This window comes from Streptomyces sp. NPDC031479, assembly GCF_055581065.1.
In genome coordinates, this window is sequence record NZ_JBVIKC010000010.1 from 167,528 (window position 1) to 213,486 (window position 45,959).

Below are 45,959 nucleotides of genomic sequence, written 5' to 3' on the forward strand. Positions count from 1 at the left end.
GCCCCCGGCACCGCCCGGTGGGCCTCCCGGTGGGCCTCCCGGTGGGCCTCCCGGTGGGGAGCCGCCGGGCGGGGCGCGGCCCTGGTGGCGGTCCGGCCCCCGGATCGCGGCGGCGGCCGTGGCGCTGGCCGCCGTGGCCGCCCTGGTCGTGGTGCTGACCCGGCCGGGCGGCGGGGGCTCCACGCAGCGGGCCGGGGCCGAGGTGTTCCTCCAGCCGGCCGCGGTGACCGGCCCCGCCCCGTTCACCGAGTCCACGGCCGCGCGGGAGGCCACCCCGCCCCCGTACAGCCCGGCCCCGAACCCGACCCCGTCCCCGACGGGCACCGGCACCACCCCGACCCGCAGCGTCAGCGGCTCCGCTCCCGGCCTCTACGGCGGCACGAAGGACGTCGCCAGCTGCGACGTGCCGAGGCAGGTCGCGGCGCTGTCCGCCGAGCCCGCCAAGAACGCGGCCTTCGCCTCCGCCCTCGGCCTCGACCCCTCCGCCGTTCCCGGCTACCTGCGCGCCCTGACCCCCGTACAGCTGCGCACGGACACCCGGGTCACCAACCACGGCTACCGCGACGGCAGGGCCGTCCCCTACCAGGCGGTCCTCCAGGCGGGAACGGCCGTACTGGTGGACGACCGCGGGGTACCGCGGGTCCGCTGCGCATGCGGCAACCCCCTCGGCGCCCCCGTGCCGCTGCCGGCGAACCCGAAGCGCTCCGGACAGCCCTGGCCCTCGTACCGGCCCGGCGAGGCCGTGGTGATCGCACCGTCGAAGACGGTGGTGCACAAGATCGTGATCTACGACCACGAGAGCGGCCGCTGGTACGAGCGCGACCGGGGCGCGGCCCCGAAGCCGGACCGTCCCGTACCGCCGCCGCCGACCCCCACCCCGCCGGCCGGCACGCCCTCGCCGGCCACCTCCCCGCCGCCCTCCGGCGCCACCTCACCGCCCGTGACCGGCACCCCGCGCACCCCGGGCACCGGAACGCCTGAGGACACCGCCACGGCGACCACCCCGTCCGGGAGCCCGTCGGGCGGCCCGGGGGACACGTCCGCCCCCTCGGCGCCGGCGTCGAAGCCGCCCGCCCTCACCGACCGCAGCACCCCGAGCGGTCCCACCACCCCGCCCGGCCCCTCCACCGCCCCGCCGGCGGGCCTGGCCCCGGCCTCCCCGTCCGGGTCCGGGGCCGGATCCGGGGAAGCGGAGGCGAACGGGGAAGGCTAGGCCGTCCGGCCCCGCACCGCGGCGCGACTTGAGACGGCATGCCGGGGACGGGGGACAGTGAGACCCTGGCTGCATGGACCAGCGGGGACGGACCCACGAGGTCGACTGGCCCGCGCGGCCGGATCTGAGCCTCGCGCTCAATCGCATGGGCACCTTCGACTGGGACCTCGAAAGCGGCCGCATGCATCTGGACGCCACCGCTCTGGAGGTCCTCGACCTGCCCGCCGAGGAGTTCGCCGGAACGCCCGAGGCACTGCTCGCCCGCGTCCTGCCCGACGAGAGGGCCCGGTTGGAGCACCGCGTCGAGAACGCCCTGCGGGACGGGCGCAGCCACTACGGGGCCTACTTCCGCACCCTGCGCCACGACGGCGGCACCGCGTGGACCCACGTCCAGGGGCACGTCCTGCGGGATCCGCGGGGCCGCCCGTACCGGATCATCGGCATCCTCCGCGACGCCGCCGCGGACCCCAACGAGCCGGGCGCCTCCGGGAACGGGGACGAGGGACGCCGGCGGATGACCGGGGTCGTCGAGCGGACCACCGCGATCCTCGCGCACGCCCGCACCGTCAACGACGTGACCGACGTCCTCAAGGACCCCGAGGCCCTCGGCCACCTCGGCGCCGTCAGCGTCATGCTCGGGATCGTCGACGGCGCCCGCATCCACCTGGTCGCCGAAGGGCAGCTCGGCTCGTACGTCCCCGAGATCGAGTACACGCGGATCGACGCGCAGTTCCCCATGAGCGAGGCCGTACGGACCCTGCAGCCGGTTTTCATCGCCTCGCGGGAGCAGTTCCAGCGCGGCTATCCGCGACTGTGGCCGTACATCGAGCCGCTCGCCGTGCGCAGCGGCGTCTACCTCCCGCTGATCGCCCAGGGGCGGCCCGTCGGCGCCCTCGGCCTGCTGTACCAGCGGGAAGGGGACTTCACCGCGGAGGAGCGCAACGTCCTGGTCGCCCTCGGCAGCGGCATCGCGCAGAGCCTCCAGCGGGCGATCCTCTTCGAGCAGGAGCACGACCTCGCCGAAGGCCTCCAGCGGGCCATGCTGCCCCGCCGCATCCCGGACGTGCCGGGCGCGCTGATCGCCGTCCGGTACCGGGCGGCGCGGATGGGGCGCGACATCGGCGGCGACTGGTACGACGTGGTCCCGCTCGGCGGCGGCCGGGTCGGGGTGATGATCGGCGACGTCGAGGGCCACGACACGGACGCGGCGGCCGTCATGGGCCAGCTCCGGATCGTGTTCCGCGCCTACGTCATGGAGGGCCACACCCCCGGTACGGCGATGGCGCGCGCCTCCGCCTTCCTGCGGGACCTGGCCACCGAACGCTTCGCCACCTGCACCTATGCCGAGGTGGACCTGAACACCGGAACCCTCCACCTGGTCCGGGCCGGCCACCTGGACCCGGTCGTCCGGCGCGGCGACGGCACCTGCCACCGCGTCCAGGTGGCGGGCGGGCTGCCGCTCGGCCTGCCCCCGCGCGAGCAGGCGGGCACCGGCTCCGGCTACCCGGTCACCAGCCTGGAACTGCACCCCGGGGACACCCTGCTGCTCTGCACCGACGGGCTGCTCGAACGGTCCGGCGGTGACCTGGAGACCGGGATGCGGGAGTTCATGGAGGCGGCCCGCGACGGTCCCGTCGACGTCGAGGAACTGGCCGACGTCCTGTGCGACCTCGTCGGGGACGCGGGCGGCGGGGACGACATGGCCCTGCTCCTGCTGCGCCGGCGCGGCACCCCCGCCCCGCGCGGTGGCGGCCCGTTGCACCAGCGCCTCGTTCCCGGGGATCCCGACAGCCTGGTGATGGGCCGTCACCTGATCCGGGCGGCGGTGGCCGCCTGGGGGGCCCGGGAGCGCGCCGACGAGATCGAGCTGGTGGCGGACGAGCTGATGACCAACGCCCTCGTGCACACCGACGGCGGCGGCCTGGTCAGTCTGCGGCTGACGGCCGAGGGCCGGATCCGGATCGAGGTCGAGGACTTCAGCAGCGCCCTGCCGCGCCGCCGCGAGGCCGACGACTGGGCGGTGTCGGGCCGCGGCCTGATGCTGGTGGAACGGCTCGCGGAGGGCTGGGGCGTGGAGCCCCGGGGCGGCGGGAAGTGCGTGTGGTGCGAGTTCGCCGTTCCGCGGGGGGACGGGCGCTGACGGCGCCCGTCCCGAGGCGGTCCGGCTCAGGCGGCGGCGTACGGCCCCTGCACGGCCTTCACGTTCTGCAGGGCCGTCAGCCTGAGCACGAAGACGATGCCCAGCCCGGCCGCGGCCACGGTGGTCAGACCGGCGAACGCGCCCAGGGCGGACGCGGTGCGCAGGGCCTGCGGGGTGTCCGCCCGGCTGCCGAGCAGCGTGGCCGTCGTGTCGAGGACCCGGGAGAGGACCCAGAGGATCCACCACGAGGTCAGCGGCACCGTGGAGACCCGCCGGAAGGAGCCGTCCGGGCCCAGCTGCACGCTCGCCGCCCAGGTCTGCGCCGCGACCCGGTAGGGGAGGAAGAGGTTGCCGAAGGGGATGAACCAGGCCCCCACGGCCCAGCCCGCGGACCGGGTGAAGGCACCCGGGTTGAAGATCCCGCCGTTGGTCCGCACCCGGTGGAACCAGATGACGAAGACGACCGCCGTGGCCAGCAGCGTCAGGCCCTGGAAGCCGCCGGTGAGGGTGGTGAGCAGGTCCGCGCCTTCGAGGGTGTGCTGCTGCACCGCGAAGGGATCGGCCTGTACGTCCTTCATCAGCGACCACGTGTACAGGTCGGCGACGCACCCCAGCAGGGCGGCGACGGCCGCCGCGCAGAGCAGCACCGTCACGGCCGTCGCGAGGCCCCGCGGGGAACGCAGCACGGGGGCGGCCGGCTGCGGGGTGGGGTAGGCGGGGTGGGCAGGGGCCGGGTAGGACGGGGAGGGGAACGCCGGTCCCGGTGGCCCGGGGTACTCCGGTCGTGGGGCGGCCCCGTACGGCGGCTGCCCCGGCGGAGGCGGGGGCGGCGGCGAGCCGGGCGCGCTGAAGGACATGACGGAGGACCCCCCACGGGTACGGACGGCAACGGCAGGAGCGGGCCGGCCCGCTGACGGGCCGGCCGGGCAGGGTCGAACATATGTCAGCCCGTCTCCCGCGTCCAAAGGGATGCGCGAGGACGCGGGGCGGGCCGTCCCTACAGGCGTACGAGGGTGACCTCGGTCGCCTTCACGCTCGTCCAGACCGCGGTGCCGTCGGCCAGACCCAGTTCGGCGGCCGCCTCCGGAGTGACCTCCGCGACCAGGTCGGGGACCTCGGCGGACCCCACGAGGACGCGCAGCCGGCTGCCGACCGCGGTGATCTCCCGTATGGTGCCGGGCCAGACGTTGCGCGGACTGCCGCCGGGGCGCTCCCGGTGTACCGACACCGCCTCCGGTGCGATGATCGCCAGCGCCTCCGCCCCTTCGGGCAGGGCCTCCGCCACCACGAGCCGCCCGCCCGGGCCGAGCGCGAGCCCGTCGGCGGAGGCGGTGCCGGGCCAGGCGTTGCGGCCCAGCATCCGGGCCACCCAGGGCGAGCGCGGCCGGCGGGTCACCTCGGCCGGGGCCCCGTCCTGCAGGGTGCGCCCGTCGGAGAGGACGAGGACCCGGTCGGCCAGCGACACCGCCTCCACGGGATCGTGGGTGACGATCAGACAGACACCGTCGAAGCCCGCCAGGTGCGCGCGCAGGGTGTGCCGCACGTGGGCCCGGGTGGTCTGGTCGAGGGCGGCGAGGGGCTCGTCGAGCAGCAGCAGCCGGGGACGGGCGGCGAGCGCCCGCGCGAGGGCCACCCGCTGGGCCTGCCCCCCGGACAGCTGGGCCGGCTTGCGCCGGGCGAGGTGGCCGACGCCGAGCCGGTCCAGCCAGGCCTGCGCCTCGCGGCGGGCCGCGGCGCGGCCGGCCCCGCGGGCGCGCAGCCCGTACGCGGTGTTGGCGAGGGCCGTCAGATGGGGGAACAGCGCCCCGTCCTGCGGCACCCAGGCCACCTGGCGCCGGTGCGGGGGCAGGGCGGTGACGTCGGTGTCCCCGAGGCGCAGCCGGGCATGGGCGCGCGGGGTCAGTCCGAGCAGGGCCCGCAGCAGGGTGGTCTTGCCGGCGCCGTTCTCGCCGACGACGGCGATGGTGGTGCCCGGTCCGGCGTCCAGGGTCAGCTCGTTGAAGCCGGTCACCTCGGCGTGCAGGGGCCATCCGCCGCCCTCGGCCCGCGCGGCCTCACCGCGGGGAGCGGGAGCGGGAGCGGGTGAGGGTGCGGCGGCGGCGGATCCGTCGGACGGGGGCGCGTCCTGCCCCGGGGCGGACGGCGCGCGCTCCTCGGCCGGCCGCCCCGCCCCGGCGTCCTTCGCGGCGACCGGGGTGGCGGTCCAGCGTCCGCGCAGGGCGATGAGCACGCCCATGGCGATGGCGAGCAGCAGCAGCGACACCGAGGTGGCGGCCTCCGGCTTGTCCTGGAGCAGCAGGTACACCTGGAGGGGAAGCGTCTGGGTGGTGCCGGGCAGGTTGCCCGCGAAGGTGATGGTCGCGCCGAACTCGCCCAGCGCGCGGGCCCAGGTGAGGGCCGCCCCGGCCACCAGACCGGGGGCCACCATGGGCAGGGTCACGGTGAAGAACACCCGGACCGGCGGGGCGCCGAGGGAGGCGGCCGTCTCCTCGTAGCTCTGCTTGAGCCCGCCGAGCGCGCCCTCCAGGCTGATCACCAGGAAGGGCATCGCCACGAACGTGGCCGCGACGACGGCACCGGAGGTGTGGAACGGCAGGGTGACGCCGAAGGTGTCCTCCAGCCAGGGGCCGAGGAGTCCGCGCCGCCCGAAGCCCAGCAGCAGGGCCACACCGCCGACGGTCGGCGGCAGCACCATGGGCAGCAGCACCAGCGAGCGCACCAGGGCCTTGCCCTTGAAGGGGACCCGGGCCAGCAGCCAGGCGAGCGGCACGCCGAGCAGCAGGGAGAGGCCGAGCGCCCACAGCGACACCACCAGCGACAGCTGCAGCGCCTCGACGACGCCGGGGCTGGTGAGGTGGGTACCGAGTTCGCCCCACTGCGTACGGGAGAGGATCCCGATCAGCGGCAGCAGCAGGAACGCGACGGCGAGCAGCGCGGGCAGCGCGAGTGCCAGCGGAGGCCGGGTGCGGGTGCGGAGTCTGCTCATCGGGTTCCTGGTCGAAGCGGCGCGAGGCGGGAAGGCCTGACGGGGGGAAAGGACGGGGACGGGGGGCCTTCTGCGGGCACGGACAAGGGGCTGCCCGTCCCCCCGGACCGGGCAGCCCCTTCGAACGTCGGGCCGGTTACGCCTTCTGGAAGCCGGCGTCCTGGAGGATCTTCTGGGCCTCCGGGGTGCTCAGCCAGGCCACGAACGCGGCCGCGGCCTCGCTGTTCTTGGACTGCTTGAGCGTCGCGGCCGGGTAGGAGGCCACGGCGTTCTGGTCGTCCGGGATGTCGACGGTGACGACCTTGTCACCGGACTTGGCGGAGTCCGTCTTGTAGACGAGACCGGCGTCGGCCTCGCCCAGCTCGACCTTGGAGAGGACGGCGCGGACGTTCGCCTCCTGGGAGACCGGCTTCACCTCGATCTTCTGGGCGTCGAGGATCTGCTTGCTGTAGCGGCCGACGGGGACCTCGGGCGCCGCCAGGACGACCTTGATCTTGGAGTCGGCGAGGTCCTTCAGCTCGTCGATCTTGAACGGGTTGTCCTTGCCCGCCGCGATGACGAGACGGTTCTTCGCGATGACCGCGGCGTCGTTGGTCTCGCCCTTGAGGCCGTCCATCGTCTTGGTGTCGGCGGTGACCAGGGCATCGGCCGGGGCGCCCTGCTTCACCTGCGCGGCCAGCTCCTGCGAACCGGCGAAGGAGAAGGTGATCTTCGTTCCGGGGTGGGACTTCTGGTACGCCTCACCGGCGGTCTTGAAGACGTCGGTGAGGGAGGAGGCGGCGAGGACGGTGAGGTTCACGTTCTTGGCCGGGGCCGCGGCCGGGGCCGAGGCGGACGGGGAGCCTGCGGCGCCGTCCTTCTTCTCGGCGTCGCTGCCACAGGCGGACAGCGGGACGAGCAGGGCGGCGGTCAGCGCGGCTGCGGCCGCGCGGCGGTTCAGGGTCGGGTACACGGTTCGGGCTCCTCGGTCGGGTCGGCGGCCGGCCGGGTGCCGGGACCGCGTGGTGGTGACCCGCGCCGGTGACGGGCGGAGCGGGTGGGGACGAGCGGTGGGAATGGGCTGCGGCGCGTGGATCAGGTGCGGTCGATGTGCACGCTGGTGGACTTCACGCGGGCGGTGGCCTGCATGCCGACCTCCAGACCCAGTTCCTCGACGGCCTCGCGGGTGAGCAGGGAGACCAGGCGGTGGGGACCGGCCTGGATCTCCACCTGGGCGGCCACGTCGCCGAGTTTGACGGCGGTGACGATCCCGGGGAAGGCGTTGCGCGCGGAGGTGTAGGGCTCTCCGTCCTCGGCGTGGGCGCCCTGCCCCACCTCGACGGAGAAGACCGCGAGGTCACGGCCGTTGATCAGACGACGGCCGCCCTCGTCGCGATGGGTCGCGACCCGGCCGGCGTCGGCCCAGCGGCGCGCCGTGTCCGGGCTGACGCCCAGCAGACGTGCCGCCTGTCCGATGGTGTAGGACTGCATGGGCGACAAGGTAGGGGCACTTCTGGCGCATTTGCAATTCGTTTGGGGCGATCTCCGTCGCAGATGCCATCCCCATTGTGTTATCCGCCAAATCTCATTCCGCTTCCCGGCCTTCCGATCGCTAAAGTCTGGGCATGGCTGATGCAGACGCGAGGACGACGGGTTCGACGGATGCGGGCGGTACGGCGAGGGTGGACGCCTGGATGTGGTCGGTGCGCCTGACCAAGACCCGGTCGGTCGCCGCCACCGCCTGCCGGGCGGGCCACGTCAAGGTCAACGGGGAGCGCGCGAAGCCCGCGCAGAGCGTGCGCGCGGGGGACGAGGTGCGGCTCTACCACGCGGGGCGCGAGCGCGTCGTCGTGGTTCGGCGGCCGGTGACCAAGCGGGTCGGGGCTCCCGTCGCGGCGGAGTGCTTCATCGACAACAGCCCGCCGCCGCCCACTCCGGTGGAGGCGGCCGTGGTCGGCATCCGCGACCGCGGGGCGGGCCGCCCGACCAAGCGCGAGCGCCGCGAGATCGAAACCCTGCGCGGGCGCCCGTAGCCATCCGGCGGCGGACCCGGTGGTGGGGCCCGGCAGCGCGTCCCCGGGGCCGGGGCCGGGGCTCGGCGGGCCCGCCGGGCGGCCGGGTCCGCCGGCCCCGGGGACGTCCGCGTGAGTTCCGCGCGTGCCCGGTCCGCCCGTGAGCCCGGTTCCGCCCCGCCCCGCCCGGTTCGGGGGCGGGAGCGCGTGCGGGAGCCCGTCCGGACCGGGGGCGGACCGCGCAGGATCAGGCCTTGCGGTAGTCGTACGCCTCGGCGGCGGCCGCGACCACCGCGTCCAGCGGGGCGCCCGCGGAGGCGGCCACCACCGCCGCCACCGCCCCCTCCAGGAAGGGGGCGTCCGCCAGCCGGGATCCGGCGGGCAGTTCCTCGTCCTCCAACAGGGCCTTGACCGTCAGCACCGAGCTGCCCAGGTCGGTCAGGAGTGCCACCCCCGCCCCCTGGTCCACCGACGCCGCGGCCGCCAGGATCAGCTCCGCGCTCGTCCCCAGCCCGCCGTCGACGGCGCCGCCCGCCGGGGCCACCGGAGCCACCGCTCCGCCCGCGGCCAGCCCGCGGGCCAGCTCCGCCACCGACTCCGCGACCGCGGCGCTGTGGGAGACCAGCACGATCCCGACCACCGGCCCGCCGCTCATGCCGCACCGCCCGTGTCGCCGGTGCCCCCGGCGGCGTCGGCCAGCGCGCGCAGCAGCAGCGCCGACGAGGTGGCGCCCGGGTCCTGGTGCCCGATGCTGCGCTCCCCGAGGTAACTGGCCCGGCCCTTGCGCGCGAGCATCGGCGTGGTCGCCTCCGCGCCGTTCTCGGCCGCGTCCGCGGCGTCGCCGTAGGAGGCGGCGAGGGCCGCGACCCCCGGTACCAGCGCGTCCAGCATGGTCTTGTCGCCCGGTGCCGCCCCGCCGAGCCGGGCCACCGCGCCCACCCCCGCGTCCAGCGCCCCGCGCACCTGCTCGTCGGAGACCTCGGCGGCCTCCCCGAGCTCCTTGCCACTGCTGCGCAGCAGTGTCCCGTACAGCGGACCGGAGGCGCCGCCGACGGTGGAGATCAGCGTCCGCCCGGCCAGTTGCAGCAGCGCGCCCGGCGGGGCCGCCGCGTCGGCCCCGGCCAGCGCCGCGCGGACGGCGACGAACCCCCGCAGCATGTTGCTCCCGTGATCGGCGTCCCCGATGGGGGAGTCCAGCTCCGTCAGCCGGTCCGCCTCCCGCTCCACGGACGCCGCGGCGGCGTCCAACCAGCGTCGGAAGAAGTCTGCGTCACGCACCGGATCTCCTCGTCTCGCACCCGCTCGGACGGTCCCACCGCCACCCTACGGTCACCCGCGTCTCAGCGGCCCCAGCGCAGCGCGGCGGTCTGCACCGGCGCGTCCCACAGGCGCAGCAGCTCGTCGTCGGCCCGGCACAGGGTCACCGAACAGCCCGCCATGTCGAGCGAGGTCACGTAGTTGCCGACGAGGGACCGTGCCACCGGCACGCCGCGGGCCTCCAGCACCCGGGCCACCTCCGCGTGGAACCCGTACAGCTCCAGCAGCGGGGTCGCCCCCATCCCGTTGACCAGGGCCAGTACCGGCGCGTCCGCCGGGCCCGACTGCGCCAGGTCCTCCAGTACGGCGCCCACCGCGAACTCCGCGATCTCCCGGGAGGTCATCATCGCGCGCCGTTCCCGGCCGGGCTCCCCGTGGATGCCGATGCCCAACTCCAGCTCCCCGTCGGGGAGGTCGAAGGTCGGGCTGCCCTTGGCGGGGGTGGTGCAGGCGCTGAGCGCCACTCCGAAGCTGCGCGAGGACGCGTTGACCTGACGGGCGATCGTCGCGACCCGGTCCAGCGGGGCGCCCTCCTCGGCGGCCGCTCCGGCGATCTTCTCGACGAAGAGGGTGCCACCGGTGCCGCGCCGGCCCGCCGTGTAGAGGCTGTCCGTGACGGCCACGTCGTCGTCGACCAGGACCTGTTCGACCCGCAGGCCGTCGTCCTCGGCCAGTTCCGCGGCCATCCGGAAGTTGAGCACGTCGCCGGTGTAGTTCTTCACGACGAACAGCACGCCCTGCCCGGAGTCGACGGCGCCGGCCGCGCGCAGCATCTGGTCCGGCACCGGCGAGGTGAAGACCTCCCCGGGGCAGGCGGCCGACAGCATCCCGTACCCGACGAAGCCGCCGTGCAGGGGTTCGTGCCCGGAGCCGCCGCCGGACACCAGTCCGACCCGCCCGCCCTCGCGGGCGTCGCGGCGTACGACGAGCCGGTTCTCGACGTCCACGTCCAGTTCGGGATGTGCGGCCGCCATTCCGCGCAGGGCGTCGGCGACCACGGTGTCCGCGGTGTTGATCAGCATCCTCATGGTTCTCTCCCGGTGAGGTCGACGGTGTTCTCCACGACCGCCCGGCCCTTGCCGCCGCCGGGGGCGACGACCTCGATCAGGTGGTGGTCGAGGTGGCCCGTGATCATGGCTGCCATGAGGGAGGGGTACTCGCGCTGCAGGTCGGGGGCGAGTCCGCGGTCCCCGGGCACCTCCAGTACAGTCCTGTCACCTTGCTCCGGCAATGCGCAGGCGGACCGGACCGTGCGGACGAGGACCTCGAACCGCTCCCCGTCGAGGCGGTCCCGCAAGCCGTCCAGGCATGTTCCCGGGACGTCCGCCCCCCGGTCGTCGTCCGGATCCGGCGGTCGGTATCCGATCACGTTCCCACCTCTCCCGGGCGGCCGTGTCCACTCGCAGTGTAGGCCGCGGGCCCCGCCCGGCGCGGGGTATGCCGTTCGCATATTCCGCACGAATACACTTTCGGTATTTTCCGGATGAATTCATCTTCTCCTCTCGTCCTACATTGACAGTGCGCTGCGACCTGCGAGTTAATTAGTTCAACGGTGGCCTGATGTGGTCGTGTGTCGGCGGGATCTGGTCGCTCCATGACCGGTTCATTTCGGCAGCCACAGCCGGTCGCCGCGACAATGCCGCAGCAGAAGGGGTGTCTTCACGCGATCGCGACCGTCGCGATCGTTCAGGTGAGCGGGTATTGGCGAATCGGACTCTTTCATGGGGGGATCAATGGCCCAGCTCGATTCTTTCTCTGTTCCTGATTTTCACCTTCCCTTCGGGAATTCCAAACATCCCCTGGCCGCCCGCGCGAACGCCGAGGCCGTCACATGGGCGGTGCGCCACGAACTCGTCACCGATGCCGTGGACCAATTCGCGGGCATCGGGTTCGGTCATCTCGCCGGCCGGGTGAGCGGTGAGGTGCCGTACGAAACGGTCGTCCTGCTCGCCGAATGGATGGCGTGGTCGTTCGTTCTGGACGACCAGCACGACCACCTCATCAGGACGGGTGAGGTCGCCGCCTGGCGGCCGGTGGCCGACGCGATAACCGAGCACCTGGCGACGGGATCGGGCGGGGGCGCGCGGGCCCGCCGCAACCCGCTGGTGAAGGGGTTCGTCGACGTGTGCGACCGGATCCTGGACGGGATGCCCGAGGGGCCCGCGGCCCGCTACCGGGCCCATGTCCCGCTCATGCTGGGTTCCTTGGACCAGGAGGCCGGCAACCGCGGGGGCGAGGGCCGCCCGTCGGTCCGGGACTACATCCTGATGCGCCGTCACAGCTCGCAGATACTGCCGATGATGGACATGGTGGAGGCGGGGCTCGGCCTGGACGTGCCGCAGCGCATCCACGACCTGCCCGAGTACCGGGCGCTCGTCGCGAGCGCCCTGGACGTCATCTCCTGGGGCAACGACGTGTTCTCCCTCCCCAAGGAGCACTCCTGCGGGGACAACAACAACCTCGTCTCCCTCATCGCCGCCTGGGAGGGCTGCTCGCTCTCCGCGGCGGTCCGGGCGGTCGAGGTCCGCATCCAGGACCGGATCGAGGAGTACCTCGCCGGGGAGAGGCTGCTGACCGAGGCCCTGGACGCCCGCGGCGAGACCGATCCCGGGGTGCGCGACGCGGTCTCCCGGTGCGTGCGCAGCTACGAGGACTGGATCATCGGCGCGGATCTGTGGCAGCGTTACGAGTGCACGCGGTACAGCGACGAACGGTTCGCGGCCGGGCTGGAGTCTGCGTACACCCGCCCCGGCCTGGTCTCGGTGGCATGACAGGGAGTCGGTCCATGGCACAGGCGGAGCAGCCCGGCTCTGTGGTCCCCGCACCCGTGGCTCCGGGGCGGTTACCGCTCCTGGGCCACGCGGTGCAGCTGTGGCGGCGGCCGATCGCCTTCCTGGAGTCCCTGCGGGAGCACGGGGAGGTCGTGCGCCTCGACATCGGCACCTGGCCCGTGTTCGTCCTCACGAGCCCGGAGCACGTCCACGACGTGCTCGTCCAGCAGGCGCAGCGGTTCGGGCGCGGCCGGGTCTTCGAGCGGCTGCGCCCCATGTTCGGCAACGGCATCGTCACCACCGACGGGGACTTCCACCGCAAGCAGCGCCGGATGATGCAGCCGGCCTTCCACCGCAACCACATATCCGAGTACGCCGAGGTGATGGGCCGCCAGGCCACGGCGATGTCCTCGTCGTGGACGTCCGGCCGCGAGGTCTCGATGGTCACCGAGACCCGCCGCTACGCCCTCTCCTCGGTCGCCGAGATGATCTTCTCGGGGGACCTGAGCCGGCCCGCCGTGGAGGAGGTCCACCGCTCGCTGCCCATCGTCCTGGAGGGCATGCTCGTACGCGCGGTCATGCCCAAGTCACTGGACCGGCTGCCCATTCCGCTCAACCGGAGGTTCGACTCCGCCGCCGCGCGGCTGCGCGGGATCATCGACCAGGTGATCGCGCAGTACGGGTCCGACGGCGAGGAGCGGCACGACCTGCTGTCGCTGCTGCTGTCGAGCGTGGACGCCGAGACGGGCGCGGGGATGACTCCCGAGCAGGTGCGCGACGAGGTGATCGCCATCATGTTCGCCGGTACGGAGACCTCGGCGACCACCCTGGCCTGGACCTTCCACGAACTCGGCCGGCACCCCGAGGTGCAGGAGCGGCTGCGGGCCGAGGTCGACGAGGTGGTGGGCGAGGGCCCGGTCCGCGCCGAGGACCTGGCGCGGCTGACGTACGCGCACGACGTGTTCCAGGAGGCGCTGCGCCTGCATTCGCCCCTGCTCTTCACCCGGCGCGCCCTCGCCCCGCTCACGCTCGGCGGGGTCGCCATTCCGGCCGGGGCCGAACTGGCCTACAGCCCGTACGCGCTGCACCGTGACCCCGCCCTCTTCCCGGACCCCACGGTCTTCGACCCGGACCGCTGGCGCAAGGACGCGGGGGAACGGCCGCGCGACCACCGGTACGTCCCGTTCGGGGCGGGTCAGCACAAGTGCATCGGCGACACGTTCGCGGTGGCGGAGATCCTGACGGCCCTGGCCACCGTGTCGTCACGCTGGCACCTGACCCCGGCCCCGGGCGTCACGGTGCGTGAGGTTCCGGCGGGCATTCCCCAGCCGAGTGAACTCCCGATGATTCCTATAGCCCGGCGTTGACGAAATCCGATCGTTCTTGTTCGTTTCTAGACGGATTTACGTCAAATGCTGAGCATCACACCGCAATGAAGCCGACCGATAGTACAGCATTGTCCCCGTAAGAGTGGCGAGATGCCTCAATATTAAGTTTAAGCAGCAACATCTCGCCCCCGGGGCCGTACACTCGGCCGCACGCGCAGGAGGGGGCAGGAATGTCACATGTCACGGAACCGAGAGGGTGGGCCCCCGCGCCCCTCCTCGAGCGGGAATCCGAAATTCTGGCGATCCATCGCGCGGTGGACGAACTCTTCGGTGTCTCGGACACCGGTTCGCCCACCCGCCGCGGAGGCGTCCTGACCTTCGCCGGGTCGGGCGGCATAGGCAAGACCACCCTGCTGGGCGAGGCCCGTCGGCACGCCGCCGACCGCGGCTGCACCGTGCTCTTCGCACGGGGCGGCGAGCAGGAGAAGCAGGTCCCGTTCCACGTCATGCGCCAGCTGATCCAGCCGACGTTCGCCGCCCTGAGCGAGCAGGAGCGGCTCGACGTCCTCGGCAGCTGGCACGGCATCGTCGCCCCGGCACTCGGCCTGACGGCCTCCGCCAAGGGCCGTACGGCGCCCGACCCCCAAGGCGTCCGGGACGGCCTGGACTGGGTCGTGACGCATTTAGCGGTACGCAGCGGCGCGCCCGTCGTCCTGATCCTCGACGACGCGCACTGGGCCGACGCCGAATCCCTGGCGTGGCTGGCCGCCTTCGCGGCGCGGGCCGAGGAGCTGGCCATGCTGATCATGGTGGCCTGCCGGCCCGACGAGATCCCTTCGGACGCCGCCCCGCTGCGCGCCCTGATGGGGGCCGCCAGGGGACCCGCCCGCACGAACTGGCCCCGCTCACCACGAGCGCCGTGGCCCGCATCGTGCGCGAGGCCCTCGGCGAGAGCGCCGACGACGTGTTCTGCCGGGAATGCTGGGCGATCACCGGAGGCAACCCCTTCGAGGTCGTCGAACTGGGCATGAAGGGCCGCGACCGCGGTCTCAAACCGCACCAGGACAACATCCCCCAGCTGCGCGACCTGGCCTCCGCCGTCAAGGGCAGCGGCCTGATCGAGCGCCTCGAACAGCTCGGGCCCTCCACCGTCCGGCTGGCCTGGGCCGCCGCCGTCCTCGGCAACGCGGTCCCGGTCGGCATCGTCGGGGGCGTCGCGGCGCTCGGCGAGGCACAGGCCGCCGACGCCATCGACCAGCTGCACAACGCGCGCATCCTCACCGTCCTGACCAGCGTGCAGCGCAAGGAGGTCGTGGAGTTCTTCCACCCCCTCATCGCCACCGCCGTCTACCGCTCGATCCCGCCCGGCGTGCGCGTCGGCATGCACGGGATGGCCGCACAGGCCCTGGTCGACGACGGGCACGGCCCCACGGCCGCGGCCCGCCACCTGCTGGAGATGCACCCCGAGGGCGACCCCTGGGTGGTGCAGCAGCTGCGCCGGGCCGCGCGGGAGAGCTTCTCCGCGGGAGCGCCCGACGCCGCGCGGCGCTACCTGGCGCGGGCACTGCGCGAACCGCCCGAGGCCGAACACCGGGCCGGGGTGCTCTTCGAACTCGGCTCCGCCAACCTCCTGCACGACCCGGTGACCACCATCAACCAGCTCAGGACGGCACTGGAGGAACCCAGTACCGCGCCGGAGCTCCGTGAGGCGATCACGTACCGGCTCGCCCAGGCCCTCGGCCACACCGGGCAGCTGGCGCAGGCCGCCGAACTCCTCGCGGAGGAGGCCCGGCACGCGACGAGCTCCCGCACCCGGCTGCGCATGCAGGCCGAACAGTTCAAGTGGAACTCCGTCCGGGTCGACGAGGAGAACTCGCCCGCCCGGTCCCGGCTGCTCGTCCAGTTCGCGAAGCGGATCGTCGGCCGGGGCCTGGCCGAGCGGCACATCCTGGGCCTGCGCGCCTGGGACGCCGCCCTGCGCGGCGAACCCGTCGCCACCGCCCTGGACTACGCGGAGCAGGCGCTGGACGGAGGAATGAGCTGGACCGACCAGGACTTCGGTTTCGAGGTCCCGGCCGTCGTGGCTCTCACCCTCATGTACTGCGACCAGCCGGGCCGCGCCGAGGAACTCTTCAACACCGCCATCGTGGAGTTCGAGGCGAAGGGCTGGCGCGGCGCCCACCTGTCGTTCGTCTACACGCTGCTCGGCTACATCCGTTACCGGCGCGGACGCCTCGCGGAGGCCGAGGACTTCGTCCGCAGCGGCCTGCAGATCGCCGACCGCATCGGGCACGACATCCCGGCCCAGTGGTACGCGATCGGCACCCTCATCGAGACGCTGCTCGCCCGCGGGAACGTCGCCGAGGCCCGGCAGGTCGCCCGCACCTACAAGCTGGCCGACGGATTTCCCCCGGCGGTCGTCTACCCAGACCCGCAAGCCGTGTGGGGCAAGCTGCTCCTGGCCCAGGGCCGCATCGAGGAGGCGGAGCACCACCTGTCCGCCGCCGGGAAGCGGCTCGACCTGCGCGGCACGCGGAACCCGTCGTGGAGCCCCTGGCAGCTCGACCTGGCCCTCGCCCAGCTCACGCACGACACCGAACTGGCCGCCGCCACGGCGGCCGAAGCGGTCGTGCGCGCCCGCGCGTTCGGAGCGTCCAGCGTGATCGGCCACGCCCTGCGCGTCGCGGCGGCGGCATCCGAGCCCGCCCGTGCCGCGGTCCTGCTCAAGGAGGCCGTGGACCACCTCGACCAGTCCCCGGCCGCCGCCGAACTGGCGCACGCGCTGATCGACCACGGGACGGCCCTGCACACCCTGGGCGACCCGCACCAGGCGGCGCAGCAGCTCTACCGGGGCATGGAAACCGCCGCCGCCTGCGGTGCGGAGGTCCTGGTGGACCGGGCCCGTGCCCAGCTCGCCTCGGCCGGGCTGCGTCCCCGCCGGCTGTACACCTCAGAGCAGGACAGTCTGACGGTCGCCGAGCACGCGGCGGCGCGCCATGCCGCCCGGGGCCTGGACAACGCGGCGATCGCCAAGGAGTTGCAGGCCGACCCCCGGGCGGTACCGGAACTGCTGTCCGCGGTCTTCACCAAACTGGGCACCGACCGGCTCGGACTGGGCCGGGCCCTCCGGGACTGACCGGGGGCCGGGACCACCGGCCGGCCGCAAGGGGAGGGCGGGCCGCCGCGACACGCGCGCGGCGGCCCGCCGACCCCGCCGGCGCTCAGTAGCCGTACACGGTCAGCTCGGTGATCGACGCGAAGACGTGCTCCCACAGCTCCTGTGCGGGGCCCGGCTCCAGGGCGGCCGGCTCCAGGGCGGCGATCTCGTCGTTGAAGTCCCCGATGCCGTCCTCGCCCGGGTAGGGGTACCAGCAGGCCCCCATGTACCGGCGGACGGCCTCCAGCAGCCTGACGAAGGTCTCCGTGTCGCGGGCGAGGCCGAACGGTTCCTCCTCGTTGCGGGACACGAGGACCTCGCCCGTCCCCGCGTCGACCAGCACCCGGCCCTCGTCCCCGTAGCCCAGCCCGAAGGAGCCCAGACAGAGGAGGCCCTCCGGGTCCTCCGGGGCCCGTACGGGGCCCTCGTCCCCGAAGCCCAGCTCGAAGGAGGTCACCCCCGCGCCCCAGTGGCGGGGCATGCCGACACGGGTCAGCAGCTCCCGGGTCGGGGCGTGCGTCAGGGCGGCGGGCAGCGCGGACTCCGCCAGCCGTTGCACGTGCCCGGCGCCGAAGACCCCGTCCAGCCGGGCGGCGTCCAGCGGGGAGTCGGCCGGTGTCGGGTCCAGGAACCACGGCTCGCCGTCCCCCTCCTCCCAGGAAGCGGTGTCGGCTCCGCCGGTGGGCCAGTCGGTCACCGCCGGGTTGCGCTCGGCGACCAGCACCCCGCGCGCCTCGGCGAGCAGGAACCGGCCCCCGCCGAGGGCCAGGGGCTCCTCCCAGGTCCCGGGGCACCGGAGCGCCCAGGCCCCTTCCTCGCCGTCGAAGAGGAACGGTTCCGCCTCTTCGGCCTCCCCGGTCCGGGCCACGTACGTCCCGTCGGCCGGTGGCGGGCACGGCGTGCCGGTGGCCAGGTCGAACCAGCGGTCGGCGGTCCAGATCGCCCACACCTTGAGCAGCGGTCCGTCCCCGGTGCCCCGCGCGTCGTCGAAGACCTCGGCGCTCCGGTCCCCGCTGAGGTTCGGATCGGCCCGGTGGGCGCCGACCGGACGCCACCAGGCCCACACGGTCCGCCACGGCATCCCGGGCTCGGCGGCCGCGACCTCGTCGGCGTAGGCGTCCCGGCCCAGCACCTTCGCGGCGAAGTGCAGCCACGAGGCGAACTCGGCGCGTGAGACCTCCTCGCGCCCGAACACGGCCTCGGCCTGGGTGAACACCTCGCGCCCCACCCCGCCGGCCGATCCGGCGAGGGCGCGGGCGCGGTCGGGGCCGGCCTCCAGCAGGGCCGCGGGCGAGGCGAAGGGGGAGACGGCGGAACCGGGGGACACAACGGTGTCAAGATCGTCACGAAGCATGGGGGCCATGGTGCCACCGGCCACCGACACTGCTCCGCGGGGTGCCGCCCCGTCCCCGGCACTCCCGCCGACGTCAACCGGGAGCGTTCTTTCACTCGAACGGCGGATCGGCCAATCCGCCGGACCGGTGGCCCCGAAGACCCGTTGTGAGGATCAACCGCAGCACCTTCGCCCGCACCGCCCCGGCGGCGCTCGGCGGCCTGCTCTCCGGCTACGCGGCCCTGGCGGCCGCCGAGCTGGTCTCGGCCGCCGTACGCCCCGAGGCGGGGCCCGTCACGGCGGTGGGCGGGGCGGCCATCGACCGGACGCCGGCCGCCCTGAAGGACTGGGCGGTCCGTCACTTCGGCACCGACGACAAGCTCGTCCTCCAGCTGGGGATCCTGGCGGTCCTCGGCCTCCTCGCCGTCGCCCTCGGCCTCCTCGCCCTCCGCCACCGGCGCACCGGCGCGGCCGGGGTGCTGCTCTTCGGAGCGGTCGGCGGCGCGGCCGCCCTGACCCGGCCCGACTCCACCGGCCCGGCCGACGTCCTGCCCTCACTGGCGGGGGCGCTGGCCGGGGCGGGACTGCTGTACCTCCTGACCGGCCTGCTGACCGCCCCGCGGCCGGAGCCCGCCCCGGGCGGCGCCGACCGGAGCCGCCGGGTCTTCCTGTACGCCGCCGGGGCCACGGCGCTGACCGCCACGGCGGCCGGAGCCCTCGGGCGCCGCCTCGGAGCCTCGCGGGGCCGGGACGCGGCCGCCACCCGGGACGCCGTCCGGCTGCCCGCACCCGCCTCACCCGCCGCGGCGCTGCCCCGGGGAGCCTCCCTCCGCGTTCCCGGGATCAGCCCCTTCACCACCCCGAACGCCGACTTCTACCGGGTCGACACCGCCCTGGTGGTCCCCAGACTGTCCGCCGACACCTGGCGGCTGCGCATCCACGGCCGGGGCGTGGCCCGGCCCCGCACCTACACCTACGCCGACCTGCTGGGCCGGGACCTGATCGAACGCGACATCACCCTGACCTGCGTCTCCAACGAGGTCGGCGGACCCTACGCCGGCACCGCCCGCTGGCTCGGCGTCCCCCTCGCCGGCCTGCTGCGCGAGGCCGGCGTACGCCCCCCGTCCCGGGGCGGCCCGGCCGACCAGCTGGTGGCCCGGTCCACGGACGGCATGACCCTGGGCAGCCCCGTCGAGGAGGTCATGGACGGCCGGGACGCACTGCTCGCCGTGGGCATGAACGGCGAGCCCCTGCCCTTCGAGCACGGCTTCCCCGTACGGATGCTCGTACCGGGCCTCTACGGATACGTGTCCGCCTGCAAGTGGATCCAGGACATCGAGCTGACCACCTTCGACGCCTACGACCCGTACTGGGTCAAGCGGAAGTGGGCGCGCAGGGCCCCCGTCAAGACGCAGGCGCGCATCGACACGCCCAAGCCCTTCGCACGGCTGCGCACCGGCCCGGTCACCGTCGCCGGGGTGGCCTGGGCCCAGCACCGCGGCATCGACCGGGTCGAGGTGCGCGTCGACGAAGGGCCCTGGGAGCAGGCCGACCTGGCGGCCGAGGACACCGCCGACACCTGGCGGCAGTGGTCCTACCCCTGGCGCGCCGCCACCGGCGGCCACACCCTCACCGTCCGCGCCACCGACCGGACGGGAACCGTCCAGACCGAGGAGCGCACGCGGACCGTCCCGGACGGCGCGAGCGGCCGGCACTCGGTCGTGGTCAGCGTCGACTGAGCCCCCGTCCACCGCCCCCGGGCGGTCCGAGGCCGCCCGAGGCCGTCCGAAGACCCTTCCGACCCTTCCGACCTTCCGACCTTCCGACCCCCTCCGTCCTCCCCATCCACTCCTCCCCAGCCCCTTCCGAACCTCCGCTCCGGCGGCAGACATCCCAAGGAGAACCCCCGTCATGAACACCCCTCGTTTCCGTCGTACCGCCGTTGCCGTCGCCGCCGCAGCGGTCCTGCCCTTCGCCCTCGCCGCCTGCTCCTCCGACTCCGGCGCGGACACCGGCTACGGCAGCCAGGCGGCGGCCGCCGGGACCGCCCCGAGCAGCGCGGGTTCGATGCCCGCGGCCGCGATGGACCAGCCGTTCGGCCCGGCCTGCGCCGGTGTGCCCAAGGAGGGCGCGGGCAGCTTCGACGGCATGGCCAAGGACCCCGTGGCCACCGCGGCGTCCAACAACCCGGCGCTGTCCACGCTGGTCGCGGCCGTCAAGAAGGCGGGGCTGGTGGACACCCTGAACAACGCCAAGGGCATCACGGTGTTCGCCCCGACCAACGACGCCTTCGCGAAGATCCCGAAGGCCGACCTGGACAAGGTGCTGGCCGACAAGGCCACGCTGACCAAGATCCTCACGTACCACGTGGTCGGCCAGTCGGTCACCCCGAAGCAGCTGGAGAACGGCTCCTTCGACACGCTGGAGAAGGGCCGGATCACGACCGCCGGCTCGGACGGGTCCTACAAGGTCAACGACACCTCGAACGTGGTCTGCGGCAACGTCCCCACCGCGAACGCCACGGTCTACATCGTCGACACCGTCCTGATGCCGAAGTAGCGCCCCGGAGCGGCGCCGCGCGCGCCATGCGCGCCGCGTCCCGTGGACGGACGCCGTGTGGTCCCGGGGAATGGGCCGCGCGGCGTCCTCGGTGCCCGCGACGGCGGGCGCCCCGCGCCGTCAGGCGGCCCGGTCGGAGGGCCTCCTGGCGGCGGCGGCCGAGGCGGCCGCCTGCAGGGAGCGCAGCGCCAGCAGCAGGACGCCGATGTCGTCGAGGTACACCGGGTCCGGAACCAGGTCCACGGGCGAGAGGGTGTAGGCGACGGCCACCCAGAACAGCGCCTTGTCGCGCAGCGGGATCCCCGCGTCCAGCAGCAGTCGGCGCGCCGCGAACACCCGGACCAGCAGTACGCCCGCCGCGACCGCCAGCCCGAGGGCGAGGACCGCGGCGAGGATCAGCCAGGCATTTCCGTCCATGGGGGACTCTTACCCGTCAGGCGCCCTGTTCGCGCAGCCGGCGGCTGACCTCGCCGAGGCCGGCGGCCAGCGCGTCGAGCTGCTCGGGGGTCAGGACGTCGACGAGGATCTCCCGGACGGTGGTCACGTGTCCGGGTGCGGCCGCCTCCAGCCGGGCCAGGCCCGCCTCGGTGAGGACCGCGAAGACCCCGCGGACGTCGGAGGGGCAGCTGCGGCGGCGGACCAGTCCGGCCTTCTCCATCTGGGTGACCTGGTAGGTCAGACCGCTCTTGGAGTTGATCAGGCCGTTGGCCAGTTCGGTCATGCGCAGTTCGCGGTCGGGCGCCGCGGCGAGCCGCACGAGGATCTCGTACTGCGGATGGGAGAGGCCGGAGTCGTCCTTGAGCTGCTGGTCGAGGTGCCGGTTCACCAGGGCGGAAGCGGCCAGGAAGCCGTTCCAGGCCCGCATCTCGCGGTCGTCCAGCCATCTCGTCTCAGCCATGGGGCCAGCCTACACGGGTTGTTCCAATTTGAATCAGTGGTTAGGGTCGGGGTGTCGGTTCGAATTTGAACAACTCCCCCCGGACCGTACCGACCGGAAGGAACCTCCCCATGACCAGCGCCTCCGCCACCGCGACGAAGGCCCGGGCCACGGCACCGGCCGTGCAGGACGCCCCCACCGCCCCCACCGCCTCCACCGCTCCCCACGACGCCGGACTGCTGCTCCTGCGCGTGGTCCTCGGCCTGACCGTGGCCGCCCACGGCGTGCAGAAGCTCTTCGGCTGGTTCGACGGGGGCGGCATCACCGGCACCGGCCAGTTCTTCACCGCCAGCGGCTACCCGGCCGGGGAGACCATGGCCGCCGTCGCCGGTTTGACCGAGACCCTGGGCGGTCTCGCCCTCGCCGTCGGCCTGCTCACCCCGCTCGCCGGTGCCGCGGTCCTCGGCACGATGATCAACGCTGCCGCCGTCCACGGCACCGGAGCCTTCTTCGCCCCCAAGGGCATGGAGTACGAGCTCCTCCTCGCCGTGGCCGCCGCGGCCCTCACCCTCACCGGCCCCGGCCGCTTCGCCGTCGACCGGCTGCTGCCCGTCCCCGCGCTGCGCACCCACCGGCTCGCCCTCGGCGCCCAGGCGCTGGCCCTCGGAGTGGTCCTCGCGGCCGTGACGCTCCTCGTGCGGAACTAGGCCGTCCCCTCCGCGGCGGACGGGTCCCTCCCTCGGAGGGATCCGTCCCGACACCCTGATTGGCTCCGGGTGATCGGGGGAACAGCGGAGAAATGACACAACCCATCGAAGACTACGCACTCATCGGCGACCTCATGACCAGCGGTCTGGTCGGCCGCGACGGGTCCATCGACTGGCTGTGCCTGCCCCGCTTCGACTCCGCCGCCTGCTTCGCCGCCCTCCTCGGCGCAGTGGACAACGGCCACTGGCTCATCGCCCCGAAGAGCGCCGCCGACGGCGAGCGCTGCACCCGCCGGGCGTACGTGGACGGCTCGCTGGTCCTGGAATCCCACTGGGAGACCGAGGACGGCACCGTCAAGGTCACCGACTTCATGCCGCAACGGGACACCGCGCCCGAGGTGATGCGCATCGTGGAGGGGATCACCGGCCAGGTCACCGTCCGCAGCACCCTGCGGCTGCGCTTCGACTACGGCCACGTGGTCCCCTGGGTCCGGCGCAGCGAGGGCGACCGGGTCGCCGTGGCCGGACCCGACTCGGTGTGGTTCCGCAGCGACCCGCCGGTCCACACCTGGGGCGAGGACAAGAGCACCCGCTCGGAGTTCACCGTCGGCCCCGGCGACCGGGTCGCCTTCGTGCTCACCTGGCACGCCTCGCACGAACCGCGCCCCGAGCAGGTCGACCCGTACCAGGCGCTCCAGCAGAGCCTCGCCGACTGGCAGGAGTGGTCCGGGCGCTGCCGCTACCGGGGTCCCTACCGGGAGGCGGTCGTCCGCTCCCTGATCACCCTCAAGGGCCTCACCTACGCCCCCACCGGGGGGATCGTCGCGGCGGCCACCACCTCGTTGCCCGAGGAACTCGGCGGCGTCCGCAACTGGGACTACCGCTACTGCTGGCTGCGCGACTCCACCCTCACCCTCGGCACCCTCCTGTCCACCGGCTACCTCGACGAGGCCGGCGCCTGGCGCCGCTGGCTGCTGCGGGCCGTCGCGGGCGACCCGGCCGACCTCCAGATCATGTACGGCCTCGGAGGCGAGCGCCGGATCCCCGAGAGCGACCTGGCCTGGCTGGGCGGATACGGCGGCTCCGCGCCCGTCCGCGTCGGGAACGCCGCCGTGGACCAGCTCCAGCTCGACGTGTACGGAGAGGTCCTGGACTCCCTGCACCTCGCGCGGACCACCGGTCTCGCCAAGGAACGGCACGCCTGGAAGATCCAGCTCGCCCTCCTCGACTTCCTGGAGCGCAACTGGCACCGCCCCGACGAGGGGCTGTGGGAGGTGCGCGGCCCCCGCCGCCACTTCGTGCACTCCAAGGTGATGGCCTGGGTCGCCGCCGACCGGGCCGTGCGGGCCCTGGAGGGAGACCCGTCCATGCCCGGGGACGTGGAGCGCTGGCGGACCATGCGCGACGAGGTCCACCGCGACGTCTGCGAGCACGGCTTCGACCCCGAGCGCGGCACCTTCACCCAGTACTACGGCTCGCGCGAGCTGGACGCGGCCACCCTGCTCATCCCCCGGGTCGGCTTCCTGCCGCCCGACGACCCCCGCGTCATCGGCACCGTCGACGCGGTCCGGGCGGAACTGGGCCGCAGCGGTCTGGTCCGCCGCTACAGCACCGAAGGCCCCTCCGTGGACGGGCTGCCCGGGGACGAGGGAGCCTTCCTGGCCTGCTCCTTCTGGCTGGCGGACGCGCTGTACCTGACCGGCCGGGAGAAGGAGGCGCGCACCCTCTTCGAACGGTTGCTCGATGTGCGCAACGACGTGGGACTGCTGGCCGAGGAGTACGACCCGATCGCCGGACGCCAGCTCGGCAACTTCCCGCAGGCCTTCAGCCACGTGGGCCTGGTGAACACCGCCCTCACTCTGTCCGGAGGGGGTACCGCGACGGGCTGACCCGCTCCGGGACCCGGCGCCCGCAGAACGCCCCCGGGGCCGTCGCGCGTCGCGACGGCCCCGGGGGCGGGACGGGGAGGGGGACCGGGGATCAGTCCTCCAGGCCCTCCTCGGTGTCCGGAATGCTGACCAGCCAGCGCGAGTCCTTGCGCGGCCGCAGGTACAGCGCCCAGTACAGGGTGGCCACCGCGGTGATGCCACCGGTCCACAGCAGGTACTGGGTCTCCTGCTGGGTCAGGATGTACGCGAGGACGAGGATCAGCCCGATCGGCACCGCCGGCCACAGCGGCATCCGCCAGGCGGAGGCCTGCCCGTGCGCCCCGCGCCGGCTGAACAGCGCGGCCACCGCGACCAGCAGGTACATGCCGGTCACCGAGACGCCGGTCACCCCGTAGAGGGTGTCGAGGTTCACGAAGCACATCGCGGCGCCCGGGAGGCCGACCAGCAGGGTGGCCACCCACGGGGAGCCGAAGCGGCCCAGGCGGGACAGGCCGCGGTTGACCGGCTCGGGCCAGGCCTTGTCACGGGCGGAGGCGAACAGCACCCGGGAGTTCTGGATGACCATGACGATGCCCGCGTTGATGATGGCCAGGGCCACGCAGAGGCTGACGAAGGTGCCGACCGCCGAGTTCGACCAGGCCGTCACCATCGCGCCGAGGTCGCCGGAGGCGAGGGCGTCCAGGTCCGGGGCTCCCAGGGTGATCGCGATGACCGGCACGAGGATGACCGCGGTGGAGATGGCGAGGGTGGCCAGGACCGTGCGCGGCACGTTGCGGCGCGGCTTCTCCAGCTCCTCCGACAGGTACACGGCGGTGGAGAAGCCCTGGGTGATGAAGAGCGCGATGGCCAGCCCCGAGACCACCATCATCGCGGTCACGGTGGAGGTGCCGCCGCCCTCGACGGCGACCGAACCGTGCACCAGGGCGTCCGCGCCCCGCTCGCCGTGGGCGAAGCCGAGTACGGCGACCAGCGCGGCGGCCACCACTTCGAGGACGAGGAAGATGCCGGTGATCCAGGCGTTGGCCCGCAGGTCGAGCAGACCGGCGAGGGTGGCGAGCAGCATCACGGCGCCGCCGGCGACCGGGGCCGGTATGTCGATCACGGGGGAGAGGTAGTCGGCCGTACCCATGGCGATCACGGGTGGCACGATCATCACCACCAGCAGCGACAGCACGAACACGAGCCAGCCGGCGAGCCGGCCCGCCAGGGTGGACACCATGGCGTACTCGCCGCCCGCGCTGGGGATCAGGGTGCCCAGCTCCGAGTAGCAGAACGCCACGCCGACGCAGAGCAGCGACCCGATGGCGATCGTGAGGGCGGTCCAGGTGCCGAGGCTGGAGAAGAGGTCGGGCACGACGACGAAGAGGGTCGAGGCGGGCGTCACGCACGACAGCGTGAGCAGTGTCCCGCCGACGACGCCGATGGAACGCTTGAGCTTCTGCGGGGTCGGCCCGGTCGCCGGGGCGAGGGCCTGGGGGGCGCTGATCGTGTCAGTCATCGTGCGGGATTTCCGATCGCCATGTGCGGTGAATGAGCGCGGGAGCGGTATCGCCTCCGGGGCGGTGGTGGGCAAGTCGCTGCGTGACTCCCGTGGCCGATATGGAAACTCCACGAGATCCGCAGGTCAAGAGCTGTTCACCTGCGGATTCCATCGTGCGGGTCGGCTGCCCGGTCTCGATCCGAGCGTTAAGACCGCGTAAACATTGACCCGTGACGGGGTGCGGGAACCGCAGCGTGATCGCGCGAATTTCCTTCCGCTTTGCCCGCCGCGGGCGGGATCCGGGCCGCGTCGAGAGGACCCGGGGAGTGAGGGGCCTCTGCTCCTGACGGCCGACGCCGCGCGCGCCGGGATCGTCCTCGCGGCCGATGGGCCCGGACGCGGGTGTCGGAAGAACCGGAGGACCCAAGATCCACCGATGCCCCTCGGGGGCCGGACCGCTCGGGGAGACCCACGTGGAGCAGCACGCGCAGCACGGCCGACGGAACCGGTTACGGGCGGACGCGGCCGGGGCCGCCGTCGTCCTGGCACTCCTGGCCGGGACGGCCCCGGCGCAGGCCGCCCCCGAAGCCGGCCGGGCGCCCGCCGCCGACGCGGGCCGGGCTTCCGCTTCCGGTCCGGCTTCGCGAATCCTTCACCGCCGTCGCCGTCCTGCGGCAGAGCGCCGACGGACGGATCCGCCTGGACCGGCCGGTCGGCGACTACCTGCCCGGCCTCGTCCCGGGGGAGCGCGGCCGCAAGATCACCGTACGGATGCTGCAGGACCGGGCGCTGTGCCCCGCCCCGCCGGACGCGGCCCGCTCCGCCGGGCCCGCACCGGTGCGGGAGCCGCTGGACGCCCGCCCGGCCTACGGATCCCCGCCCGTACGGGAGGCCAGCAGCAGGGCGATGTCGTCGGGGCGGTCGGCGGTGCTCCCGGCCTCGGCGACCAGCCGGTCCGCCGTCTCCGTCAGCGGCGACGGCCGGGCCCCGGCCAGCGCGGCCCGCAGCCGTTCCACCCCCTCGTCGATGTCCGTGCCCGGCATCTCCACCAACCCGTCGGTGTACAGGGCGAGCACCGCGCCCGGCTCCAGCCGCAGCTCCGTCACCGGGTAGTCGCCGCCCGCGTCGATGCCCAGCACGACCCCGCCGGGCAGGTCCAGCACCTCGGTGCGGCCGTCGGGGTGGCGCAGCAGCGGCTGGGGGTGACCGGCGCGGGCGGCGAGGGCCCGGCCGGAACCCGGGTCGAGCAGGACGTAGCAGCAGCTCGCGAACTGGCCCGGGTCCAGGTCGATCAGCAGCTGGTTCGTCCCCCGCACCACCTCGTCGGGGGCGTTGCCGCTCAGCGCGAAGGCCCGTACGGCGCTGCGCAGTTGACCCATCGTCGCGGCGGCCGCCACCCCGTGCCCCTGGACGTCCCCGATGACGAGCGCCAGCAGCCCCGCAGTCGTCTCGATCACGTCGTACCAGTCGCCGCCGACGTCCATGCCGACCGTGCCCGGAAGGTACCGGCCCACCGTGTCCACGTGCTTGAGGACCGGGAGCCGGCGCGGCAGCAGGGCCGACTGCAGGCCCCGGGCCAGCGCCGCCTCGCTGTCGTAGCGCCGCGCCCGCGCCAGGGCCTGCGCGATCAGTCCGGCCAGCGCGGTGAGCACCGTACGCTCCTCCGGGCTGAAGCCGCGCGGGGCGTCGAAACCGAGGATGCAGGAACCCACCGGCCGGCCGGAGGCGATCAGCGGCAGGAACGCGCGGGCGCCGACGTCCGCGTCCATCGGGATGCCCGGATAGGCCGCGGCGAGGTGCTCCATCGACTCGAAGAAGAGCGGCCGGCCCGTGGTCAGGGTCTCCACGCCGGGGAGCCGGGCGTCGAGCGAGACCCCGTCGAAGCGGTCGAGGAATCCCTGCGGGAAGCCGGTCTCCCAGGCCAGGTAGAGGTGCCGCTCGTTCAGCAGGTAGATCGCCAGCTGCCGGCCGCCGAAGGCCGGCAGCAGTTCCTCGGTGACCACCGCCGACACCTGGCGGGCGGTGACCGCCTCCGTCAGGGCGATGGCCAGGGCCACCGGCCGGTACAGGGCCGCCGCCCGGTCGGCGGGCGTGTCGGTCCGGGCCGCCGCATCGGGCGCGGGGGCCGGCTCCTCGCCGGGTTCGAGGGTCACCGTCACCCCGTCCGGCCCGGGGTAGAGCCCCACCGTCGTCCAGTCGCGGTCCGGGTCCGGGCCGCTGCGGGCCGCGAAGTGCACCGGCACGGGGGACAGGAACACCCCCCGGAAGTGGTCCTCGTAGGCGGGATGCCCCAGCCACGGCACGGCCTCCCACAGGAAGCGGCCGAGCAGCCGCGGGGCGTCGCGACCGAGGAGCTCATCGGCGGCGGAGTTGGTGAAGCCGATCCTGCCCTCCCGGTCCACCGACAGCAGGGGCTGCGCGAGGCGGTCCACGGCCTCCTGGGCGCCTCCGGCCGGGGTCGCGGGCGGGATCTGGACCGGGTCGCCGGTCCACACCACCGGGTCCCCCTCCGCCGCCAGCGCGGCCAGCTCCGCCGCCAGGGTCTCGGCGGCGGAGCGCAACCGCTCACGGTCGGCCTCCCCGACGGCCCGCCCCGGGGTCGCCGGACGCAGCACGAACAGCACGCCGAAGCGCTCCGGCCCGCCCGTGACGGGCTCGTACAGCGAGGAGAAGGGCACCGGCAGCCCGGCCATCAGCTGGGGGAAGCGCCGCATGGACGCCTCCTCGTCCGCGAGGTGTACGGACTGACCGGAGCGGTAGGCCTCGGCGACCGGGTACGGGCGGTTCACCTGCACCCGCCACCAGGGGCCGAACAACGGACCCGGCAGGCCGGTGAACACCGCCAACCGCAGCAGCTCCGGGGACTCGGAGCGCAGGTACACCCCGCCCGCGTACCCGCCGAGGGCCTCCACGGCGCTCACGGCCGCACGCGCGAGCACCCGGTCCCGGGCGTCGTCGGGGCAGGAGCCACCGCTGTCCGGTCTCGCCGTCACACAGCAAGGATGCGCCCCCGGCGGCGGGCGGTGCATCCCGGCTCCGCGCCCGGCCGCCGGGGGAGGCCGCGGGGAGCACGGGCCCGGCCGCGGGGCCGCCGCCGGGCCCGGGGCGACCGGACGCCGTAACCACTGACCCGAACGCCTCCCCCGTCCGGGGGACGGACCGGCGCGCGGGCCGTTGCCCGCGCCCGTACCGGGGAGGCATGCCGGCATGCACCAGCCCTACGACACGTCCACGCACCCGGCGCCCCGGGCCGCCTTCACCGCGGCCGACGCCTACACGCTCCGCACCGCGCTGGACGCCCTGGGCGGGGTCCGCGACCTCGACGCCCTCGACGTGGCCTGCGGTCACGGCGGCACCGTCACCCTGCTCGCCGACGGGGGAGCCCGGCGCACCGTGGGGGTCGACAGCTGCCCCGACCGCCTGCGCCGCGCCCGGGCGGCGGCCTCCGGCGCGGCGGCGGTGGAGTACGTCCTCGCCGACGCCGCCGCCATGCCCCAGCTCGGTCCCTTCGACCTGGCCACCGCCGTCTACCTGTTCAGCCACGCACCCGACCGCGAGGCCCTGCACGCCATGTTCCGCGGGATCCGCGCCAACCTGCGGCCCGGCGGCCGGCTGCTGTCGCTGGTGCGCAACCCGGGCGCCTTCCCGAGCGTGGACTGGTCGCCGTACGGCGTGCGCATCCTCGACCGCGTGCCGGAGGGCGACGCACCGCTGCTGAAGGCCCAGTTCCTGACCGAGCCGCCGCAGCACTTCGAGTACCGCGAATGGGCGCACGCCGACTTCGCCGAAGCCGCCGTCGACGCCGGCTTCACCACCGTCGGCTGGCAGCCCAGCCGGACCCCGCCCGCCGACCCGGCGCGCGACGAGGCCTACTGGAGCGCGTACCGGGCCTGGCCCGTCAGCTCGCTCATGACCTGCACCGCCTAGAGCGGATCGGCCGCTGCCGCCGTGACGAGCTCGACGATGCGCTCCCGGGCCGCGCGCCCCTCCGGAACCGGGAGCAACGGGTACCCGTGCGGCAGGCCCGGTTCCTCGTGCCACTCCACCTCGACCCCGGCGGCCCGCGCCCGGCGCAGCAGCTCGCGGCTGTCGGTGCTCAGCACGTCCCGGGTGCCGGTGAACACCGTCAACGGCGCCAGCCCCTCGAAGGAGCCGTGCAGCGGGCTCACCCGGGGGTCGTCGAAGGGGAGGGTGCCCGCGTACAGACGGCCCGCCTCGGCCAGGCCCGCGCGGGTCAGCACCGGGTCGGCGGGCTCGATGGCCGCCTGGCCCGGGTGGCTCATGCTGACGTCCAGCCAAGGGGAGATCAGCACGATCCGGGACGGCTGCGCCCCGGTGCGCTCGCGCAGCCGCTGCGCGGCCGCCAGCGCCAGCCCGGCCCCGGCCGAGTCGCCCACCAGGACGGTGCCGCCCGCGCCGCCGCTCTCGATCAGACCGCTCAGCAGATCGGCGGCGACCGGAACGGTCCGGTCGGCGGTCCCGCGCGGCGCCAGTACGTACGCCGGTACGACGACCCGCGCGCCCGCCCGGGTCACCAGGGTCCGGATCAGCGACCAGTGCGGCCGGACCAGCTCGTCGACGAAGGTGCCGCCGTGCACGTACAGCACCCGCGCCACCGGCTCGGCCCCGCGCGGCGACGCGTCGTACACGGGCCAGGCCCCGACGAAGGTCCGCGACACCTCGGCCACCCGGCCCAGCGAGCGCGGCGGCAGGTGCGAAGCGGGCCGGCGGGCCGACCGCGCCACCTTCGCCCGGACCGCTTCCGCCGTCGCCGACCGTCTTCGCCGCCCCGTCGCGACCAGTGCGGCCGAAAGCGCCCTGCTGCGCAGACTCGGCACGCCCCTCACCTCCCCTTTTCCCCGGACCGGGACCGTCCACCGGATCATGCTCCGGCCCCCGTCCCCCATCACCTGAGGAGCATAGGCGTGAAGCTGCGCTGTCGACCCGCTTAAGAAAGTCTCGATGGACTGATCACTACGCCGATCGGCACATTGGTGCCAGTCACCCGCGCCACCCGCGCACCAGCGCACCCGGCGACCCCTTCCGCAATGCCCCTGGAGCCACCGCCATGAAGGCACTCGTCAAGCACAAGGCCGAGCCCGGGCTGTGGCTCATGGACGTCCCCGAGCCGGAGTACGGCCCCGGAGACGTGCTGATCAAGGTGCTGCGCACCGGCATCTGCGGGACCGACCTGCACATCCGTGCCTGGGACGGCTGGGCGCAGGGAGCCGTCAAGACCCCGCTGGTCCTCGGCCACGAGTTCGTCGGCGAGGTCGCGGCGCTCGGCGCGGACGTCCGCGACATCGAGATCGGCGCCCTGGTCAGCGGCGAGGGCCACCTGGTCTGCGGCAGGTGCCGCAACTGCCTGGCCGGCCGCCGCCACCTGTGCCGCAGCACCATCGGGCTGGGCGTCGGACGCGACGGAGCCTTCGCCGAGTACGTGGTGCTGCCCGCGCAGAACGTGTGGGTGCACCGCACCTCCGTGAACCTGGACGTGGCGGCCATCTTCGACCCCTTCGGCAACGCCGTGCACACCGCGCTGTCCTTCCCGCTCGTCGGCGAGGACGTCCTGATCACCGGCGCCGGCCCGATCGGGATCATGGCGGCGGCCGTGGCGAAGCACGCCGGCGCGCGCAACGTGGTGATCACCGACGTCAGCCCCGAACGGCTGGAGATCGCCCGCAAGGCCGGCGCCACCCTCGCGGTGAACGTCGCCGAGACCTCCATCGCCGACGCACAGGCGCGGCTGGGCCTGCGCGAGGGCTTCGACGTCGGCCTGGAGATGTCCGGCCGCGCCGAGGCCATGCGCGACATGATCGACAACATGACGCACGGCGGCCGGATCGCCATGCTCGGCCTGCCGGCCCAGGAGTTCCCGGTGGACTGGGCGAAGGTCGTCACCTCGATGATCACCATCAAGGGGATCTACGGCCGCGAGATGTTCGAGACCTGGTACGCGATGACCGTGCTGCTGGAGGGCGGGCTCGACCTGTCCCCGGTCATCACCGGCCGCTACTCGCACCGCGACTTCGAGGCTGCCTTCGACGAGGCGTCGACCGCGCGGAGCGGGAAGATCATCCTGGACTGGACGGCCTGATCCCGCGCCGGCCCGGCGGGAGGGGCGGCCGCGTCCCGGCCGGTCCGGGCCACCACAAGACCATCTCCCTCCGCCGGGCCCCGCACACCCTCCCCCCTCCGCGGGGCCCGGCCCCCTTCGTCCGTCCGCCCGCCCCGGCTCCGCTCCCGCCGGGCGGCGCCCGGCACACCGCACAAGGAGACACCGAAGTCATGTTCGAGTCCGTCCGCGAAGACCTCCGCACCACCCTCGACGAGATCCGCGCAGCGGGCCTGCACAAGCCCGAGCGCGTCATCGGCACCCCGCAGAACGCCGCCGTCGCCGTCACCGCGGGCGGCGCCCCCGGCGAGGTCCTCAACTTCTGCGCCAACAACTACCTCGGGCTGGCCGACCACCCCGAGGTCGTCACCGCCGCGAAGGAGGCCCTGGACCGCTGGGGCTACGGCATGGCCTCCGTCCGCTTCATCTGCGGCACCCAGGAGGTGCACAAGGAGCTGGAGGCGCGGCTCTCGTCCTTCCTGGGCCAGGAGGACACGATCCTCTACTCCTCCTGCTTCGACGCCAACGGCGGCGTCTTCGAGACCCTGCTCGGCGCCGAGGACGCGGTGATCTCCGACGCCCTCAACCACGCCTCGATCATCGACGGCATCCGCCTCTCCAAGGCCCGCCGCTACCGCTACGCGAACCGCGACCTGGCGGAGCTCGAAGCCCGGCTCAAGGACGCTCAGGACGCCCGCCGCCGCCTGATCGTCACCGACGGCGTGTTCTCCATGGACGGCTACGTAGCCCCCCTCGCCGAGATCTGCGACCTCGCCGACCGCTACGACGCCATGGTCATGGTCGACGACTCGCACGCCGTCGGCTTCGTCGGCCCCGGCGGCCGCGGCACCCCCGAACTGCACGGGGTCATGGACCGCGTCGACATCATCACCGGCACCCTCGGCAAGGCCCTGGGCGGCGCCTCCGGCGGCTACGTCGCGGCCCGCACCGAGATCGTCGAGCTGCTGCGCCAGCGCTCGCGCCCGTACCTCTTCTCCAACTCCCTCGCCCCGGTCATCGCGGCCGCCTCCCTCAAGGTCCTCGACCTGCTGGAGTCCGCCGGCGACCTGCGCGAGCGCCTCGCGGCCAACACCGCCCTCTTCCGCGCGAAGATGACCGAGGCGGGCTTCGAGATCCTGCCCGGCGACCACGCCATCGCCCCCGTCATGATCGGCGACGCCGCCGAGGCCGCGAAGATGGCCGAGCTGCTGCTGGAGCGCGGCGTGTACGTGATCGGCTTCTCCTACCCGGTCGTGCCGATGGGCGCCGCGCGCATCCGCGTCCAGCTTTCGGCGGCCCACTCCACGGCCGACGTGGAGCGCGCGGTGGCCGCCTTCGTCGACGCCCGCGCGGCGCTCCGCACGTCCGCCGGCTGAGACAATGGAGGGGTGATCGACCCCCGCCGGCTGCGCATCCTGCGGGCCGTGGCGGACCACCGTACGGTGACCGCCGCGGCCGCAGCCCTGTACCTCACCCCCTCCGCCGTGTCCCAGCAGCTCGCCGCGCTGGAGCAGGAGACCGGACACGCGCTGCTGACCCGCAGCGGCCGGGGCGTACGGCTCACCGCGGCCGGGGAGATCCTGCTGGGCCACACCCACGAGGTCATGGCCCAGTTGGAGCGCGCCGAAGCCGAACTCGCCGCCTACGCGGGCGGATCGGCGGGCGAGGTCACGGTCGCCGCCTTCGCGACCGGCATCGCCGAGGTACTGGCGCCGGCCATATCCCGGCTGGCGCTGGAACACCCGGGCATCCGCCTGCGGGTCCGGGACGCGGAGGGCGACCAGAGCCTGCCCATGCTGCTCGACGGGGAGGCCGACGTGGCCCTGGCCGTCGAGTACCGCGGCGGTCCGGGCGCCGACGACGCCCGCCTGTCGGTGCTCCCGCTCTACGCGGAACCCTTCGACGCCGTCCTGCCCTCGGGGCACCCGCTCGCCGACCTCCCCGCCGTGGCGCTGGCGGACCTCTCCGACGCGGAGTGGGTGGGTCAGTACCCCGGCAACCCCTGCCACGACGTGACCCTGCTGGCCTGCGAACTGGCGGGCTTCCAGCCCCGTTTCGCGCACTCCTCCGACGACTTCCGGGCCGTGACGGCCCTGGTGGGCGCAGGGGCCGGGGTGGCCCTGGTGCCGCGTTCGGCGCTGCGCGGCATGGACCTCAAGGAGGTCCGCGTCCGCCCGGTGACGGGCCCGGCCGCCACCCGCCGCGTCTTCGCCGCCACCCGCCGCGGCGCCGAGTCCCACCCCCTGATCGCCCCGGTCCTGGCGGCCCTGTCCCGCGAGGCGGAACGGGTCCCGGCGCACTGAGGCGGCGAGGCGCGGGGCCGGGGCGCCGGGGCGCCGAGGGGGCGGGGCGGCGGGGCGTGAGTGTGACGTGTGGTCGGGGTCGGGGCGGGCGGGACACCGGTGGGGCGGGCTCGGGGAGGGCCTGGGGGCAGAGGATGCAGGGACGGCCCCGTCAGAGAAGCGGCGAGGAGTCTCCGCCCGGCAGGCCTCCCCGAACGGTGACCGGACCGTCCTCCCGCGCCCCCGGGCGCATCGGATCGCTACGCGCCCGATCGCTACGCACTTCTCCCGGCATGGCGTGTGCCGGCACGGCGTGTGCCGGCATGGTGTCCGGCAGCCGTCTTGGGCCGCTCACACGCCTCCAGATCTGCCCTTCCCGCCCTCGACGGGCGCTTGAAGGCAGTCACAGGGCGATACGGGCGCCTTGCCGGACTCTGACGACACCCTCCTCGTCCTCTCGCTCCTACAGGGAGCCATATGACGCCCGCCGGGCCACCCAATGGGGACAAACTGCCCGCAATCGCGTGATCGAGAGAGACAGACGGCCTTGGGCGGCTTATGTCCGGCCACGGACGGCCGCCGGACGCTGTGCCGGGAGAAGCGCGTAGCGATCTGGTGCGCCAGGGTTGCCCCGGGGGCGCCCGGGGACGGTGCGGTCACTGATTCGCGGATGGAGCGGGATTGCCCGCCGCTTCTCCGACGGGGCCGCCCCTGCATCCTCTGCCCCTGACCGTTCCTCTGGGGGCTTCCCGACAGTCTTTGGCATTCCGGGACGGGACGGCCTGTCAAGGGTGGCCGAAGGCCATCGCGAAGCGACGCGACCGAAGGGAGCGCCCTTGACAGGCCGGCACGGCACGGAAGGACAGTGGACTGGCGGGAAGCCCCCAGGCCCTCCCCGAGCCCGCCCCACCGGTGTCCCGCCCGCCCCGCCCCCCTCACACCCGGACCACCTCCACCCCCGCCGTCGTGAAGCCCGTCGCGACTTCCGGGAGGAGGCCCGTGTCCGTCACCAGGACGTCCACCTGCGAGGTGGCGCAGATGCGGGCGAAGGCGCGGACGCCGAGCTTGCTGGAGTCCGCGGCGATGACGACCCGGCGGGCGCGTTCGCACAGGAGGCGGTTCATCGCCGCCTCGTCCTCGTGCCGGGTCGCCGCGCCGTCCGCCGGGTCGAAGGCGTCCACGCCTAGGACGGCGGTGTCCATCGTGAGCTGGCCGAGGACCTGCTGCGCCAGCGGGCCCGTCAGCTCGTACGACTGGGGGCGGGCCACCCCGCCCGTCAGGACGATCTTGAACTGGGGGCGGATCACCAGCTCGCCCGCGATGTTCAGGGCGTTGGTCACCACCGTCAGCGCGGGCGAGCCCGTGGCCAGGTCCGCGCGGGCCGCCAGGGCGCGGGCCACCTCCGTGGTCGTGGTGCCTCCTGTGAGGCCGACGACCTCGCCCGGTGCGATCAGCGCCGCCACGGCCTCGCTGATCCGCAGCTTCTCCGCGGCCCGCCGGGACGTGCGGTAGCGCAGGGGCAGTTCGTACGAGACCCCCTGCGGGACCGCCCCGCCGCGCGTGCGGACCAGCAGCTGCTGCTCGGCGAGCTGGTCGAGGTCGCGGCGGATCGTCGCGGCGGACACGCCGAGTGCCTCGGCGGCCGGCTCCACCTCCAGCCCGCCCCGTTCCACCAGCAGATCCAGCAGCGTCTGCCAGCGTTCCTTGCGGGTCATGGCGCCCCTCCCGTGCGTTCCCCGGGACTCGCTCCGGCCCCGCCGTCGAGATTAACCCAGGCCGCCACCCCGTAGATGCTTGAAGTTGCGCGAAATGGCCCGCTACCTTGCAGGAACACGCACCCAATGCGCAGGGAGCCCGCATGAGTCACGTCGCGTACGAGTTGGCCACGCAGCCCGAAAGCTGGGAACGGGCCGCTGAACTGGCCCCGGCCCACCGGGCGGTGCTGCCGAGGCCGGGGGAGCGTACCGCGATCGTCGGGTGCGGCACCTCGTACTTCATGGCCCAGGCCGCAGCCGCCCTGCGCGAGGACGCCGGACAGGGCGAGACCGACGCCTTCCCCGCCTCGGAGTTCCCCCATCACCGCCGCTACGACCGGGTCGTGGCGCTCACCCGGTCCGGGACCACCACCGAGGTCCTCGACCTGCTGGCCGGCCTGCGGGAGGCCGGGGTCGCGACCACCGCCGTCATCGGCGACCCCGACACGCCGGTGACGACCCTGGCGCACGACCTCGTCGTGCTGGACTTCGCCGACGAACGTTCCGTCGTCCAGACCCGGTTCGCCACCACCGCCCTCACCCTGCTGCGCGCCCACGTCGGCGCGCACACCCCGGCCGTGGTCGCCGACGCCCGCGTCGCGCTCGCCGAACCGCTGCCCGCGGGGCTGGAGGGCCGGGGCCAGTTCACCTTCCTCGGCCGGGGCTGGAGCGTCGGTCTGGCCAACGAGGCTGCCCTCAAGATGCGCGAGGCCTCCCTGTCCTGGGCGGAGGCCTACCCGGCGATGGAGTACCGGCACGGCCCGGTCAGCGTCACCGGGCCCGGCTCCGTGACCTGGTCGCTGGGCGGGACCCCCGACGGGATCGCCGAGCAGGTCCTCGGTACCGGCGCCGCATGGATCGACGGAGCGCTCGACCCGCTCGCCGAACTGGTGCGCGTACACCGGCTGGCCGTCGCCGTGGCCGCCCACCGGCAGCTGGACCCGGACGCGCCCCGCAACCTCACCCGCTCGGTCATCCTCACCGCCACCGGAGAGGGGGCGGTCCGATGACCCTCGCCCCCGCCGGACACCTCGTCGCCGAAGCGGCCGGGGCCGGCCGCGCCATCGCGGCCTTCAACATCATCACGCTGGAGCACGCCGAGGCCGTGGTCGAGGGCGCCGAGCGCACCGGCCTGCCCGTCATCCTGCAACTCAGCGAGAACGCGGTGAAGTTCCGCGACGGAGCCCTGCTGCCCATCGCCCGTGCCGCCGCCGCGTGTGCCGAGGCCGCCGGGGTGCCCGTCGGGCTCCACCTCGACCACGTCAAGAGCCCGGACCTGCTGCGGCAGGCCGTGGACGCCGGCTTCGGATCGGTGATGTACGACGCCGCGCACCTGCCCTACGCCGAGAACCTGGAGGCCACCCGCTCCGCCGCCGACTGGGCCCACGCCAACGGCCTGTGGATCGAGGCCGAGCTGGGCGAGGTCGGCGGCAAGAACGGCGCCGCCCCCCTGGACCCGCACGCGCCGGGCGCCCGTACCGACCCGGACGAGGCGCGCCGGTTCGTCGCCGACTCCGGGGTGGACGCCCTGGCCGTGGCCATCGGCAGCAGCCACGCCATGACCAGCCGGACCGCGGTCCTCGACCACGCCCTGCTGGCGCGGCTCGCCAAGACGGTGGACGTCCCGCTCGTCCTGCACGGCTCCTCCGGCCTCCCCGACGCGGAGCTCGCGGCCGCCGTCGCCGGCGGGATCCGCAAGGTCAACATCGGCACTGCCCTCAACGTGGCCATGACCGAGGCCATCCGCGCCCACCTCACCCCGGCGGACCCCCGCCCCTACCTCGCGGCGGCCCGGACGGCGATGGCGGCGACGGCCGCCGCCATGATCGGCGCCCTGGACCGTCGCCCCTGAGCCGACGGCCAGGGGAGGGCGGATACCGGATCGCCGGATCCCGGATCCCGGAAGGACGCGGCGGGCGGGCGGCCCGGACATCCCACTCAGCGGGAGGGCCGGGCCGCCGCCATTGCAGCTCGGGCCCTACCGGGGCCGGGAGATGGAGGTGGCCGTCGCCTCCGCGGTCTCCCCGACCGGCGCCGTCCTCGCCGGACGTCACGGGGCCGGCGTGCTCTCGCTCGCCGCCGCCGATCCGGCCGGATTCGCCACGCTCGACACCAACTGGGCGGCCCACGAACGGGCCTGCGCCGAAGCGGGGCGCCGCGCGGACCGGCGGAGCTGGCGGCTGCTCACCCCCGTCCATCCGGCCGAGACCCGTGAAGCAGCCCTGCAGCAGGCGGAGTTCGGCGTACTCGACCTCGTCGCGTACATCGAGGCCCTCGGCGGTGTCCGGCTGCCGGGCAGGCGCTGGTGGCCACCGAGGCCTGCGGCGTCTGCGGTTCCGGCCTCAGCGCGGTCGCCCACACCGCCGAGTTCCTCCGGGCCTCCCTGGACAGCGGCACCACCGGCTTCCTCTTCGACCCGGCCCGTCCCCTGGTCATGGGCCACGAGTTCTCCGGCCGGGTCCTCGCCTACGGCCCCGGCGCGAGCGGTCCCGCCCCCGGCACCGGGGTGGTCGCCCTGCCCTGGGCACTCGACGCCGGCGGGGTCGTCCGTACCGTCGGCTACGGCAACGCCTTCCCCGGGGGTTTCGGCGAACGGATCGTCGTCCAGGCGCAGGCCCTGCTCCCGGTGCCGGACTCCCTGGACCTGGCCCTGGCCGCCCTCACCGAGCCGCTGGCCGTCGGCTTCGGGAACATCGCCCGTACGGAGGCGGGGCCCGGCACCCCCGCGGTGGTCGTCGGCTGCGGGACCGACGGGCTGGGCGCCGTCGCGGCCCTGCTGGAGCGCGGCGCCGGCCCCGTCGTGGCCTCCGACCCGTCGGCGCTGCGGCGCGCGGCCGCGGCCCGGATCGGCGGGGCTTCGGCGGACTCGACGCGGCCTTCGCCTCCCTGCGGCGCCCGGAGCGCACATCAAGGTGCTGATCCGCCCCGGGCTGCCGGGCACGGGCCTCGTGCCGCCCCGCGTCTGAAGCGCCCCTGCTCCGGAGGGGCCGGACGCGCCACCCCCAGCCTACTCGCCAGTACCGCATCTGCCAGGAAAAAGCGAGGATCCGGCCTTACTTGCTTCCTTATTTGACTGCTACATTCCGCAAGTGCATCGCGCTCCGGACGGGCGGTGGGCCGGCCATGATCTGGCCTGCCCCGCCCTGCCGCAGGTGCGCGACACCGGTCCACACGCCGCCGCTCCGCCGTGCCGACCACCCGATCACACCCTCCCAGCGCCGAACCGGACCCCGTCCGGGGAACGGTGCTGCTCGCGCGCGGCCCCCGGCCGCCCGAACCTCCTCTCCGAAAGGGAGAAACCGTGCGAAAGTTCCTTCTGCGACGCCCTGTCGCGGGCAAGGCGCTGATCGTGGCCGCCCTGCTGGCCCTGGCGGTCCCCGGCACCGCCTACGCCAATACGGTCGGCGTGACGGTGAAGACACCCGGCGCCACGTCAGGCCCGGCCGCCGCCTTCTCCGAGATCACCACCGACGCCGCGTGCGCGAGCGGCCTGGTCTCCGGCGGCGGCGTCAACCAGGCCATCGGCACCGGGTCGTCCTCCAACGGCAACAAGATCAACGGCACTTCGCCGAGCCCCGACGGAAGCGCCGAGTACACCGGCTCCACGGGCGTGGTGGGCACCGACGTGACCCACTGGCTCGGCATCGGCGGCAGCGGCGGCGCGGTCAACGCCTCCTTCTCCAGCACCCCGTACGCCATGTGCTTCAGCAGCAGCCTGATCAACCACACCCAGGTGGTGATGAACAAGCTGGCGGGCCCCACCACCAGCTCGACCGTCGGGCTCGTCACCGCGACCTGCCCGGCCAACACCCGCCTGCTCGGCGGCGGAGCCCGCATCACCCCCGCCGTCATCGGCAGCCTCAAGCCCATCGCCAGTTTCCCCACCTTCAACAACTCCGCCCACGGCTACGGTCAGAAGGCCGCGGCCGACGGTGAGACCAACCCCGACTCCTGGAGCGCCGTCGGCTGGAACGGCGGCGGTGGCAACACCGACAACACCACGTACGCGTACGCCATCTGCAGCGGCAACAACATCAACATCAGTGGCGCGACCGTGAAGGTCCGCCACAGCGAGGTGAGCGGCCCCACCGCCGCGACCGCGGGCCAGACCGTGACGGTCGGCTGCGGAGGCGGGGACGGAAAGCTGATCGGCGGCGGCGCCGCGATCAGCGGAGGCAGCGTCACGACCACGAACTTCACCGGGCCCGGTTCCCAGGGCGACCACCTGAACGGCAGCTACCCCAGCGACTCCGGCGGCAACCCGGTCGCGGACGGGACCACCACGGCCTCGTACTGGTCGGCGACCACCCACACGGGGGGAGTCAGCTCCCCGAGCACCTACTCCGACGCCTGGGCGCTGTGCGCCGACGACGGCGTCTGATCCACCCGCAGCACGGTTGCCGCAGCCGGGGCCACGGTCGCGCCCCGGCTGCGGCGCCGCACGTCCCATCCCGAGTACCGTCGTCTGGAACCGAGTTGAGCATGTACCGATCGAAGATCCTGAAGGTGGCCGGAGCCGCCGGCCTGCTGGCCGCCGCGATGGCGCCCCTGCCCGCGACGGCCGAGCCGACGGCGCCGGGCGCCGTCACCCCCTGCGGCGCGGGCGGCGCCTTCACCGCCGCGTCGCCCACCTGCACCTACACCGCCGTCGGCACGGACACCTTCACCGTCCCGGCCGGGGTGACCGCGGTGACGGTCGACCTCTTCGGTGCCGAGGGCGGCAGCGCCGCCGGCTTCGTCCTCCCCAGCCCCCCGAACGGCGGGGCACCCGGCGGACTGGGCGGCGAGACCCGCGCCGAACTGCCGGTCGTGGCGGGCCAGTCCCTCCAGATCACCGTCGGCGGAGTCGGAAGTTCCGGCACCTCCCGGCACGGCGAGTTCGCCCGCCCCGGCGGCACAGGCCACGGCTCCGGCGGCGGCGGCGCCCACGGCGGCGGCGGTTCCGGCGGCGGCGCCAGCGACCTGCGTACGGGGGCCTTCGGCCCCGCCGACCGGATCCTGGTGGCGGGCGGCGGCGGTGGCGCGGGCAACGGCGGGCCGCTGCTGCACGGCGGCGACGGCGGCGGGCCCGAAGGGGAGCCCGGCGGCCAGGGCGGCGGCCCCGACGGGTCCGGCCTCGCGGGCGGCGGCGGAACCCAGTCCGCCCACGGGGTGGGCGGAAGCCGTAACTCCGCGGTCGGGGCCCCGGGCGCCGCGGGCAGCGACATCGACCAGTACACCAGCCGGCCCAACCCCGGAAGCGGTGGCTCCGGCGGCAACGGCGGAGGCGGCGGCAACGGCGGCGGTGGAGGTGGCGGCGGCTACTTCGCCGGTGGCGGCGGCTCAGGCGGCGGCAGGCCCGGGGAACTCTACGGAGCCGGCGGCGGCGGGGGCAGCGGCTTCGCGGCCCCGACGGCCATCGGCGCCACCCTCACCGGGGGCGTCAACCACGGCAACGGCAAGGCGGTCGTCTCCTTCCGGTACGGAACCTCGGTCACGGTGACCGCGGACACGGCGACCCCGCTGTTCGGGCGGCCGGTCACCCTCACCGCGACCGTCGACCCGGCCGACCCGGACGCCGGAACCCCCGGCGGGGAGGTCACGTTCTTCGACGGGCCGACCCCGCTGGGCACCGCCAGGCTCGACGGCGGTCGCGCGAGCATCCGTACCGGCACCCTCCAGCCCTCCGCGCACGCCATCACCGCACGCTACGGCGGCGACGCGGCCTTCACCCCGGGCGCGACGGCGGCGCCCACCGGGGTCACCGTCGGTTTCACCGGACCCTGCCTCACCACCGCGCACGCCGGCCCGCTGACCGTGGCCCCGGGCGAAGCCCTGTGCATCGCGGCCGGCGGCAGCCAGACCGGCCCGCTGACCGTACGCCCCGGCGGTGCGCTGGCCGCTTCGGACGCGACGATCACCGGACCGGTGTCGGCCCAGGGCGCCACCGCCTTCACCCTCTGCCGGTCCGCGCTCACCGGCCCGGTCTCCGTGGAGGGGACCACCGGGCTGGTGCTCATCGGTTCCGACCGTGAGGCGACGGCCTGCGCCGGCAACACCGTCCGGGGTCCGCTGACCCTCGACGCGAACACCGGCGGCCTCGAAGCCTCGGCCGACACGGTCACCGGACCGGTCCGGATCACCGGCAACAGCGGCCCGGGCCTGGCGTCCGTGGACCCCGCGCCCGCCTTCCGGTCCAACCGCGTCACCGGCCCGCTGCGTTGCGAGGGCAACGCGCCGGACCTCCTCCAGTCGCGGAACAGCGTCACCGGCCCGCGCACCGGGCAGTGCCGCCGGGACGGCTAGGGGGTGTCTGGAGTCGGCAGGGGCGGCCCGGCCGTCGGCACCGGGGCGCGGAACCTCCCCGCGCCCCGGCCGGCCAGGTCGTCGGTGCCCGGCCACGAGGCGAAGCGGAGGCGCAACCGGCTTGGGCCGCGGGATGGGTGGCAGCCGCCCGGTCCGTCCGTGGACGGTGCATCTACGCTTGTGCCCCGTCAGAGAGTCGAGACGGGCGACCGGTCGTGGAACGGAGCATGTGGTGCCAGCGGGCCAAGCGGAGGATGCGAACGACGGGGACCTGATCGGAAAGGTGCTCGGGGGACGCTACCGGGTGACCTCCGTGGTCGGCCGAGGCGGCATGGGCGTGGTCGCCCGGGCCGTCGACGAACTGCTCGCCCGCGAGGTCGCCGTCAAGGTCCTGCGGGCCTACACCGACTCCAGCGACGCCGAACTGGCCGACCTGCGCACCCGGATGGAGCGCGAGGCGCAGGCCGCCGCCCGTATCCGGCACGCCGGCGTCGTCACCGTGCACGACGTGACGCATGAGCAGGGGCTGCCCGTCATCGTCATGGAACTCGTCGACGGGCCCTCGCTCGACGAGGTGGTCACGCGGCGCGGCGCGCTCGACCCGCACGAGGCCGCCGCGATCGGTGCCAAGCTGATGGACGCGCTCGACGCCGCGCACCGCGCGGGCGTCCTGCACCGGGACGTGAAGCCGGGCAACGTGCTGCTGGAGCGCGGCGGCCGGGTCGTCCTCACGGACTTCGGCATCGCCACCATGGAGTCCTCCGGTGACGACGCCGTGGCGAAGCTGACCCGCAGCGGCGAGCTGGTCGGCTCGCTCGACTACCTGCCGCCGGAGCGCGCGCAGGGCAGGGAACCGGGCCCGGCCTCCGACATATGGTCGCTCGGGATGACCCTGTACGCGGCGGTGGAGGGCGTCTCGCCGTTCCGCCGCACCTCGGTGTGGTCCACGCTGGCCGCGATCGTCGGCGACCCGCTGCCCGAGCCCCGGCGTGCGGGGCCGCTCACCCCGGTGCTGCGGGCGCTGATGGAGAAGGAGCCGGAGCACCGTCCCACCGCCGACCAGGCGCGCGCGATGCTGGAACAGGTGGCGGCGGGCGGTGGCGCGGCGCCCGCGCAGGCTCCCGCCTCGGTCCCGCCGACCCCCGGCGCGCAGTCGGAGTTCGGGCCGGCTCCGGCGCCGGCCCCGGCGCCCGCCCCCGCGCCCGTTCCCGGCTTCGGGCCCCCGCCCCCGGCCGGTTTCGACGCCGACGGCGTATCGTTTCCGCACCCCTACGCCCCCACCCCCCAGCCCGGCTTCCCGCCGCAGGGACCGCCGCAGGGACCGCCGCAGGGACCCCCGCCCGGTCAGCCGTCCACGGTCAGCCATTCCGGCTCGGCGGCCGTGGACCGGGCGCGGCGCCGCAGCCGCGCCGCGATGGCCGTGGCGGTCGTCGCCGTACTCGCCGCCGGCGGCGTCACCTACGCCGTGACCTCGGGCGACGGCGACGACCGGGCGCAGGCGGCGGCTCCCACCCCGGCGCCCGGCGGCTCCCCGGTCGCCGGCGGGCAGTCGGGCGCGCCGACCCCGGCCCCGTCGCCCTCCGGCTCCGGGCCCACGGCGAAGCCGTCCGCGAGCGCCTCGAAGAAGGCCGGCACGCCGTCGCCCTCCGCGAAGGGCTCCTCGCCCGCCCCCGCCAAACCGAGCCCCGTACCGACGGGCTGCGCCGGCTGGACGCACAAGGACCCGGCGCCGGGCACCTACGGCTACATCTCCGGCGACCACCACCTGCTGGCCGCGCCGTACCAGCAGTGCTCGCAGGGCAGCCTGGTCAAGGACGGCACGAAGCTCTGGTACCAGTGCTACATCGTCAACTCGTACGGCAACCAGTGGACGTTCGTGCGCGTGGACGGCACGAACGCCACGGGATGGCTGTACAACCGCGACCTCAAGGGGCAGAAGGGCTCGTCCCCCGCCTGTTAGCCGCTGCGGGCCGGGGAGTTCCGTACCGGACTTCCCGGCCCGCCCGCACTCCTGACGGTCCATCACCACCCCTTCCGGATTACTGCAACGGGTTCTACCCTGGCCGCCGCCACCACACCGACCGGCTGGACCGCGAGACTCCCGGAGGGGCCATGCACCTCGAATACACGCCTGAGCAGCAGCAGTTGCGCACCGAGCTGCGTGCCTACTTCGCCGAGCTCGTGCCGCAGGACGTCTACGCCCGCTACGAGGACCCGGCCGCGCAGAAGCGCTTCTACCGGGAGACCATCCGCCGTCTCGGCGCCGACGGGTGGCTCGGCGTCGGCTGGCCGAAGGAGTACGGCGGGCGCGGCATGTCGCCCATGGACCAGTTCATCTTCTTCGACGAGGCCGCGCAGGCCGTCGTCCCGCTGCCGCTGATGGCGCTGAACACCGTCGGCCCCACCCTCATGCAGTTCGGGACCGACGAGCAGAAGGCGTACTTCCTCCCCCGGATCCTCGCCGGGGAGATCGACTTCGCCATCGGCTACAGCGAGCCCGACGCGGGCACCGACCTCGCCGCCCTCAAGTGCAAGGCCGTCCGCGAGGGCGACGAGGAGACCGGCACCTACGTGGTGAACGGCCAGAAGATCTGGACCACCAACGGCGACACCGCCGACTGGGTCTGGCTCGCCGTCCGCACCGACCCGGAGGCCCCCGCGCACAAGGGCATCACGATGCTCCTCGTGCCGACCTCCGACCCCGGCTACTCCTGCACCCTCATCAACACCCTGGCCTCGCACGACACCACCGCCAGCCACTACGAGGACATCCGCGTCCCCGCGAACCGCCGCGTGGGCCAGGAGAACAAGGGCTGGCGGCTGATCACCAACCAGCTCAACCACGAACGCGTCACCCTCGCCGCCCATGGCACCATGGCCATCCGCGCCCTGCACGACGTCCAGCGCTGGGCCGCCGCGACCAAGCTGGCCGACGGCCGTCGCGTCATCGACCTGACCTGGGTCCGCGGCCGGCTCGCCCGCACCCACGCCCGCCTCGACGCGATGAAACTGCTCAACTGGCAGATGGTGAACGCGGTCCAGTCCGGCACCCTCACCCCGCAGGACGCCTCCGCCGTCAAGGTCTACGGCTCCGAGGCGCGCCGGGACGCGTACGCCTGGCTGATGGAGGTGGTCGGTGCGGCCGGCTCCCTCAAGGACGGCTCCGCGGGGGCGGTCCTGCACGGGGAACTGGAGCGCGGCTACCGCAGCGCGGTGATCTTCACCTTCGGCGGAGGGAACAACGAGATCCAGCGCGAGATCATCGCGTGGATCGGCCTGGGCATGCCCCGCGTCCGCCGCTGACCCCGTGCGACTACCGCCGATAGATGACACATACCGACGATGACTGTCACCATGATCGCTTGGGAGTTCGTGCGCTCCACCACCCAACGGCCTGCGGTCTGGATCGGAGTTTTCGCGCCGTGTGGGGCGATGCGGGCCTCGATCCCGCGGGCGGCCAGGTCGTCGTGGAGCATGCGGTATCCGTATCCGTATCCGTATCCGGCGTCCAGGGCCAGGCTCGGGCGCGCCGGCAGCGGTCCAAGGGCCGACTCCAGTGCGATGCCCCTATGGATGTCCCTATGGATGTCAAGCGGCGATCGCGGCGGGTCCTGTCTGGTCAGCCGGAGGGTTCGCTGGGACGAGAAGTCGGTAGATCTCTCGTGCGACGTAGCGTTTGCGGCAGCGGATGATCTCGCGGCGTGTCTTGCCCTCGGTCAGACGTCGTTGCAGGTAGTCGCGTGTGCGGTCGTCCCAGCGCAGACGGCTGAGGACG

Annotated in this window: 37 protein-coding genes and 3 pseudogenes (1 of these 40 cut by a window edge); 23 read left to right on the top strand and 17 right to left on the bottom strand. The window is 74.1% G+C overall.

Annotated features, from left to right (window positions below; all coding sequences use genetic code 11):
* Both ACZ5D2_RS14430 and ACZ5D2_RS14435 read left to right on the top strand, forming a co-directional pair.
* Positions 1-1,213, top strand: partial view of a DUF6777 domain-containing protein gene (locus ACZ5D2_RS14430; RefSeq protein ID WP_468929252.1) — the 3' portion only. Its footprint begins 152 nt before the window's first position; only the last 1,213 of its 1,365 coding nucleotides appear in the window; its start codon lies beyond the left edge, outside the window; it ends in the stop codon at positions 1,211-1,213.
* A 73-nt stretch (positions 1,214-1,286) separates the two neighbouring features.
* On the top strand, positions 1,287-3,353 hold the full coding sequence (locus tag ACZ5D2_RS14435; protein ID WP_468929255.1) for a SpoIIE family protein phosphatase: 2,067 nt from the start codon (positions 1,287-1,289) through the stop codon (positions 3,351-3,353).
* Positions 3,354-3,379: 26 nt separating this feature from the next.
* On the opposite strand, the gene ACZ5D2_RS14440 is transcribed toward ACZ5D2_RS14435, so the two are convergent.
* The 4 genes from ACZ5D2_RS14440 to ACZ5D2_RS14455 all read right to left on the bottom strand — a co-directional run bounded on the left by ACZ5D2_RS14440 (position 3,380) and on the right by ACZ5D2_RS14455 (position 7,809).
* Positions 3,380-4,210 carry a DUF4328 domain-containing protein gene (locus ACZ5D2_RS14440; protein ID WP_371680074.1) on the bottom strand — a complete coding sequence of 277 codons (831 nt, stop codon included), beginning with the start codon at positions 4,208-4,210 and terminating at the stop codon, positions 3,380-3,382.
* 140 nt (positions 4,211-4,350) lie between these two features.
* Positions 4,351-6,339 (bottom strand): ABC transporter permease, encoded by a 1,989-nt coding sequence (locus tag ACZ5D2_RS14445; protein WP_468929259.1) that lies wholly within the window; start codon positions 6,337-6,339, stop codon positions 4,351-4,353.
* 136 nt (positions 6,340-6,475) lie between these two features.
* A complete protein-coding gene (modA, locus tag ACZ5D2_RS14450) occupies positions 6,476-7,291 on the bottom strand; it encodes a molybdate ABC transporter substrate-binding protein (protein WP_371680076.1) in 816 nt (271 codons plus the stop codon).
* A 122-nt stretch (positions 7,292-7,413) separates the two neighbouring features.
* Positions 7,414-7,809 (bottom strand): TOBE domain-containing protein, encoded by a 396-nt coding sequence (locus ACZ5D2_RS14455; RefSeq protein WP_371680077.1) that lies wholly within the window; start codon positions 7,807-7,809, stop codon positions 7,414-7,416.
* A gap of 134 nt (positions 7,810-7,943) precedes the next feature.
* Here ACZ5D2_RS14455 and ACZ5D2_RS14460 point away from each other — a divergent pair, with 134 nt between their 5' ends.
* Entirely contained in the window at positions 7,944-8,351 is a 408-nt protein-coding gene (locus ACZ5D2_RS14460) for an RNA-binding S4 domain-containing protein (protein WP_356210172.1), read from the top strand.
* Positions 8,352-8,577: 226 nt separating this feature from the next.
* On the opposite strand, the gene ACZ5D2_RS14465 is transcribed toward ACZ5D2_RS14460, so the two are convergent.
* From ACZ5D2_RS14465 to ACZ5D2_RS14480, 4 genes are all read right to left on the bottom strand, one after another.
* Entirely contained in the window at positions 8,578-8,985 is a 408-nt protein-coding gene (locus ACZ5D2_RS14465; RefSeq protein WP_371680078.1) for a PTS-dependent dihydroxyacetone kinase phosphotransferase subunit DhaM, read from the bottom strand.
* The gene (gene dhaL / locus ACZ5D2_RS14470) at positions 8,982-9,608 is read right to left on the bottom strand and encodes a dihydroxyacetone kinase subunit DhaL (RefSeq protein WP_371680079.1); all 627 of its coding nucleotides are present in this window, start codon (positions 9,606-9,608) and stop codon (positions 8,982-8,984) included. The genes ACZ5D2_RS14465 and dhaL overlap by 4 nt, the downstream gene beginning before the upstream one ends.
* A 62-nt stretch (positions 9,609-9,670) precedes the next feature.
* On the bottom strand, positions 9,671-10,675 hold the full coding sequence (gene dhaK, locus ACZ5D2_RS14475) for a dihydroxyacetone kinase subunit DhaK (protein ID WP_468929266.1): 1,005 nt from the start codon (positions 10,673-10,675) through the stop codon (positions 9,671-9,673).
* Positions 10,672-11,016, bottom strand: a complete 345-nt coding sequence (locus ACZ5D2_RS14480; RefSeq protein WP_468929269.1) for a hypothetical protein — start codon at positions 11,014-11,016, stop codon at positions 10,672-10,674. Before ACZ5D2_RS14480 ends, dhaK begins: the two co-directional genes overlap by 4 nt.
* A 469-nt stretch (positions 11,017-11,485) precedes the next feature.
* Here ACZ5D2_RS14480 and ACZ5D2_RS14485 point away from each other — a divergent pair, with 469 nt between their 5' ends.
* The 4 genes from ACZ5D2_RS14485 to ACZ5D2_RS14500 all read left to right on the top strand — a co-directional run bounded on the left by ACZ5D2_RS14485 (position 11,486) and on the right by ACZ5D2_RS14500 (position 16,882).
* Positions 11,486-12,418, top strand: coding sequence for a terpene synthase family protein (locus ACZ5D2_RS14485; RefSeq protein WP_468929272.1), 933 nt, complete (start codon positions 11,486-11,488; stop codon positions 12,416-12,418).
* Positions 12,419-12,432: 14 nt separating this feature from the next.
* A complete protein-coding gene (locus tag ACZ5D2_RS14490) occupies positions 12,433-13,785 on the top strand; it encodes a cytochrome P450 (RefSeq protein WP_371680083.1) in 1,353 nt (450 codons plus the stop codon).
* A gap of 275 nt (positions 13,786-14,060) precedes the next feature.
* Entirely contained in the window at positions 14,061-14,777 is a 717-nt protein-coding gene (locus tag ACZ5D2_RS14495; protein ID WP_468929275.1) for an AAA family ATPase, read from the top strand.
* Positions 14,666-16,882, top strand: coding sequence for an ATP-binding protein (locus ACZ5D2_RS14500; RefSeq protein WP_468929278.1), 2,217 nt, complete (start codon positions 14,666-14,668; stop codon positions 16,880-16,882). The genes ACZ5D2_RS14495 and ACZ5D2_RS14500 overlap by 112 nt, the downstream gene beginning before the upstream one ends.
* Positions 16,883-16,967: 85 nt before the next feature.
* Here the strand turns inward: ACZ5D2_RS14500 and ACZ5D2_RS14505 are convergent, their stop codons facing one another.
* Positions 16,968-18,257, bottom strand: coding sequence for an SUKH-4 family immunity protein (locus ACZ5D2_RS14505; RefSeq protein WP_371680085.1), 1,290 nt, complete (start codon positions 18,255-18,257; stop codon positions 16,968-16,970).
* Positions 18,258-18,403: 146 nt separating this feature from the next.
* On the opposite strand from ACZ5D2_RS14505, the gene ACZ5D2_RS14510 reads away from it, so the two are divergent.
* Complete coding sequence (locus ACZ5D2_RS14510; RefSeq protein WP_371680086.1) at positions 18,404-19,975, top strand: molybdopterin-dependent oxidoreductase; 1,572 nt, start codon at positions 18,404-18,406, stop codon at positions 19,973-19,975.
* A gap of 172 nt (positions 19,976-20,147) precedes the next feature.
* Positions 20,148-20,795, top strand: a complete 648-nt coding sequence (locus ACZ5D2_RS14515; protein WP_371680087.1) for a fasciclin domain-containing protein — start codon at positions 20,148-20,150, stop codon at positions 20,793-20,795.
* A 120-nt stretch (positions 20,796-20,915) separates the two neighbouring features.
* Here ACZ5D2_RS14515 and ACZ5D2_RS14520 read toward each other — a convergent pair whose 3' ends face one another.
* Entirely contained in the window at positions 20,916-21,212 is a 297-nt protein-coding gene (locus ACZ5D2_RS14520) for a YkvA family protein (protein ID WP_280915329.1), read from the bottom strand.
* Positions 21,213-21,228: 16 nt separating this feature from the next.
* On the bottom strand, positions 21,229-21,693 hold the full coding sequence (locus ACZ5D2_RS14525) for a MarR family winged helix-turn-helix transcriptional regulator (RefSeq protein ID WP_468929284.1): 465 nt from the start codon (positions 21,691-21,693) through the stop codon (positions 21,229-21,231).
* A gap of 110 nt (positions 21,694-21,803) precedes the next feature.
* Here ACZ5D2_RS14525 and ACZ5D2_RS14530 point away from each other — a divergent pair, with 110 nt between their 5' ends.
* Together ACZ5D2_RS14530 and ACZ5D2_RS14535 are read left to right on the top strand one after the other, a co-directional pair.
* A complete protein-coding gene (locus ACZ5D2_RS14530; RefSeq protein WP_468929287.1) occupies positions 21,804-22,379 on the top strand; it encodes a DoxX family protein in 576 nt (191 codons plus the stop codon).
* Positions 22,380-22,471: 92 nt separating this feature from the next.
* On the top strand, positions 22,472-24,268 hold the full coding sequence (locus ACZ5D2_RS14535) for a glycoside hydrolase family 15 protein (protein WP_468929290.1): 1,797 nt from the start codon (positions 22,472-22,474) through the stop codon (positions 24,266-24,268).
* A 91-nt stretch (positions 24,269-24,359) separates the two neighbouring features.
* Here ACZ5D2_RS14535 and ACZ5D2_RS14540 read toward each other — a convergent pair whose 3' ends face one another.
* Positions 24,360-25,766, bottom strand: coding sequence for an APC family permease (locus ACZ5D2_RS14540; protein WP_371680091.1), 1,407 nt, complete (start codon positions 25,764-25,766; stop codon positions 24,360-24,362).
* Positions 25,767-26,150: 384 nt separating this feature from the next.
* Between ACZ5D2_RS14540 and ACZ5D2_RS14545 the strand changes: the two are divergent.
* Positions 26,151-26,465 (top strand): annotated as a pseudogene (locus tag ACZ5D2_RS14545) (hypothetical protein); the annotation flags it as partial.
* A 149-nt stretch (positions 26,466-26,614) separates the two neighbouring features.
* Here the strand turns inward: ACZ5D2_RS14545 and ACZ5D2_RS14550 are convergent.
* Positions 26,615-28,777 (bottom strand): SpoIIE family protein phosphatase, encoded by a 2,163-nt coding sequence (locus tag ACZ5D2_RS14550; RefSeq protein ID WP_468929294.1) that lies wholly within the window; start codon positions 28,775-28,777, stop codon positions 26,615-26,617.
* A 178-nt stretch (positions 28,778-28,955) separates the two neighbouring features.
* On the opposite strand from ACZ5D2_RS14550, the gene ACZ5D2_RS14555 reads away from it, so the two are divergent.
* The gene (locus tag ACZ5D2_RS14555; RefSeq protein ID WP_468929297.1) at positions 28,956-29,675 is read left to right on the top strand and encodes a class I SAM-dependent methyltransferase; all 720 of its coding nucleotides are present in this window, start codon (positions 28,956-28,958) and stop codon (positions 29,673-29,675) included.
* Here ACZ5D2_RS14555 and ACZ5D2_RS14560 read toward each other — a convergent pair.
* Positions 29,672-30,586, bottom strand: coding sequence for an alpha/beta hydrolase fold domain-containing protein (locus tag ACZ5D2_RS14560; protein ID WP_371680095.1), 915 nt, complete (start codon positions 30,584-30,586; stop codon positions 29,672-29,674). The two genes, ACZ5D2_RS14555 and ACZ5D2_RS14560, sit on opposite strands and share 4 nt — an antisense overlap.
* Before the next feature lie 230 nt (positions 30,587-30,816).
* Between ACZ5D2_RS14560 and tdh the strand changes: the two genes are divergently transcribed.
* The 3 genes from tdh to ACZ5D2_RS14575 all read left to right on the top strand — a co-directional run bounded on the left by tdh (position 30,817) and on the right by ACZ5D2_RS14575 (position 34,166).
* Positions 30,817-31,845 carry an L-threonine 3-dehydrogenase gene (gene tdh / locus ACZ5D2_RS14565; protein ID WP_371680096.1) on the top strand — a complete coding sequence of 343 codons (1,029 nt, stop codon included), beginning with the start codon at positions 30,817-30,819 and terminating at the stop codon, positions 31,843-31,845.
* A 191-nt stretch (positions 31,846-32,036) separates the two neighbouring features.
* On the top strand, positions 32,037-33,239 hold the full coding sequence (locus ACZ5D2_RS14570; protein ID WP_356210122.1) for a glycine C-acetyltransferase: 1,203 nt from the start codon (positions 32,037-32,039) through the stop codon (positions 33,237-33,239).
* Positions 33,240-33,251: 12 nt separating this feature from the next.
* A complete protein-coding gene (locus ACZ5D2_RS14575; protein ID WP_468929302.1) occupies positions 33,252-34,166 on the top strand; it encodes a LysR family transcriptional regulator in 915 nt (304 codons plus the stop codon).
* A gap of 914 nt (positions 34,167-35,080) precedes the next feature.
* Here the strand turns inward: ACZ5D2_RS14575 and ACZ5D2_RS14580 are convergent.
* A complete protein-coding gene (locus ACZ5D2_RS14580) occupies positions 35,081-35,860 on the bottom strand; it encodes a DeoR/GlpR family DNA-binding transcription regulator (protein WP_468929305.1) in 780 nt (259 codons plus the stop codon).
* 143 nt (positions 35,861-36,003) lie between these two features.
* On the opposite strand from ACZ5D2_RS14580, the gene ACZ5D2_RS14585 reads away from it, so the two are divergent.
* From ACZ5D2_RS14585 to ACZ5D2_RS14615, 7 genes are all read left to right on the top strand, one after another.
* Positions 36,004-36,909, top strand: a complete 906-nt coding sequence (locus ACZ5D2_RS14585) for an SIS domain-containing protein (protein WP_371680100.1) — start codon at positions 36,004-36,006, stop codon at positions 36,907-36,909.
* Positions 36,906-37,751 carry a class II fructose-bisphosphate aldolase gene (locus tag ACZ5D2_RS14590; RefSeq protein WP_371680101.1) on the top strand — a complete coding sequence of 282 codons (846 nt, stop codon included), beginning with the start codon at positions 36,906-36,908 and terminating at the stop codon, positions 37,749-37,751. The genes ACZ5D2_RS14585 and ACZ5D2_RS14590 overlap by 4 nt, the downstream gene beginning before the upstream one ends.
* 450 nt (positions 37,752-38,201) lie before the next feature.
* Complete coding sequence (locus tag ACZ5D2_RS14595; RefSeq protein WP_468929321.1) at positions 38,202-38,972, top strand: alcohol dehydrogenase catalytic domain-containing protein; 771 nt, start codon at positions 38,202-38,204, stop codon at positions 38,970-38,972.
* 228 nt (positions 38,973-39,200) lie between these two features.
* On the top strand, positions 39,201-40,280 hold the full coding sequence (locus ACZ5D2_RS14600; protein ID WP_468929308.1) for a hypothetical protein: 1,080 nt from the start codon (positions 39,201-39,203) through the stop codon (positions 40,278-40,280).
* Between the two features lie 101 nt (positions 40,281-40,381).
* Entirely contained in the window at positions 40,382-42,184 is a 1,803-nt protein-coding gene (locus ACZ5D2_RS14605; RefSeq protein ID WP_371681369.1) for an Ig-like domain-containing protein, read from the top strand.
* Between the two features lie 232 nt (positions 42,185-42,416).
* Positions 42,417-44,144 carry a serine/threonine-protein kinase gene (locus ACZ5D2_RS14610; protein WP_468929312.1) on the top strand — a complete coding sequence of 576 codons (1,728 nt, stop codon included), beginning with the start codon at positions 42,417-42,419 and terminating at the stop codon, positions 44,142-44,144.
* Positions 44,145-44,296: 152 nt separating this feature from the next.
* The gene (locus ACZ5D2_RS14615) at positions 44,297-45,487 is read left to right on the top strand and encodes an acyl-CoA dehydrogenase family protein (RefSeq protein WP_371680105.1); all 1,191 of its coding nucleotides are present in this window, start codon (positions 44,297-44,299) and stop codon (positions 45,485-45,487) included.
* Positions 45,488-45,549: 62 nt separating this feature from the next.
* Here ACZ5D2_RS14615 and ACZ5D2_RS14620 read toward each other — a convergent pair.
* Together ACZ5D2_RS14620 and ACZ5D2_RS14625 are read right to left on the bottom strand one after the other, a co-directional pair.
* Positions 45,550-45,759, bottom strand: a pseudogene (locus ACZ5D2_RS14620) (IS5/IS1182 family transposase); the annotation flags it as partial.
* Positions 45,760-45,772: 13 nt separating this feature from the next.
* Positions 45,773-45,959, bottom strand: a pseudogene (locus tag ACZ5D2_RS14625) (IS110 family transposase); the annotation flags it as partial.

What these genes read in the sequence shown, in the direction of transcription:
- ACZ5D2_RS14555 (WP_468929297.1), top strand. Translation starts at nt 28,956, where the DNA reads ATGCACCAGCCCTACGACACGTCCACGCACCCGGCGCCCCGGGCCGCC.
- ACZ5D2_RS14605 (WP_371681369.1), top strand. Translation starts at nt 40,382, where the DNA reads ATGTACCGATCGAAGATCCTGAAGGTGGCCGGAGCCGCCGGCCTGCTG.
- ACZ5D2_RS14615 (WP_371680105.1), top strand. Translation starts at nt 44,297, where the DNA reads ATGCACCTCGAATACACGCCTGAGCAGCAGCAGTTGCGCACCGAGCTG.
- dhaK (WP_468929266.1), bottom strand. Translation starts at nt 10,675, where the DNA reads ATGAGGATGCTGATCAACACCGCGGACACCGTGGTCGCCGACGCCCTG.
- ACZ5D2_RS14520 (WP_280915329.1), bottom strand. Translation starts at nt 21,212, where the DNA reads ATGGACGGAAATGCCTGGCTGATCCTCGCCGCGGTCCTCGCCCTCGGG.
- ACZ5D2_RS14515 (WP_371680087.1), top strand. Translation starts at nt 20,148, where the DNA reads ATGAACACCCCTCGTTTCCGTCGTACCGCCGTTGCCGTCGCCGCCGCA.
- ACZ5D2_RS14505 (WP_371680085.1), bottom strand. Translation starts at nt 18,257, where the DNA reads ATGCTTCGTGACGATCTTGACACCGTTGTGTCCCCCGGTTCCGCCGTC.
- ACZ5D2_RS14570 (WP_356210122.1), top strand. Translation starts at nt 32,037, where the DNA reads ATGTTCGAGTCCGTCCGCGAAGACCTCCGCACCACCCTCGACGAGATC.
- ACZ5D2_RS14540 (WP_371680091.1), bottom strand. Translation starts at nt 25,766, where the DNA reads ATGACTGACACGATCAGCGCCCCCCAGGCCCTCGCCCCGGCGACCGGG.
- ACZ5D2_RS14585 (WP_371680100.1), top strand. Translation starts at nt 36,004, where the DNA reads ATGAGTCACGTCGCGTACGAGTTGGCCACGCAGCCCGAAAGCTGGGAA.
- ACZ5D2_RS14590 (WP_371680101.1), top strand. Translation starts at nt 36,906, where the DNA reads ATGACCCTCGCCCCCGCCGGACACCTCGTCGCCGAAGCGGCCGGGGCC.
- ACZ5D2_RS14535 (WP_468929290.1), top strand. Translation starts at nt 22,472, where the DNA reads ATGACACAACCCATCGAAGACTACGCACTCATCGGCGACCTCATGACC.
- ACZ5D2_RS14525 (WP_468929284.1), bottom strand. Translation starts at nt 21,693, where the DNA reads ATGGCTGAGACGAGATGGCTGGACGACCGCGAGATGCGGGCCTGGAAC.
- ACZ5D2_RS14440 (WP_371680074.1), bottom strand. Translation starts at nt 4,210, where the DNA reads ATGTCCTTCAGCGCGCCCGGCTCGCCGCCGCCCCCGCCTCCGCCGGGG.
- ACZ5D2_RS14435 (WP_468929255.1), top strand. Translation starts at nt 1,287, where the DNA reads ATGGACCAGCGGGGACGGACCCACGAGGTCGACTGGCCCGCGCGGCCG.
- ACZ5D2_RS14445 (WP_468929259.1), bottom strand. Translation starts at nt 6,339, where the DNA reads ATGAGCAGACTCCGCACCCGCACCCGGCCTCCGCTGGCACTCGCGCTG.
- ACZ5D2_RS14455 (WP_371680077.1), bottom strand. Translation starts at nt 7,809, where the DNA reads ATGCAGTCCTACACCATCGGACAGGCGGCACGTCTGCTGGGCGTCAGC.
- ACZ5D2_RS14490 (WP_371680083.1), top strand. Translation starts at nt 12,433, where the DNA reads ATGGCACAGGCGGAGCAGCCCGGCTCTGTGGTCCCCGCACCCGTGGCT.
- ACZ5D2_RS14530 (WP_468929287.1), top strand. Translation starts at nt 21,804, where the DNA reads ATGACCAGCGCCTCCGCCACCGCGACGAAGGCCCGGGCCACGGCACCG.
- ACZ5D2_RS14550 (WP_468929294.1), bottom strand. Translation starts at nt 28,777, where the DNA reads ATGCACCGCCCGCCGCCGGGGGCGCATCCTTGCTGTGTGACGGCGAGA.
- ACZ5D2_RS14460 (WP_356210172.1), top strand. Translation starts at nt 7,944, where the DNA reads ATGGCTGATGCAGACGCGAGGACGACGGGTTCGACGGATGCGGGCGGT.
- ACZ5D2_RS14580 (WP_468929305.1), bottom strand. Translation starts at nt 35,860, where the DNA reads ATGACCCGCAAGGAACGCTGGCAGACGCTGCTGGATCTGCTGGTGGAA.
- tdh (WP_371680096.1), top strand. Translation starts at nt 30,817, where the DNA reads ATGAAGGCACTCGTCAAGCACAAGGCCGAGCCCGGGCTGTGGCTCATG.
- ACZ5D2_RS14465 (WP_371680078.1), bottom strand. Translation starts at nt 8,985, where the DNA reads ATGAGCGGCGGGCCGGTGGTCGGGATCGTGCTGGTCTCCCACAGCGCC.